The 57,671-nt window shown below is 74.7% G+C and carries 51 protein-coding genes (1 of these 51 running past the window's edge); 28 read left to right on the top strand and 23 right to left on the bottom strand.

Annotation, left to right across the window (positions count from 1 at the left end):
- Positions 1 to 610, top strand: partial view of a nickel-dependent lactate racemase gene (gene larA / locus CRP39_RS24440; protein WP_097208999.1) — the end only. It extends 680 nt beyond the left edge of the window; the window shows 610 of its 1,290 coding nt (coding positions 681-1,290); its start codon lies beyond the left edge, outside the window; its stop codon occupies positions 608 to 610.
- A 17-nt stretch (positions 611 to 627) separates the two neighbouring features.
- Positions 628 to 1,770 (top strand): glycerate kinase, encoded by a 1,143-nt coding sequence (locus CRP39_RS24435; protein ID WP_097208998.1) that lies wholly within the window; start codon positions 628 to 630, stop codon positions 1,768 to 1,770.
- Positions 1,771 to 1,806: 36 nt separating this feature from the next.
- Here CRP39_RS24435 and CRP39_RS24430 read toward each other — a convergent pair whose 3' ends face one another.
- From CRP39_RS24430 to CRP39_RS24405, 6 genes are all read right to left on the bottom strand, one after another.
- Positions 1,807 to 3,012 carry a cytochrome P450 gene (locus CRP39_RS24430; protein WP_097208997.1) on the bottom strand — a complete coding sequence of 402 codons (1,206 nt, stop codon included), beginning with the start codon at positions 3,010 to 3,012 and terminating at the stop codon, positions 1,807 to 1,809.
- Between the two features lie 142 nt (positions 3,013 to 3,154).
- Positions 3,155 to 4,138, bottom strand: a complete 984-nt coding sequence (locus CRP39_RS24425; protein WP_097208996.1) for a quinone oxidoreductase family protein — start codon at positions 4,136 to 4,138, stop codon at positions 3,155 to 3,157.
- A gap of 12 nt (positions 4,139 to 4,150) precedes the next feature.
- On the bottom strand, positions 4,151 to 4,510 hold the full coding sequence (locus CRP39_RS24420) for a hypothetical protein (RefSeq protein WP_097208995.1): 360 nt from the start codon (positions 4,508 to 4,510) through the stop codon (positions 4,151 to 4,153).
- Positions 4,511 to 4,541: 31 nt separating this feature from the next.
- Positions 4,542 to 5,405 carry a DODA-type extradiol aromatic ring-opening family dioxygenase gene (locus CRP39_RS24415; RefSeq protein WP_097208994.1) on the bottom strand — a complete coding sequence of 288 codons (864 nt, stop codon included), beginning with the start codon at positions 5,403 to 5,405 and terminating at the stop codon, positions 4,542 to 4,544.
- Positions 5,398 to 6,237, bottom strand: coding sequence for a citryl-CoA lyase (locus CRP39_RS24410; RefSeq protein WP_097208993.1), 840 nt, complete (start codon positions 6,235 to 6,237; stop codon positions 5,398 to 5,400). Before CRP39_RS24410 ends, CRP39_RS24415 begins: the two co-directional genes overlap by 8 nt.
- Positions 6,234 to 7,448, bottom strand: coding sequence for a CaiB/BaiF CoA transferase family protein (locus CRP39_RS24405; RefSeq protein ID WP_097208992.1), 1,215 nt, complete (start codon positions 7,446 to 7,448; stop codon positions 6,234 to 6,236). The genes CRP39_RS24410 and CRP39_RS24405 overlap by 4 nt, the downstream gene beginning before the upstream one ends.
- A gap of 242 nt (positions 7,449 to 7,690) precedes the next feature.
- Between CRP39_RS24405 and CRP39_RS24400 the strand changes: the two genes are divergently transcribed.
- The 4 genes from CRP39_RS24400 (at position 7,691) to CRP39_RS24385 (ending at position 11,831) form a co-directional block, all read left to right on the top strand.
- Positions 7,691 to 9,178, top strand: a complete 1,488-nt coding sequence (locus CRP39_RS24400) for an amidohydrolase family protein (RefSeq protein WP_097208991.1) — start codon at positions 7,691 to 7,693, stop codon at positions 9,176 to 9,178.
- Between the two features lie 70 nt (positions 9,179 to 9,248).
- A complete protein-coding gene (locus CRP39_RS24395) occupies positions 9,249 to 10,079 on the top strand; it encodes an IclR family transcriptional regulator domain-containing protein (RefSeq protein ID WP_097208990.1) in 831 nt (276 codons plus the stop codon).
- Positions 10,080 to 10,151: 72 nt separating this feature from the next.
- A complete protein-coding gene (locus tag CRP39_RS24390; protein ID WP_097208989.1) occupies positions 10,152 to 11,393 on the top strand; it encodes an acyl-CoA dehydrogenase family protein in 1,242 nt (413 codons plus the stop codon).
- 63 nt (positions 11,394 to 11,456) lie between these two features.
- Entirely contained in the window at positions 11,457 to 11,831 is a 375-nt protein-coding gene (locus CRP39_RS24385) for an ester cyclase (RefSeq protein ID WP_097208988.1), read from the top strand.
- Between the two features lie 9 nt (positions 11,832 to 11,840).
- Here the strand turns inward: CRP39_RS24385 and CRP39_RS24380 are convergent, their stop codons facing one another.
- The 3 genes from CRP39_RS24380 to CRP39_RS24370 all read right to left on the bottom strand — a co-directional run bounded on the left by CRP39_RS24380 (position 11,841) and on the right by CRP39_RS24370 (position 15,213).
- Positions 11,841 to 13,133, bottom strand: coding sequence for an MFS transporter (locus tag CRP39_RS24380; protein WP_097208987.1), 1,293 nt, complete (start codon positions 13,131 to 13,133; stop codon positions 11,841 to 11,843).
- Between the two features lie 112 nt (positions 13,134 to 13,245).
- The gene (locus CRP39_RS24375) at positions 13,246 to 14,010 is read right to left on the bottom strand and encodes a crotonase/enoyl-CoA hydratase family protein (RefSeq protein WP_097208986.1); all 765 of its coding nucleotides are present in this window, start codon (positions 14,008 to 14,010) and stop codon (positions 13,246 to 13,248) included.
- A 48-nt stretch (positions 14,011 to 14,058) separates the two neighbouring features.
- Complete coding sequence (locus tag CRP39_RS24370; RefSeq protein ID WP_097209038.1) at positions 14,059 to 15,213, bottom strand: CaiB/BaiF CoA transferase family protein; 1,155 nt, start codon at positions 15,211 to 15,213, stop codon at positions 14,059 to 14,061.
- 74 nt (positions 15,214 to 15,287) lie between these two features.
- Between CRP39_RS24370 and CRP39_RS24365 the strand changes: the two genes are divergently transcribed.
- The gene (locus CRP39_RS24365) at positions 15,288 to 15,749 is read left to right on the top strand and encodes a MaoC family dehydratase (protein ID WP_097208985.1); all 462 of its coding nucleotides are present in this window, start codon (positions 15,288 to 15,290) and stop codon (positions 15,747 to 15,749) included.
- Between the two features lie 2 nt (positions 15,750 to 15,751).
- Here the strand turns inward: CRP39_RS24365 and CRP39_RS24360 are convergent, their stop codons facing one another.
- The 4 genes from CRP39_RS24360 to CRP39_RS24345 form a co-directional block, all read right to left on the bottom strand.
- Positions 15,752 to 16,516 carry a helical backbone metal receptor gene (locus CRP39_RS24360; protein ID WP_097208984.1) on the bottom strand — a complete coding sequence of 255 codons (765 nt, stop codon included), beginning with the start codon at positions 16,514 to 16,516 and terminating at the stop codon, positions 15,752 to 15,754.
- Between the two features lie 33 nt (positions 16,517 to 16,549).
- On the bottom strand, positions 16,550 to 19,804 hold the full coding sequence (gene icmF / locus CRP39_RS24355; RefSeq protein WP_097208983.1) for a fused isobutyryl-CoA mutase/GTPase IcmF: 3,255 nt from the start codon (positions 19,802 to 19,804) through the stop codon (positions 16,550 to 16,552).
- A gap of 88 nt (positions 19,805 to 19,892) precedes the next feature.
- On the bottom strand, positions 19,893 to 21,044 hold the full coding sequence (locus tag CRP39_RS24350; RefSeq protein ID WP_097208982.1) for an acyl-CoA dehydrogenase family protein: 1,152 nt from the start codon (positions 21,042 to 21,044) through the stop codon (positions 19,893 to 19,895).
- Positions 21,045 to 21,150: 106 nt separating this feature from the next.
- Positions 21,151 to 21,687, bottom strand: coding sequence for an arsinothricin resistance N-acetyltransferase ArsN1 family B (locus CRP39_RS24345; RefSeq protein ID WP_245854091.1), 537 nt, complete (start codon positions 21,685 to 21,687; stop codon positions 21,151 to 21,153).
- Positions 21,688 to 21,879: 192 nt separating this feature from the next.
- Here CRP39_RS24345 and CRP39_RS24340 point away from each other — a divergent pair, with 192 nt between their 5' ends.
- From CRP39_RS24340 to CRP39_RS24320, 4 genes are all read left to right on the top strand, one after another.
- A complete protein-coding gene (locus tag CRP39_RS24340; RefSeq protein WP_097208981.1) occupies positions 21,880 to 23,565 on the top strand; it encodes a ribonuclease J in 1,686 nt (561 codons plus the stop codon).
- A 7-nt stretch (positions 23,566 to 23,572) separates the two neighbouring features.
- On the top strand, positions 23,573 to 24,136 hold the full coding sequence (locus tag CRP39_RS24335) for a TVP38/TMEM64 family protein (protein ID WP_097208980.1): 564 nt from the start codon (positions 23,573 to 23,575) through the stop codon (positions 24,134 to 24,136).
- Positions 24,137 to 24,582: 446 nt separating this feature from the next.
- Entirely contained in the window at positions 24,583 to 25,398 is an 816-nt protein-coding gene (locus CRP39_RS24325; protein WP_097208978.1) for an alpha/beta fold hydrolase, read from the top strand.
- 26 nt (positions 25,399 to 25,424) lie between these two features.
- Positions 25,425 to 26,924 (top strand): flavin-containing monooxygenase, encoded by a 1,500-nt coding sequence (locus CRP39_RS24320; protein ID WP_097208977.1) that lies wholly within the window; start codon positions 25,425 to 25,427, stop codon positions 26,922 to 26,924.
- A gap of 7 nt (positions 26,925 to 26,931) precedes the next feature.
- On the opposite strand, the gene CRP39_RS24315 is transcribed toward CRP39_RS24320, so the two are convergent.
- The 3 genes from CRP39_RS24315 to CRP39_RS24305 all read right to left on the bottom strand — a co-directional run bounded on the left by CRP39_RS24315 (position 26,932) and on the right by CRP39_RS24305 (position 30,162).
- Entirely contained in the window at positions 26,932 to 27,696 is a 765-nt protein-coding gene (locus CRP39_RS24315) for a glycerophosphodiester phosphodiesterase (protein ID WP_097208976.1), read from the bottom strand.
- A 162-nt stretch (positions 27,697 to 27,858) separates the two neighbouring features.
- Positions 27,859 to 29,112 carry an MFS transporter gene (locus CRP39_RS24310; RefSeq protein ID WP_216359905.1) on the bottom strand — a complete coding sequence of 418 codons (1,254 nt, stop codon included), beginning with the start codon at positions 29,110 to 29,112 and terminating at the stop codon, positions 27,859 to 27,861.
- 129 nt (positions 29,113 to 29,241) lie between these two features.
- Complete coding sequence (locus CRP39_RS24305; RefSeq protein WP_097208975.1) at positions 29,242 to 30,162, bottom strand: LysR family transcriptional regulator; 921 nt, start codon at positions 30,160 to 30,162, stop codon at positions 29,242 to 29,244.
- Positions 30,163 to 30,247: 85 nt separating this feature from the next.
- Between CRP39_RS24305 and CRP39_RS24300 the strand changes: the two genes are divergently transcribed.
- From CRP39_RS24300 to CRP39_RS24275, 6 genes are all read left to right on the top strand, one after another.
- A complete protein-coding gene (locus CRP39_RS24300; RefSeq protein WP_245854090.1) occupies positions 30,248 to 31,252 on the top strand; it encodes a cyclase family protein in 1,005 nt (334 codons plus the stop codon).
- Between the two features lie 11 nt (positions 31,253 to 31,263).
- Positions 31,264 to 32,394 (top strand): FAD-dependent oxidoreductase, encoded by a 1,131-nt coding sequence (locus CRP39_RS24295; protein ID WP_097208974.1) that lies wholly within the window; start codon positions 31,264 to 31,266, stop codon positions 32,392 to 32,394.
- An 88-nt stretch (positions 32,395 to 32,482) separates the two neighbouring features.
- Positions 32,483 to 33,421, top strand: coding sequence for a VOC family protein (locus CRP39_RS24290; RefSeq protein ID WP_097208973.1), 939 nt, complete (start codon positions 32,483 to 32,485; stop codon positions 33,419 to 33,421).
- Between the two features lie 47 nt (positions 33,422 to 33,468).
- Complete coding sequence (locus CRP39_RS24285; protein ID WP_245854089.1) at positions 33,469 to 34,410, top strand: fumarylacetoacetate hydrolase family protein; 942 nt, start codon at positions 33,469 to 33,471, stop codon at positions 34,408 to 34,410.
- 14 nt (positions 34,411 to 34,424) lie between these two features.
- A complete protein-coding gene (locus CRP39_RS24280; protein WP_097208971.1) occupies positions 34,425 to 35,591 on the top strand; it encodes an alpha/beta hydrolase family protein in 1,167 nt (388 codons plus the stop codon).
- 182 nt (positions 35,592 to 35,773) lie between these two features.
- A complete protein-coding gene (locus CRP39_RS24275; protein WP_245854088.1) occupies positions 35,774 to 37,396 on the top strand; it encodes a peptide chain release factor 3 in 1,623 nt (540 codons plus the stop codon).
- A gap of 40 nt (positions 37,397 to 37,436) precedes the next feature.
- On the opposite strand, the gene pgi is transcribed toward CRP39_RS24275, so the two are convergent.
- Together pgi and CRP39_RS24265 are read right to left on the bottom strand one after the other, a co-directional pair.
- Positions 37,437 to 39,095 carry a glucose-6-phosphate isomerase gene (pgi, locus tag CRP39_RS24270; protein ID WP_172442623.1) on the bottom strand — a complete coding sequence of 553 codons (1,659 nt, stop codon included), beginning with the start codon at positions 39,093 to 39,095 and terminating at the stop codon, positions 37,437 to 37,439.
- Positions 39,096 to 39,177: 82 nt separating this feature from the next.
- Positions 39,178 to 39,939, bottom strand: coding sequence for an ANTAR domain-containing protein (locus CRP39_RS24265; protein WP_097208969.1), 762 nt, complete (start codon positions 39,937 to 39,939; stop codon positions 39,178 to 39,180).
- 138 nt (positions 39,940 to 40,077) lie between these two features.
- On the opposite strand from CRP39_RS24265, the gene CRP39_RS24260 reads away from it, so the two are divergent.
- Entirely contained in the window at positions 40,078 to 40,434 is a 357-nt protein-coding gene (locus tag CRP39_RS24260; RefSeq protein ID WP_216359904.1) for a DUF5655 domain-containing protein, read from the top strand.
- A 15-nt stretch (positions 40,435 to 40,449) separates the two neighbouring features.
- Here the strand turns inward: CRP39_RS24260 and CRP39_RS24255 are convergent, their stop codons facing one another.
- Positions 40,450 to 41,985, bottom strand: a complete 1,536-nt coding sequence (locus tag CRP39_RS24255) for a DUF4389 domain-containing protein (RefSeq protein ID WP_216359903.1) — start codon at positions 41,983 to 41,985, stop codon at positions 40,450 to 40,452.
- A gap of 373 nt (positions 41,986 to 42,358) precedes the next feature.
- On the opposite strand from CRP39_RS24255, the gene CRP39_RS24250 reads away from it, so the two are divergent.
- Together CRP39_RS24250 and CRP39_RS24245 are read left to right on the top strand one after the other, a co-directional pair.
- Positions 42,359 to 44,758, top strand: coding sequence for a phosphatase PAP2 family protein (locus CRP39_RS24250; protein ID WP_143426751.1), 2,400 nt, complete (start codon positions 42,359 to 42,361; stop codon positions 44,756 to 44,758).
- Positions 44,755 to 45,837, top strand: a complete 1,083-nt coding sequence (locus tag CRP39_RS24245; RefSeq protein ID WP_172442621.1) for a lysylphosphatidylglycerol synthase transmembrane domain-containing protein — start codon at positions 44,755 to 44,757, stop codon at positions 45,835 to 45,837. Before CRP39_RS24250 ends, CRP39_RS24245 begins: the two co-directional genes overlap by 4 nt.
- Before the next feature lie 178 nt (positions 45,838 to 46,015).
- Here the strand turns inward: CRP39_RS24245 and CRP39_RS24240 are convergent, their stop codons facing one another.
- Positions 46,016 to 46,831, bottom strand: coding sequence for a DUF6544 family protein (locus CRP39_RS24240; RefSeq protein WP_097208966.1), 816 nt, complete (start codon positions 46,829 to 46,831; stop codon positions 46,016 to 46,018).
- A gap of 185 nt (positions 46,832 to 47,016) precedes the next feature.
- Here CRP39_RS24240 and CRP39_RS24235 point away from each other — a divergent pair, with 185 nt between their 5' ends.
- From CRP39_RS24235 to CRP39_RS28200, 5 genes are all read left to right on the top strand, one after another.
- Positions 47,017 to 47,661 carry a CBS domain-containing protein gene (locus CRP39_RS24235; RefSeq protein WP_143426750.1) on the top strand — a complete coding sequence of 215 codons (645 nt, stop codon included), beginning with the start codon at positions 47,017 to 47,019 and terminating at the stop codon, positions 47,659 to 47,661.
- Positions 47,658 to 48,551 carry a universal stress protein gene (locus tag CRP39_RS24230; protein WP_097208964.1) on the top strand — a complete coding sequence of 298 codons (894 nt, stop codon included), beginning with the start codon at positions 47,658 to 47,660 and terminating at the stop codon, positions 48,549 to 48,551. The genes CRP39_RS24235 and CRP39_RS24230 overlap by 4 nt, the downstream gene beginning before the upstream one ends.
- Positions 48,548 to 49,078, top strand: a complete 531-nt coding sequence (locus CRP39_RS24225) for a flavodoxin domain-containing protein (RefSeq protein WP_097208963.1) — start codon at positions 48,548 to 48,550, stop codon at positions 49,076 to 49,078. The genes CRP39_RS24230 and CRP39_RS24225 overlap by 4 nt, the downstream gene beginning before the upstream one ends.
- Before the next feature lie 165 nt (positions 49,079 to 49,243).
- Positions 49,244 to 49,723: a pyridoxamine 5'-phosphate oxidase family protein gene (locus CRP39_RS24220; RefSeq protein ID WP_172442620.1), complete on the top strand. Its 480-nt coding sequence runs from the start codon at positions 49,244 to 49,246 to the stop codon at positions 49,721 to 49,723.
- A gap of 72 nt (positions 49,724 to 49,795) precedes the next feature.
- Positions 49,796 to 51,514: a GAF domain-containing sensor histidine kinase gene (locus tag CRP39_RS28200; RefSeq protein WP_097208961.1), complete on the top strand. Its 1,719-nt coding sequence runs from the start codon at positions 49,796 to 49,798 to the stop codon at positions 51,512 to 51,514.
- A gap of 8 nt (positions 51,515 to 51,522) precedes the next feature.
- Here CRP39_RS28200 and CRP39_RS24210 read toward each other — a convergent pair whose 3' ends face one another.
- From CRP39_RS24210 to CRP39_RS24200, 3 genes are all read right to left on the bottom strand, one after another.
- Complete coding sequence (locus tag CRP39_RS24210; protein ID WP_281253805.1) at positions 51,523 to 52,200, bottom strand: response regulator; 678 nt, start codon at positions 52,198 to 52,200, stop codon at positions 51,523 to 51,525.
- A 148-nt stretch (positions 52,201 to 52,348) separates the two neighbouring features.
- Entirely contained in the window at positions 52,349 to 52,870 is a 522-nt protein-coding gene (locus CRP39_RS24205) for a hypothetical protein (protein WP_097208960.1), read from the bottom strand.
- 91 nt (positions 52,871 to 52,961) lie between these two features.
- Entirely contained in the window at positions 52,962 to 54,137 is a 1,176-nt protein-coding gene (locus tag CRP39_RS24200; protein WP_097208959.1) for a cysteine--tRNA ligase, read from the bottom strand.
- A gap of 78 nt (positions 54,138 to 54,215) precedes the next feature.
- Between CRP39_RS24200 and pdxY the strand changes: the two genes are divergently transcribed.
- From pdxY to CRP39_RS24185, 3 genes are all read left to right on the top strand, one after another.
- Positions 54,216 to 55,067, top strand: coding sequence for a pyridoxal kinase PdxY (gene pdxY / locus CRP39_RS24195; RefSeq protein WP_097208958.1), 852 nt, complete (start codon positions 54,216 to 54,218; stop codon positions 55,065 to 55,067).
- 71 nt (positions 55,068 to 55,138) lie between these two features.
- Positions 55,139 to 56,074: an alpha/beta fold hydrolase gene (locus tag CRP39_RS24190; RefSeq protein WP_172442619.1), complete on the top strand. Its 936-nt coding sequence runs from the start codon at positions 55,139 to 55,141 to the stop codon at positions 56,072 to 56,074.
- Positions 56,075 to 56,083: 9 nt separating this feature from the next.
- Positions 56,084 to 57,583: an amino acid permease gene (locus CRP39_RS24185; protein ID WP_097208956.1), complete on the top strand. Its 1,500-nt coding sequence runs from the start codon at positions 56,084 to 56,086 to the stop codon at positions 57,581 to 57,583.
- Positions 57,584 to 57,671 lie beyond the last annotated feature (88 nt).

The raw sequence follows: 57,671 nt of genomic DNA, 5'->3' as shown, positions 1-57,671 counted from the left end.
GGCTTGCGCCGCGGCCGCTCCGCCCGACCTCGCCCTCGACGTGCTGCTGGACCGGGCGAAGCGGATCACCCACGTGGTGTGCGGTGAGCTGTTCACCATGCACGTCCGCGCCTGCGAGCTCGCCCGCGCGGCCGCGATGCGCGCCGTCCCGCACCCGATGGACGTCGTCGTGACGACGAACTCCGGCTTCCCGCTGGACCAGAACCTCTACCAGGCGGTGAAGGGCATGGCCGCCGCCGAGCGGGTCGTGCGCCCCGGCGGGACGGTGGTCGTGGCGGCCGAGTGCGCCGACGGGCTGCCCGCGCACGGCTCCTTCGCCGAGGTGCTCGCGGCGGCACCGGACCCGGCCGGCCTCCTGGACCTCATCAACTCCCCGGGGTTCAGCGTCCCCGACCAGTGGCAGGTGCAGGTGCTGGCCCGCATCCTCGCCACGGCCGAGGTCCAGCTGTACTGCTCCGGGCTGCCGCCCGAGGAGGTGCGGGCCGCGCACCTGGTGCCGGCGACCGACCTGGCCGGGGCGATCGACGACGCCGTCGGCCGGCACGGGCCCGGCGCCCGGGTCTGTTACCTCCCCGAGGGGCCGCAGACGATCCCCTACCTGGCCGGCTGACCGGGTAGACACCGGAGATGACCGGGCCGCGGATCGTGCTCGCCCCCGACAAGTTCAAGGGCTCGCTGAGCGCAGCGGAGGTGGCCGCCGCACTGGCCCGGGGCCTGCGGCGCGCCCTGCCCGACGCCGAGCTGGTCCAGACACCGATCGCCGACGGCGGCGAGGGCACCGTGGACCTGGTGCTCGCGCACGGCTTCACGCCGCGCACCTGCGAGGTGCCCGGCCCGCTCGGGCAGCCTGTGGCGGCCCGCTACGCCGTGCGTGGGGACACCGCGGTGGCCGAGATGTCGGCGGCCGCCGGCCTGGGACTGCTTCCGCCGCCCGGACCCACCGAGCGGACCGCCCTGCACGCCACCACCCTCGGCGTGGGCCGGCTGGTCGCGGACGCGCTCGACGCCGGGGCGCGGCGGGTCGTGCTCGGCGTCGGCGGCAGCGCCACGACCGACGGCGGCGCCGGAGCGCTGGTCGGCCTGGGGGCCCGGGTGTTGACCGCGGACGGCGCCGAGGTCCCACCCGGCGGCGCCGTCCTGGCCACCGCGGACCGGCTCGACCTGTCCGGGTTGGACCCGCGGCTGGCCGGGACCGAACTGGTGGTCGCCTGCGACGTCGACAACCCGCTGACCGGACCCGAGGGCGCCGCGGCGGTCTACGGCCCCCAGAAGGGCGCCACCCCCGACGCCGTGGCCACCCTCGACGCCGCTCTCGCTCGCTGGGCGGACGTCGTCGCCGCCGCGACCGGGGCCGACCGGCGCGGGGAGCCCGGCGCCGGCGCCGCGGGCGGCATCGCCTTCGGCCTGTCCAGCGTGCTGGGTGCCCGGCTCACCCCCGGCGTGCGACTGCTGCTGGACCTCACCGGGTTCGCCGACACCGTGCGCGGCGCGGCGCTGGTGGTGGTCGGCGAGGGCTCCCTGGACGCCCAGAGCCTGCGCGGCAAGGGGCCGATCGGGCTGGCCGCGCTGGCCCACGAGGTCGGGACGCCGGTGGTGGCGGCGGTGGGGCGGAGCCTGATCAGCCCGGAGGAGGCGCGGGCCGCCGGGCTGGGCGCCACCCACCCACTCACCGACCTCGAGCCGGACCCGGAGCGTTGCATGACCGAGGCCGCCGCCCTGCTGGAGACCGTGGGCCGGCGCATCGGCGAGGACCTGCGCGCACGGCACTGAGCCCCCTGCCGGCGGCAGGGGGCTCGGTGCGGGGCCTCAGGCCTCCGCTGCGGTGCGGTCGACGGTGACGTCGACCCGGCCGAAGGCGCGGATGAGGTTGTTCAGCGCGCGCTCGGTGCCCTGCAGGTGGAAGCGGGCGACCCGCGGCGCCAGGGCGCGCAGCAGGGACTCGGTCTCCATGCGGGCCAGGCCCGCGCCGGCGCAGCCGTGCTCGCCCATGCCGAACCCGAGCTGGTGGACGGCGTTGGCGCGGGTGACGTCGAACTCGTCGGGCCGGTCGAACCTGCGCTCGTCCCGGTTGGCCGAGGCGTAGATGACCAGCACGCGGGAGCCCTCGGGGACCTCCACGTCCCCGATCCGGGTGTCCTTGCTGGTGAGCCGGCCGAAGGAGCGGATCGGCGACTCGATCCGGACGACCTCGTTGACGGCGTTGGGGATCAGGCCGGGGTCGTTGCGGATGAGGTCCCACTGGTCGGGGTTCTGGGCGAACAGCCAGACCGCGCTGCCCACCGCGCTGATCGTGGTGTCCAGCGACGGGGCGAGGTAGTCGAGCATGAGCATCATCGCCTGCTCGGTGGAGATGTCCCCGCTGTCGACGGCCTGCAGCACGCCGGCGCCGAGGCTGCCGGGCGACACGTTGCGGGTGCGGACGATCTCGGCGCCGTAGGCGGCCATCTCGCCGCACTGCGGCAGCGCCCGCTCGGTGCGGGCGTTCATCGGCCCGAAGGAGTCGAAGTTGGCGCCGGCCCAGCGCAGCAGGTGCTCGCGGCCCTCCTGCGGCCAGCCGATGAAGTCGGGGACGATCGACAGCGGCAGCGCCCGGGCGAGGTCGGCGACCGCGTCGAAGGAGCCCTTCTCCACCAGGGTGGCGACGAGCTCCTCAGCCTTCTCGGTGACGGTGTCCTTCATCGGGCGCAGCGCGCGCGGGGTCAGCCGGTGGGCTACCACCTGGCGCAGGTGCGCGTGCAGCTCGCCGTCACTGGCGAGCGTGCAGCCGAGGATCGCCTGGTTGGCCGGCTCGTTGAGCGCGATGCCGTTGGCCGAGCGGAAGGTGTCGCCGTCCATGAGGACGGCCTTGGCCTCGTCGTACCGTGCCACGGCGTACGCGGCGTGCTGCGACAGCCACACCGCGGGCCCGAGCTCGCGCAGGGCCCGGTAGTCCTCGTACGGCTCGAGCAGCGCCTCGTCCGTGAAGATGTCCCCGTCGTAGGTGGGGGCCGAGGTCGGGGCGGTCGTGGTCATGTCCGGGGAGGTCCTTCCAACGCGCGAGGCCGCACGACTGCGGTAGTGGACAGTTGTCCGCGTCGCGGACAGCGCGACGATGCCCGAGCTCCGCGCGGTGTGTCAAGGGCCACAACCGCACGGCGGGAGGGCGGGCCGGGCGTCAGTCCGCCGGCGTACCGGGGACCAGGACGACGCGCCCGCAGCCGCCCTCGGCGGTCAGCGCCCAGCCACGCTCCACCTCGGCCAGGGGCAGGACGAGGTGGTCGAGGGACAGCGCCCCTCGCTCGGCGTGCCCGAGGACGTCGGTCAGCGCCGCGGCCCGCTGTTCCGGGGTCAGCGCGTTGTTGGTGTAGCCGAGCACCTCGGCGCTGCGGCTGCGCAGCACCGCGGAGGAGAACCGCGCCTCGTCACCGGAGGCCCCGCCGATGTTGACCAGCCGGCCGAACGGGGCGAGCACGCGGGCGGCCGCCGTCGCCGCCGTCCCGAACACCGGGTCGACGACGACGTCGGCCGCGCCGTCGGTGGCCGCGCCCAGCCGGGCGGCGAGGTCGTCGGCGTCGGCCGACGTCGGCACCACCTCGTCGGCGCCGGCGCGGCGGGCCCGCTCCGCCGACTCCCCCGGCCGACACACGCCGACCACCCGGGCGGCGCCGAGCAGCTTCGCCGCACCGACGGCGACCTGGCCGACCGCGCCGCCAGCGCCGAGCACGACGACCCGCTCCCCGGCCCGGAACCGCCCGCGCCAGGTCAGCGCCATCCACGCGGCGACGGCGGAGAGCCCGAGGGCCGCGGCGAGCACGTCGGGCACGTCGGCAGTCACCGGGACGACGTCGGCATCCGGCACCGCGCACAACTCGCCGAGGCTGCCGTCACCGGGCGCCATCCCGGCCGACGTGGCGAACCAGACGCGGCTGCCGGGCGGGTGCGCCCCCGACTGCTCGACGACGCCCACGCCCTGCACCCCGGGCACGTACGGCGTCGCCGGACGGCCGAAGTAGGAGGTGCCCGAGGCGCAGAGCAGGTCCAGCGGCACGACCGGCGCCGCGGTCACCCGCACGAGGGTGCGACCCGCGGCGGGCTCGGGCGCCGGGTGGGTGCCGAGCCGGGGCGGCGCGCCGAGGGTGGTCAGGACGGCGGCCCGCACGGCGGTGCTCCCTCAGGTGGAGATGTCCGGGTACGGCATGGAGATGTGTTCCATCGCCTTGCCGTAGGCCTTCTGGTACTCCAGCGGGCCGTGGTCGCGCTCGAACATCGCGATGAACAGCGTCAGGGTGAGGAAGGGGTGCGCACCCATCTGGAAGAGGGTGACGTGGTCGTGCTCCCGCAGCGCCTTCCGCTCGTCCTCGGTGAACGACAGCCACGTCGTCTTCTCGGCGTCGATGACGTTGAGGATCCTGTTGGCCATCTCGGCCTCCCACCACTCCACCGTGCCGGCCGGGTCCTCCCGGTAGCGCTCGACCAGCTCCGGGTCGCGGTCCACGGTGTAGAGGAACTTGTCGAGCAGGTACTTGCTCACGCGTGGGTCTCCGTTCTCGCCGTCCGCGGCCTCAGGCCGGTGCCCCGTTGGGGTACCAGGTGAAGTAGGCCTCCATCGTGTGGAACAGGTCGAGGGTGTCGACGTGGTCGGCCTTCCGGCCCTCGCCGGCGACGCCCATCATCAGCATGAAGTCCATGAAGCCGTGGGTGGCGTTCCCCGGGCTGTGCAGGCTGTCCAGGCTCACCTCGGCCAGGCAGCCCTCGATGTCACCGCTGGCGATCCACTCGACGGCCTTGCGGTCGAACTCGGGGTCGGGGCCGTGCTCGCCGAACTGGCGGGGGCCGCCGAGCTCCAGCGACAGGTGACCGGTGCCGATTATCGCGACCCGCTTGCCGCTCTCCCAGGACTCGACCATCTCGCGGATCGCCCGGCCCAGCTGCACGAACCGCTTCGGTTGCGGCAGCGGCGGGGCGAAGATGTTGGTGTAGATCGGCACGATCGGCAGGTCCGCCTGCGGCCGCAGCGTGATGATCGGGCACGTGATGCTGTGGTCGATCCGCAGCTCGTTGCTGAACGCCAGGTCGAAGTCGCGGTCCAGGCCGTCGCGGAGGATGTGCGCGGCGAGTTCCTCCTCGCCCTTCAGCGTCATCCGCGGGAGCCCGAACTCGCGCTCCTCGTTGTACCAGTTGGCGTCGAAGAAGGGCGCCTTGCCGACGAGGAACTGGGGCATGTTGTCCAGCCACAGCTGGTGGAAGTGGTCACTGCCGACCATCACCAGCACGTCGGGCTCGGCCCGGGTGAGCGTCTCCCGGAAGCGCTCGATCTTGGCGACCCACTCGTCAGCGAACGGCGGCCGGTCCGCGCCGGTCGACGTGCTCGCCCGGTAGTAGAAGGGGTGGTGCGTGGACGCGATGACCGCGGCGACTTCAGCCATGCCGACCTCCGTTGGCGTCGATGTCTGGGGTGTACGGGTCGGGTGCGACGGACCGGTTGTTGAGGTCCACCGACAGGAAGATCTCGTTGCCGACAGGGTGCCGCAGTTCCTCGGCCAGCTGACCGATGAGACCCGCGGTGCGCGCCAGCAGGGCGAACCCGCGCAGCAGCTCCAGCGGCAGCCCGAGGTCGGCCAGCGCCGCCCCGCACACGCCGGCGCCGTTGAGCGGCAGCGTCTTCCCCAGCACCTGGGGGTGCACCCGGCCGATCGCCGCGAACAGCGACAGGTGGGGGCCGTACAGCCCCTCCTCCGCCGCGATCTCGAACAGCCGCGGGGTGCGCGGGTCGCCCTGCTTGTGCACGTGGTGGCCCAGCCCCGGCACGAAGCGTCGGGCCGCCCGCTGGGCCTGCACGGTCTCCAGCGCGAGGGCGTCCCATCCGGCGTCGTCGCTGGGCAGGTCGCCGTCCACGCCCGTGAGGACGTCGTGCAGGAAGCGGCCGCAGTCCTCGGTGACCCCCAGGAACCGGGAGCCGCCGCCGAGCAGGCCGGCCGCGAGCGCCCCCTGCACGGAGTCCGGGGCGGAGAGGTAGGTCAGCCGGGTGACGATCGCGGTCGGCGTGAAGCCGTGGTCGGCCAGCGCCGCCAGCACCGCCTCGAAGACCCGGGTCTCGCCCCTCGACGGACGCCGCTGGGTGGCCAGCCAGAAGGCCAGCTCCCCGAAGCCGACCTCGCCCATCACGTCGCGGGCGAGGTCGGAGCCCAGCAGCGTGATGCTCTCCAGGCTGGAGGCGCCGAGCGCGGTGTCGTACCGGGGCCGGCCGTCGTCGCTCACGCCGTGCCCTCCACCTCGTCGGGGCTCCCGGCCACCGGTGCGGACAGCCAGGCGCGGATCTCCGCGCCGTGCTCGTCGAGGCCCGGCGGGGGCAGTCGGTAGTCGGCGGGGGTGTCGGAGAAGGTGATCGGGTTGCGCACCGACGGGACGGCGGCCGCGCCCTCCCCAACGGTCACGACCGGGTCGAGCCCGACCTCCTCGGCGAAGGCCACGCCCTGGTCGACGGTGTTGATCGGCCCGCACGGCACGCCGGCGGCGATGATGTCGCGGAACCACTCCTGCTTGGTCCGGGTGCGCAGCCGCTCCACCAGCAGCGGCCGCAGCTGGTCGCGGTTGGCGGTGCGGTCCTCGTTGCGCAGGAAGCGGGGGTCGTCGGCCAGCTCGGGCACGCCCAGCACCCCGACCAGCTTGCGGAACTGGCCGCTGTTGCCGGCGGTGATGATCAGGTCGCCGTCGGAGCACGGCAGCGGCTCGTAGGGGAACAGGCTGGGGTGGCTGTTGCCCATGCGGAACGGCACGACGCCGCCGGCGACGTACGCGCTGGAGTGGTTGACCAGGCCCGACAGCGCCGACGCCAGCAGGTTGACCTCGACGTGCTGGCCCCGCCCGCTCGCGTGCCGGGCGTTGAGCGCACTGAGCACGCCGATGGTCGCGTGCAGCCCCGCCATCACGTCGAAGACGGAGATGCCGGCGCGGAAGGGCTCGCCCTCGGGGTCGCCGGTGAGGCTCATGAGGCCGGAGATGGCCTGCACGATGAGGTCGTAGCCGGGCAGCGACCGGCCCTGCGGGCCGCTGCCGAAGCCGCTGATCGAGGCGTAGACGACGCCGGGGTTGCCCTCGGCGACGGTCTCGTAGTCCAGACCGAAGCGGGCCAGCCCGCCGGGCTTGAAGTTCTCGATGACCACGTCGGCCCGGCGGGCCAGCTCGCGGGCGGCGGCGGCGTCGTCGGGGTCCTTGAGGTCCAGCGCGATCGAGCGTTTGTTGCGGTTGACGCCCAGGTAGTAGGTGGAGACGCCGTCGCGGACCGGCGGGGCCCAGCTGCGGGTGTCGTCACCGGCGGGGCTCTCCACCTTGACCACCTCGGCGCCGAGATCGGCGAGGAGCATGGTGGCGTAGGGCCCGGCGAGCACCCGGGAGAAGTCGGCGACCAGCAGGCCCGAGAGCGGCCCGCCACCCGGCGTCGCGCCCGGTGGGAGCGCGTGTGCGGTCATCGGCCAAGCCCCTCTCATCGCCCAGCGACCGGCATGCGGACGCTGGTCCGCACACCGCGTCCCGAGTCTTGGCGTTGCCCTCGTCACTGTCAAGCGATGGCCGGTGTTGCGAGACGGGGCGGCCATGGCGTGCAGCTGTCTTGACAGTCTCCCCGAGGCGGCGCGAGGGTGACTCGATTCGACGTCCTGACCGGTATACGGACGCAGGTCCGCACTCGGTTGCCAGTCTCGAGGAGGAGACGATGACCAGTTCCGACGGCCCGGTCCCGGTGGCCGGACGCCCCGTGGTGCTGCGTGGCGGCACCGTGCTCACCATGGACGACGCCTGCACGGTGCTCGCCGACGCCGACGTCCTGGTCGTCGACGACCGGATCGCCGCCGTGGGCCCGCGCCTGGAGGTGCCCGAGGGCACCCAGGAGATCGACGCGTCCGGCGGCGTCGTCATGCCCGGGATGATCGACACGCACCGGCACATGTGGCAGACGGCGATGCGCGGCTACGGCGCGGACTGGACGCTGACCCAGTACTTCGTCTGGTACTACCTCGAGCACGGCAAGAAGTTCCGACCCGAGGACATCGCGGCCGGCAACCGGCTGGCCGCCATCGAGTCCCTGGACGCCGGCGTCACCACCACCGTCGACTGGTCGCACAACCTGCACTCCGTCGACCACGCCGAGGCCGCCCTCGACGCCCTGCGGTCGGTGCCCGGCCGGTTCGTCCTCGCCTACGGCAACATCCAGGCCGGCCCCTGGGAGTGGACCGCCGACCCCGCCGTCCGGTCGTTCCTCGAGCGGCTGCGCGACGCCCGCGACGACATGATGGGCGTGCAGATCGCCTTCGACGTCACCGGCGACCCGGCGTTCCCGGAGAAGGCGGCCTTCGAGGTGGCCCGGGACCTCGGCCTCCCGGTGACCACGCACGCCGGTGTCTGGGGTGCCACGAGCGACACCGGCATCCAGCAGATGTACGACAACGGGTTCATGACGCCGGAGACCACCTACGTCCACGCGTCCACGCTGACCCGGGACTCCTACCAGCGGATCGCCGCGACCGGCGGGTCGATCTCGGTGGCGACGGAGTCGGAGTGCAGCGCCGGGCAGGGGCACGCCCCCACCGAGCAGGTGCTGCAGTACGGCATCCCGGTGTCGCTGTCGATGGACACCAGCGTGTGGTGGAGCGGCGACATGTTCTCCGCCATGCGGGCGACGCTCAACGCCGACCGCATGTCCGAGCACCTGACCGCGCACCTCAAGGGGGAGACGATCACCCACCTGCGCCTGCGCGCGCAGCAGGTCGTCGAGTGGACCACCCGGGGCGGCGCGCACACGATCGGCCGCGACTCCGACCTCGGCAGCCTCGAGCCGGGCAAGAAGGCCGACCTCGTCCTCGTCAAGAACGACGACTCCCCGGTGTCCTTCCCGCTGCTCAACCCGCTCGGGCACGTCGTGTTCCAGGCGCAGCGCTCCGACGTGCACACCGTCGTGGTCGACGGCCGCGTGGTGAAGTACGCCGGCAAGCTGGTCGGGATCGACCTGGCCCCGGTGCGCCGCGAGATCGAGAACACCATCGACTTCCTGCGCGCGGAGATCGGCGAGGAGGCGTGGCAGGCCGGGATGTTCCCCGACAAGCCGGAGGCCGAGGCGGACATCCTCGACAACCCGTACCAGTACAGCGACTTCAAGGACGAGTCCAAGCGGGCCGGCGGCGAGGACCGCGTCCTCGGACGCTGAGCTCCGGGCGCCGCGGGGAGGGCCGTCCGCCCTCCCCGCGGCGCCGTCGACCGACGGAGGGGGAGACACCATGGCGGGACGCGGGACCGGACCGGACTTCGTCGAGGCGCTGGCACGCGGGCTGGACGTGCTGGCCTGCTTCGACGCCGACCACCGGAGCATGACGCTGTCGGAGGTCGCCGCGGCCGCGCGGCTGGCCCGGCCGACGGCGCGCCGGCTGCTGCTCACGCTGGAGGAGCTCGGCTTCGTCCGGTCGGTCGGCCACGCCTTCCAGCTCACGCCGAAGGTGCTCACCCTCGGCATGGCCTACGTGGGGGCGCTCGGGCTGTGGGAGATCGCCCGGCCGCACCTGGAGGCCCTGGTCGCGCAGACCGGCGAGTCGTCGTCCATGACGCAGCTGGACGGCTCCGACGTCGTCTACGTCGCCCGGGTGTCGGTGCCCAAGCTCATCACCCTGCGCGTGGAGATCGGCACGCGGTTCCCGGCGGTGCAGACGTCGCAGGGGAAGGTGCTGCTGGCCGCCCTCTCCCCCGACGAGCTCGAGGTGACGCTGGCCCAGCCCAGCCGCGCCGGGCTGCCCGCCTACATCGGCCGCAGCCCCGAGCAGCTGCGCGACGAGCTGGTCGGCGTCCGGGCCCGGGGCTGGGCGCTGGCCGACGAGGAGCTCGCACCCGGGGTCCGCTCGGTCGCCGTCCCGGTCCGTGACGCGTCGGGCGCGGTCCGGGCGGCCATGAACGTGACCGTGCACGCGGCGGAGACCTCCACCGAGCACCTGCTCGGCGAGCACCTGCCCAAGCTGCTGCGCACCGCGGGGGACGTCAGCGCGGAGTGGGCGGTCTGGCAGTCCCGCCCGCACCTCGACCTCCACCGGGCGACCGACGGCGGCACCGCGAGCGCCTGACCCCCCGCGCGGGCGGCAGCGGGAGTCCCTACGGTCGAGGTGGAGCCCCCCGCCGGTCCGACAGGAGATGCCATGTCGCACAACGAGCTGCCCCCGCCCTCCGCCCGCGCCCGCGAGCTCTACGACCGGATGGTCGTGTTCATGCGCGAGGAGGTGCTGCCGGCCGAGGCGGAGTACCACGCCGCCCGGCGGGAGGCGGGCCCCGACGGACACGAGGTGCCGGCGGTGGTCGAGAGGCTCAAGGAGAAGGCGCGCGAGCGGGAGCTGTGGAACCTGTTCCTGCCCGCGGAGTCGGGGCTGACCCAGCTGGAGTACGCGCCGATCGCCGAGCTGTCGGGGTGGAGCCTGGACCTCGCGCCCGAGGCGATCAACTGCGCCGCCCCCGACACCGGGAACATGGAGCTGCTGCACCTGCTCGGCACCGAGGAGCAGAAGAAGCAGTGGCTGGAGCCCCTGCTGCAGGGGGAGATCCGCTCGGCGTTCGCCATGACCGAGCCCGACGTGGCCAGCAGCGACGCGACGAACATCGGCACCCGCATCACCCGGGACGGCGACGAGTACGTCATCAACGGGCGCAAGTGGTGGACCAGCGGCGCGATGGACCCGCGCTGCGCGCTGTTCATCCTCATGGGGAAGACCGACCCCTCGGCGCCGACGCACCGGCAGCAGTCGATGGTCATCGTCCCCCGGGAGACGCCCGGCGTGACCGTCGTCCGGGACTACCCGGTCCTGGGCCACCACGACCAGCACGGCCACGCCCAGGTGCGCTTCGACGACGTCCGGGTGCCGGTGACGAACGTGGTCGGCGAGGAGGGTGGCGGGTTCGCCGCCGCCCAGGCCCGGCTGGGCCCCGGCCGGATCCACCACTGCATGAGGGCCCTCGGCGCGGCGGAGCGGGCGCTGGCCCTGCTGAGCGCGCGGGCGCAGGAGCGGACGGCGTTCGGCGGGCCGCTGGCCGACCAGGGCGTCGTGCAGCAGTCGATCGCGGAGTCCCGGCTGGAGATCGAGCAGGCCCGGCTGCTGTGCCACCGCGCCTGCCAGGTGATCGACACCGAGGGCAACAAGGCGGCCAAGGACCTCGTGGCGATGGCGAAGGTGGCCGTGCCCCGGGCGGCCACCCGCGTCATCGACCGCGCCATCCAGGTGCACGGCGGCGCCGGCATGACGGACGTGACGCCGCTGGCGGCCATGTACGCCTGGCACCGGGCGATGCGGCTGTTCGACGGCCCGGACGAGGTGCACCTGAGGTCGATCGCCCGCACCGAGCTCAAGCGCGAGCCGCTGCTGCCCCCGGGCCGGGTGGTCGTCGACTGACGGAGGCCCCCGCCCCGAGCCGGCTCGGGGCGGGGCCGGGACGGGCCTCTACGATCCGGCCTCGTGGACCAGCAGGCGATGACCGGGATCGTGCGGCGGTACTGGGACGGGTTGTGGAACCGGCGGGAGCTCGGCGTCATCGACGAGCTGATCGGCGAGCCCTACGTCCGGCACTCCTCCACCGGCACCCGCTCGTTGACCCGCGCGGAGTTCAAGCGCGAGGTCGCGAACTCCTGGCAACTGCTGCACGACCCGGCGACGACCGTCGACGACCAGGTCACCGCCGAGGACCGGGTGTGGACCCGCGCGACGACCACGGGGGTGAACCTCGACACCGGGGACACCTCGGTGGTCACCTGGCTCGTGGTGCACCGGGTGGCCGACGGCCGGATCGTGGAGTCCTGGAGCGCGACGCTGCCGGGCGTCGACTGGCGCTGACCGCGGCGGTCAGCCGAGGTCGCGCAGCCGCTGGGCGCGGCCCACGCGGCGCCGGCTCACGAGCACGAAGAGCAGCACGAACAGCAGGACGCCGACGCCCATCCCGGTGAGGGTCCAGCGCAGCCCGATGACGTCGGCGAGCAGGCCCAGCGGCAGCGCCGCGATGCCGAAGGCGCCGAAGCTGAGCATGATCAGCGACTGCACGCGGCCGTGGTACTCCATGTCCGACAGCGCGATCAGCTGCGACTGGTTGGTCGTCTGGAACGCCAGCATCGACCCGCCGACCACCAGCAGGACGACGAGCGCGACGCCGGCGTTCGGCGACACCGCCAGGCCGCAGATGGCCAGGCCGAACAGAGCACCGGACACGACGAACACCCGGTTCTCCCGTGCCCGCGACGATCGCCGCCCGAGCAGCAGACCCGCGGTGACGCCACCGACGGCCGACGTCGCCGACAGCACGCCGTAGCCGACCGAGCCGAGCCCGAACAGGTCGCTGGAGATCGTCGGCATGAACGCCAGGTACGGCATCCCGCACATGGTGACGCCGATGCCGCACCAGGTCAGCGCGGACAGCTCGGGGTGCCGGCGGACGTAGCGGACGCCGTCGGCCAGCTCGCCGAACGGGGAGCGGTCCGACGGCTCCCCGCGGCGACGGCCCGGCGGCAGCGCGCCGGTGAGCAGCAGCCCGACGGTCGCGAGCCCGGCGCTGGCGAGGAAGACCGCCTCGGTGCCCCAGGCGACCGTCCCGACCACGACGCCGGCCAGGGCCGGGCCGACGACCCGGTTCACCTCGGCGTTGACCAGCAGCAACGACACCGCCTGCGGCACCGACCCGCGCGGCACCAACTCGGAGAGGAACGCCATCCGGGCGGGGTTGAACAGCGCGAAGCCGACGGCCTGGAGCACGCCGGCGCCGAGCAGCATCCAGTACTGGATGACGTCGAAGACCACCGCCAGGCCGATCCATGCGCTGGAGGTGGCCAGCACGAGCACCGACACCTGCAGCACCAGGCGTTTGGGCAGCCGGTCGGCGGCCACCCCGCCCCACGGTGTGGCGATCAGCAGCGCGATGCCGAAGGACAGCAGCACCCCGCCGAGGGCCGCGTTGGAGCCGGTGAGCTCGAAGGCGAGCCAGCTCCGCGCGATCGCCTGCCCCATGACACCGAGGAAGACCGCCGCGGCGTTCAGGTACAACACGAGGAAGCCGCCGATGCGCAGGATCGCCAGCGCGCCCATGGGTCGCGTGGCCGCCGGCTCCGCGGCGGCGATCCCGGTGTCCGGCGTGGTCTCCGCGCTCATGGCTCCCTCGTCCCGGCAGACCGTCGGCCTGCACCCTGCCGGTCTACCACCGCGGTGGTCCCCGGTCCGACACCGTTTCCGGCACGGGGACGACGTCCTCGCACCGTCCCGGTCAGCGGCCCCGCCAGACCGGCGCCCGCTTCTCCGCGAAGGCGGTGGCGCCCTCGCGGGCGTCCTCGCTGCCGAACACCGGCGCAAGCACCTCGGCCTGCCGGGCCCAGCCCTCCTCGGTCGTCCAGTCGGCGCTGCCCCGGGCGATCTGCTTGGTCGCGGCCAGCGCCAGCGGGCCGTTGGCGGCGATGGTCGCGGCCAGCTGCAGGGCGCCGTCCAGCGCGCCGCCGGCCGGGGTCAGCCGGTTGACCAGCCCCACCTCGGCCGCGCGCGGGGCGGCCAGCGGGTCGCCGGTCAGCAGCATCTCCATCGCCACGTTCGGCGGCACCCGCCGCGACAGCAGCAGTGCGCCGCCGCCGGCGGCGACGAGGGCCCGCTTGACCTCCGGGACGCCGAAGCGGGCGTCCTCCGCGGCGACGATGAGGTCGCAGGCCAGCACCAGCTCGAACCCGCCGGCCAGCGCCCACCCCTCGACGGCGGCGAGGAAGGGCTTGCGCGGCGGGGTCTGGGTGATGCCGCACAGGCCGCGGCCCTCGATCGCCGGGGTCTCCCCCCGGAGGAAGGCCTTGAGGTCCATCCCGGCGGAGAAGGTGCCGCCGGCGCCGGTGAGGACGCCGACCCGCAGCTCGTCGGAGGCGTCGAGCTCGTCGACGGCGGCGGCCACGGCCTCGGCCACCGCCCGGGTGAGCGCGTTCTTCGCCTCCGGCCGGTTGATCGTGATGACCTGGATGCCGTCGCGCCGATCGACCAGTACCTCGTCCGCCACCGGACCTCCTCGGGAGTCGTCTGCGTGTCGCCGACCTCGGGGGCCGGGTCAGTCGGCCTGGACGACGGCGCCGGAGTCCAGCAGCCGGTCCACCTCGTCGCCCGGGATCCCCCACGCCTGCAGCGCCGTCCGGGTGTCCCGCCCCGGGGGGCGGGGGGCGCCGCGCACCGCGGCGGGCGTGCGGGAGAAGCGGGGCGCCGGGGCCGGCTGGGGGTGACCGTCCACGTCGGCGAAGGTGCCGCGGGCGGCCAGGTGCGGGTGCGCCGGGGCCTCGGTCAGGCCCAGCACCGGGGTGACGCAGGCGTCGGTGCCCTCGAAGGTCGCCGTCCACTCGTCGCGGGTGCGGGTGGCGAACACCCCGGCGATCACCTGCCGCTGCTCGGGCCAGCGGGCGACGTCGAACTGGCCGCCGGGCAGGTCCCCGGTGAGGCCGAGGCCGGCGAGGAACTGCGCGTAGAACTGCGGCTCGATCGCCCCCACGGCGACGTGCCGGCCGTCGGCGCAGGCGTAGGTGTCGTAGAACGGGGCGCCGCCGTCGAGCAGGTTCACCGCGCGGCGGTCCTGCCACATCCCGGCGGCGAGCATCCCGTAGACCATCGTGACCAGGGAGCTGGCCCCGTCGACCATGGCCGCGTCCACGACCTGACCCTGCCCGCTGGTGCCCCGCTCCAGCAGCGCCGCGAGGACCCCGACGAGCAGGAACATCGACCCGCCGCCGAAGTCGGCGCCGATGTTGAGCGGGGCGATCGGCTTGTCCGCCGTCCCGATGGCGTGCAGGGCGCCGGTCAGCCCGAGGTAGTTGATGTCGTGCCCCGCGCGGGCGGCCAGGGGGCCCTCCTGGCCCCAGCCGGTCATCCGCGCGTACACCAGCCGGGGGTTGCGGGCCAGGCAGTCGTCGGGGCCCAGGCCCAGCCGCTCGATGACGCCGGGCCGCAGGGCCTCCACCAGCACGTCGGCGGACTCCACCAGCCGGAGGACGACGTCGCGGCCGTCGGGGCTCTTCAGGTCGACGGCCACCGACGGGCGGCTGCGGTGCAGCGCCTCCCTGGCCGGCGGCACCAGCTGCGTGCCGCCGCCGGGGCGGTCGACCCGGACGACGTCGGCCCCGAGTTCGGCCAGCAGCATGCAGGCGTACGGGGCGGGACCCAGCCCGGCCAGCTCGACGACGCGGATGCCGGCGAGGGGGCCGGAGGGCGGCTGCACGCCGATCACGCTAGCAACCTGTGACCACGGTCACCGGGACGCGCGGGAGGTCCCGGTGCCCTACGTTCGGGCCCGTGAGCGGACAGGGGCGCGAGCGCTGGTTCGAGGACTACGTGCCGGGGACGACCACCGAGCACGGCCCCCTGCGGGTGGCGGAGGCCGACGTCGTGGACTTCGGTCGGCGCTTCGACCCGCAGCCCTTCCACGTCGACCCCGGGGCGGCGGCCGCGGGCCCGTTCGGCGGGCTGATCGCCAGCGGCTGGCACACCTGCGCGCTGATGATGCGGCTGTTCGCCGACGAGTACCTCTCCCCCGTCTCCAGCCTCGGCTCCCCCGGCATCGACGAGCTGCGCTGGACCGCCCCGGTGCGGCCCGGCGACGAGCTCACCCTGCGCACGACGGTCGAGGAGGCACGCCTGTCGCGCTCCAAGCCCGACCGGGGTTTGCTGCGCACCCGCATCGAGCTGCTCAACCAGGACGGGGTCGTCGCACTGAGCATGGTGGCGATGAACCTGGTCCGCGCCCGCCCCGCCTGAGGTCACGTCCCGATCGCCCCGATCGCCTCGAGCAGCCGGGCCCGGGCGGGGGCCAGCGACGGGCCGTACCAGGTGAGGTCGCGGCCGGAGACCAGCGCGGTGCGGGTGCCGGGGAAGGCCTCGGGCCCGTCGTCCGCGGTGAACTCGTAGGGCTCGTCGGGGAGGACGACGACGTCCGGCCCGGCCGCGGCGATCGCCTCGACCGCCACCGCCGGGTAGCGGTCGTCGGATCCGGCGAACACGTTGACGAGCCCGAGGCGGGCCACGACGTCGCCGGTGAAGGTGCGGGCGCCCACGACCATCCACGGGTCCCGCCACACGGGGACCGCGACGCGCAGCCCCCTCCCCGGTGCCGGCTCGGCCCAGACGTCGGCCGCCGCGGTCAGCCACCCCGGCTCGCCGACGTCGAGCACCTCGTCGAAGAGCCGCCGCATCGAGGCCAGGGCCTGGTCGACCGACTCGATGACGGTCACCCACACCGGGACACCCGCCGCGCGCAGCCGGTCGACGTCCAGGCGCCGGTTCTCCTCCTGGTTGGCGACCACGAGGTCCGGCGCCAGCGCCTCGATCGCGGCGCGGTCGGGGTTCTTGGTGCCCCGCACCCGGGGCACGTCGAGGCCGGCCGGGTGGGTGCACCAGTCGGTGGCGCCCACCAGCCGCTCGGGCACGGTGACCGCCAGCGCCTCGGTGAGCGAGGGCACCAGCGAGACCACCCGCCGCGGCGCCCGCGGCAGGTCGACCGCCGTCCCGAGGTCATCAGCCGGCACGGTCGCCAGTGGCAGAAATGGCCATTTCTGCCCTCACACGTTGCGGCGGTACTGGCCGCCGACCTCGAAGAAGGCGTCGGAGATCTGGCCGAGCGAGCAGACCCGGACGGCGTCCATCAGCGCGGCGAAGACGTTGCCGCCCTCCATCGCCGCCTGCTGCAGCCGGGCGAGCGCGGCCGGCGCCGCGTCGGCGTGGCGGGCATGGAAATCAGCGAGTCTGCTCAGTTGGGACTGCTTCTCCGTCTCGGTGGCGCGGGCCAGCTCGACCGTCCGCGGCTCGTCGTCCTGCTCGGGGGCGAGGAAGGTGTTGACGCCGACGATCGGCAGGCTGCCGTCGTGCTTGCGGTGCTCGTAGAGCATCGACTCGTCCTGGATCCGGCCGCGCTGGTACCCGGTCTCCATGGCGCCCAGCACGCCGCCGCGCTCGGCGATCCGCTCGAACTCCAGCAACACCGCCTCCTCCACGAGGTCGGTGAGCTCCTCGATGACGAACGACCCCTGCAGCGGGTTCTCGTTGCCGGCGAGGCCCCACTCCTTGTCGATGATCATCTGGATGGCCAGGGCCCGGCGCACCGAGGCGGCGCTGGGCGTGGTCACCGCCTCGTCGTAGGCGTTGGTGTGCAGGCTGTTGGCGTTGTCGTAGATGGCGCACAGCGCCTGCAGCGTGGTGCGGATGTCGTTGAAGTCCATCTCCTGCGCGTGCAGCGACCGCCCCGACGTCTGCACGTGGTACTTGAGCTGCTGCGACCGGGTGTTCGCGCCGTACTTCTCGCGCATGGCCACCGCCCAGATCCGGCGGGCCACCCGGCCGATCACCGAGTACTCGGCGTCCATGCCGTTGGAGAAGAAGAAGGACAGGTTCGGCGCGAAGTCGTCGATGTCCATGCCGCGGGCCAGGTAGGACTCCACGTAGGTGAAGCCGTTGGCGAGGGTGAACGCCAGCTGGCTGATCGGGTTCGCCCCGGCCTCGGCGATGTGGTAGCCGGAGATCGACACCGAGTAGAAGTTGCGGACGGCGTGGTCGATGAACCACTGCTGGATGTCGGCCATGCAGCGCAGCGCGAACTCGGTGGAGAAGATGCAGGTGTTCTGCCCCTGGTCCTCCTTGAGGATGTCCGCCTGCACCGTGCCGCGGACGTTGGCAAGCACCCAGGCGCGGATCTCCTCGGCCTCCGCCGCGTCGGGCCCGCGGCCCTCCTCCGCGCGGAAGCCCTCCAGCCGCTGGTCGATCGCGGTGTTGAGGAACATCGCCAGGATCGTCGGTGCGGGCCCGTTGATCGTCATCGACACCGAGGTGGTCGGGCTGCACAGGTCGAAGCCGCGGTAGAGCTCGCGCATGTCGTCGAGCGTGGCGATGGAGACCCCGGAGGTGCCGACCTTGCCGTAGACGTCCGGCCGCGGGTCCGGGTCGCGCCCGTAGAGGGTGACGGAGTCGAACGCCGTCGACAGCCGGGTCGCCTCGTTGCCGGCGCTCAGGAGCTTGAAGCGGCGGTTGGTGCGGAACGCGTCGCCCTCGCCGGCGAACATCCGGGCCGGCGCCTCCCCGGCCCGCTTGAAGGGGAACACCCCGGCGGTGAACGGGTAGAAGCCGGGCAGGTTCTCCCGGCGCAGGAAGCGGAGCAGCTCCGCCTCGTCCCGCGTGCGGGGCAGGGACACCCGGCGCACCTTCGTCCCCGACAGCGTCTCCCGGGTCAGCGGCGTGGAGATCTCCTTGCCGCGGACGGTGTAGACGAACTCGTCGCCGGAGTAGTCCTCGACCCGCGCCGGCCACTCGTCCAGCAGCGTGCGCACCTCGGGCAGCAGCTCGCGGTCGGCGGCCTCGAGCAGCTCCCGCACCCGCCCGGCGGTGTCGTCGACCCCGTCACCACTGCCCAGCAGCTCGGCGGTGGTGCGCAGCGCGGCGCGGCGGCCGACGACGGCGGCCTGCGCCTCGGTGGTGCGGTGGTGCTCCCGGACGGCGTCGGCGATCTCGGCCAGGTACCGCGACCGCTGGGCCGGGACGACGCTGGTCAGTCCGGAGGAGGCCCGGACGTCGACCCGCGGGAGGACGCCGGCGCCGGCGGGCAGTCCCTTGCCGGTCAGGAGCCCGAGCAGGTGCTGGTAGAGCGCGGTCACGCCGTCGTCGTTGAACCGGGCGGCACTGGTGCCGAAGACCGGCATCTCCTCCCACGGAGACCCGAACGCCTCGCGGTTGCGCACCATCTGGCGGGCGACGTCGCGACGCGCGTCCTCGGCTCCCCGCCGCTCGTACTTGTTGATCGCCACGACGTCGGCGAAGTCGAGCATGTCGATCTTCTCCAGCTGCGAGGCGGCGCCGAACTCCGGCGTCATCACGTAGAGCGCCACGTCGGAGAACGGCACGATGCCGGCATCGCCCTGCCCGATGCCCGGCGTCTCGACCAGGACCAGGTCGAAGCCGGCCGCCTTGACCGCGCACAGCACGTCGTCCAGGTGCTCCGGGGTCTCCGCCCCCGCGTGCCGGGTGGCCAGCGAGCGGAAGAAGGTGTGCGACCCGTCGCCGGTCTCGAGGGCGTTCATCCGGATCCGGTCGCCCAGCAGCGCGCCGCCGCCGCGGCGACGGGTCGGGTCGATCGCCAGGACGGCGACCCGCAGCTTGTCCTCCTGGTCCAGCCGCAGCCGGCGCAGCAGCTCGTCGGTCAGCGACGACTTGCCCGAGCCGCCGGTGCCGGTGATCCCCAGCACCGGCACGGTGCGCGCCGCGGCCACCTCGCGCAGCCGGGCGGCCAGCTCCGGGTCGCGGCCGGCCTCCAGCACGGTGATCGCCCGCGCGAGGGCCGCCGGGTCGCCGGTGAGCACGGCGTCGACGTCGGGGCCCTGCGCGGTCAGGTCGACGTCGCAGGCGCGGATCAGCTCGTTGATCATCCCGGGCAGCCCGAGGCGCTGGCCGTCCTCCGGGGAGAAGATCGTGACCCCGCGCTCGCGCAGCAGCGCGATCTCCTCGGGCACGATCACGCCCCCGCCGCCGCCGAAGACCTGCACGTGCCCGGCGCCGGCCTGGGCCAGCCGCTCGACCAGGTAGGTGAAGTACTCGACGTGCCCGCCCTGGTAGGAGGAGATCGCCACGCCCTGGGCGTCCTCCTCCAGGGCGGCGCGGACGACCGCGTCGACGCTGCGGTCGTGCCCGAGGTGCACCACCTCCGCGCCCTGCGTCTGCAGCAGCCGCCGCATGACGTTGATCGCCGCATCGTGCCCGTCGAACAGGCTGGCCGCGGTCACGAAGCGGACCGGGTGGACGGGGACGTGCAGGTCGGACGACGAGGCAGGCATGCCACTCCCTGGTCTCCGGCCCGTGGGAACCCCGAGCCGAATTAGTTGGACGTCCTAGTATCTCCCGGCTGGGCGGTGCTGTCCACGCTCAGATCCGGTGCCGGGCGATCCACTGGGCGGCGATGACGGTCCGCTGGATCTCGTTGGTCCCCTCCCCGATGATCATCAGCGGCGCGTCGCGGAAGTACCGCTCGACGTCGAACTCGCGGCTGTAGCCGTAACCGCCGTGCACCCGCATCGCGTCCAGCGCGACCTGCATCGCCGCCTCGGAGGCGAACAGCTTGGCCATGCCGGCCTCCATGTCCGCCCGCTCGCCGGTGTCCAGCCGCTCCGCGGCGTGCGCGGTGAGCAGCCGGGCGGCGGCGACGCGGGTGGCCATGTCGGCGAGCAGGTTCCCGACCGACTGGTGCTGCCAGATCGGCTTGCCGAAGGACTCGCGCTCCTGGGCGTAGCGGGTGGCCGCGGCGAGCGCGGCCGCCGCCACGCCGACCGCGCGGGCGGCGACCTGGACCCGGCCCACCTCCAGGCCGCGCATCATCTGCGCCCAGCCCCGGCCGGGCTCGCCCCCCAGGACGGCGCCGGCCGGCACCCGCATCCGGTCGAACACCAGCTCGCACGCCTCCACCCCCCGGTAGCCGAGCTTCGGGATCTTCGGTCCGATCGTCAGCCCCTCGCCGGGCTCGACGAGGAGCACGCTCATGCCGGTGTGCGGCGGGGTCGCGGTGCGGTCGGTCCGGCACAGCAGGCCGATCAGGCCCGAGTGCTGGGCGTTGGAGATCCACGTCTTGCTGCCGGTGACCTCGTAGGCGTCGCCGACCCGGTCGGCGTGCGTGCGCATGGCCTGCAGGTCGCTGCCGCCGGAGGGCTCGGTGAGCGCCATGGTGGCGCGCAGCGAGCCGTCGGCCATCCGGGGCAGGTGGGCGCGCTGCTGCTCCGGCGTACCGGCGGTGCGGAGGAGGGAGGAGATGACCGAGTGCCCGCCGATGGCGCCGGCCAGGCTCATCCAGCCGCGGGCCAGCTCCTCGGTGACCCGCGCGAAGCAGGCCGCGCTCACGTCGCTGCCGCCGTGCTCCTCGGGCACCAGGAGCCCGAAGAAGCCCAGGGCCTTCATCTCGTCGATGAGGTCGGCGGGGTAGCGGTCCTCGGCCTCGAACTCCGCGACCCGCGGGCGCACCCGCTCGTCGACGAACGCGGCGGTGAGTGCGACCATCTCGCGCTCGTGGTCGGGCAGGCTGCTCATGGGCCCAGGCTGCCTCAGGACGGCGGTGCCCGTGGCCTCAGGACGGCGGTGCCCGTGGCCTCAGGACGGCGGTGCCCGTGGCCTCAGGACGGCGGTATCCGTGGCCTCAGGACGGCGGTGCGGGCGGCCCGGCGTCCGCCGCGTCCGCGAGGGGACGCTGGCACCAGGCGACGTCGTGCCAGGCGCCGTGCTTCCAGCCGACCCGGCGGTAGGTGCCGACCGGCTCGAAGCCCAGCGCCCGGTGCAGCCCGGTGCTGGCGTCGTTGGGCAGCGCGATGCCGGCGAAGGCCATCCGGTAGCCGCGGGCGGCCAGCCGGTCGAACAGCGCGGTGTACAGCGCCCGGCCGGCGCCGCGACGGCGGCGTCCCCGCTCGGTGTAGACGCTGACCGACACCGACCAGCGGTAGGCGGCCCGGGCCATGAACGGCCCACCGTAGGCGTAGCCGACGACCCGCCCGGCGTCCTCGAGCACCACCCAGGCGTGCGTGGCGAGGGCCGCGGTGATCCGCCCGGCCATCTCCGCGGCCGACGGCGGCTCCGTCTCGAAGGAGATCGTGGTGTCGCGGACGTAGGGCGCGTAGACCTCCGCGCAGGCCGCGGCGTCGTCCGGGGTCGCGTCCCTGACCAGCCAGTCCGTGCACACCCCACCATCCAACCGCCCGAGAGCCGCCGCGCGACGGTCGCGGCCCTGGTGCCGGCCGGTGGGCTCCCCGGTCACCGAGCGACGCCCCGTCCGCCCCGCGGACGCCGGGGCAGCCGGCCGCCCCGGACCGGGAACTCGCCGCGCGCTGAGCCAGGCTCGGCGCAGGCTCGGCCCGGCCGTAGCGTTAGCGGCATGAGTCACGCGCACCCCGAGCTCCGCACACCCCCGCCGCTCCCCGCCGGCGGCCTGCGGGTGGTCGCCCTCGGTGGCCTCGGGGAGATCGGCCGCAACATGACGGTCTTCGAGTTCGCCGGGAAGCTGCTCGTCGTCGACTGCGGGGTCCTGTTCCCCGAGGAGCACCAGCCGGGGGTCGACGTGATCCTCCCGGACTTCACCTCGATCCGGGACCGGCTCGACGACGTCGAGGCGATCGTGCTCACCCACGGGCACGAGGACCACATCGGCGGCGTCCCCTATCTGCTGCGGGAGCGGCCCGACATCCCGCTGATCGGCTCCAAGCTCACGCTGGCGTTCATCGAGGCCAAGCTCAAGGAGCACCGGATCCGGCCGGTGACCCGCCAGGTGAGCGAGGGCGACGAGATGGGGTTCGGCCCCTTCGACTGCGAGTTCGTCGCCGTCAACCACTCCATCCCGGACGCGCTGGCCGTCGCGATCCGCACCCCCGCCGGGATGGTGCTGCACACCGGCGACTTCAAGATGGACCAGTTCCCGCTCGACCGGCGGATCACCGACCTGCGTGCGTTCGCCCGGCTCGGCGAGGAGGGCGTCGACCTCTTCCTCACCGACTCCACCAACGCCGAGGTGCCCGGGTTCACCACCTCCGAGGGGGAGCTGGTGCCGGCGATCGAGACGGTGTTCCGCACCGCGCCGAAGCGGGTCATCGTCTCCAGCTTCGCCAGCCACGTGCACCGCATCCAGCAGATCCTCGACGTCGCCGCGGCACACGGGCGCAAGGCCGCGTTCGTCGGCCGCTCGATGGTGCGCAACATGACCATCGCCCGCGAGCTGGGCTACCTCACCGTGCCGCCGGGCCTGCTCGTGGACATGAAGGAGCTGGAGAAGCTCCCCGCCGACCGGGTGTGCCTGATCTGCACCGGCTCCCAGGGCGAGCCGATGGCCGCGCTGTCGCGCATGGCCAACCGCGACCACGTCATCCGGATCACCGACGGCGACACCGTGTTGCTGGCCAGCTCGCTCATCCCGGGCAACGAGAACGCCGTCTACCGGGTGATCAACGAGCTGACCCGCTGGGGCGCCAACGTCGTCCACAAGGGCAACGCGAAGGTGCACGTCTCCGGCCACGCCAGCGCCGGGGAGCTCGCCTACTGCTACAACGTCGTCCGGCCGCGCAACGTCATGCCGGTGCACGGCGAGTGGCGGCACCTCAAGGCCAACGCCGACATCGCGGTCCGCACCGGCGTGCACCCGCGCGGCGTGGTCATCGCCGAGGACGGCGTGGTGGTCGACCTGCTCGACGGCAAGGTGCGGATCACCGGCAAGGTGCCCGCAGGCAACGTCTACGTCGACGGCACGACCGTCGGCGAGGCCACCGAGGCCCACCTGCGCGACCGCCGCACGCTCGCCCAGGAGGGCGTCATCACCGTGGTGGCCATCGTCGACGCCGACACCGGCGCGCTGGCCGAGGAACCGGACTTCCTCGCCCGCGGCTTCGTCCACGACGAGGCGACGTTCGAGACGGCGATCCCCGTGATCGAGAAGGCGCTGGCGAAGGCGGCCGAGGAGGGCGTCGGCGGTGCGCTGCAGCTGGAGCAGCTGATCGCCCGCGCGGTCGGCTCGTGGGCCAACAAGACCTACCGGCGCAGCCCGATGATCATCCCGATCGTCGTCGACGCCTGAGCCGGGCGTGCCGGCGGACGGTCCCGCGCCCGCCTGGCGGCTGCGGGTCGCCGTCCTCGGGCTGCTGCTGACCGCCGCCGTCGTCCTGGCGCTGACGGTGGACCGGCCCGGCGTCCCGGCCCTGCGCGCCTGGCTGCACGAGGCGGGGCCCGGGGGCTGGTGCGCCGTCGTGCTGGCGGTGGCGCTGGCGCTGTGCACCCCGGTGCCGCGCACGGCGCTGTCGGTGCTGCTCGGGGCGGCGGCCGGCTTCCCGGCCGGGCTCGCCGTGGCTGTGGCGGCCGGGCTGCTCGGCGGGCTGGCCGGTTTCGCGCTGAGCCGGCGACTCGGCCGCGACGCCGTGGCCCGGCTGACCGGGAGGTGGCTGGCGCGGGCGGACCGGCTGCTGCGGGACCGGGGCTTCCTCGCGGTGCTCACGGCCCGGGTCAGCCCAGTGCCGTTCTGGGTGGTCAGCTACGCGGCGGGGCTGTCCAGCGTGCGCTGGCTGCCGCACGCCCTGGGGACGGCGGTCGGCGTGGTCCCCGGCTCGGTGCTGCACGTGGGCATCGGCGCCTCGGTGCTGGGCTGGCTGTAGCCGCTCAGGTGAGGTGCCGGGCGAGGAAGCCCTCGACGTCGGTGGGCAGCCGCGGGTGGTGGGCGCGCCGGTCGAGACCCGGTGAGCATGCGGATCGGCACGCGGACACCGGCCAGCGCCCCCGGGGTGCGGAACCACGGGGTGGCCGGGGCGAGCAGGACCAGGGCCCGCACCCGCTCGTCGGCGTCCACCGGTACCGGCGCCGGACGGCCGTCGGGCGTCTCGTGCGGGAACGCCGTCGGGCGTCCGTCCGCAGGCGACGGCGAGGGCGGTGTAGCCGCCGAGGGAGTGACCGACGACCGCCTGACCCGCAGGACCGACCACAGCCCGCCCGGGACGACGTCGGGGCGGGCTGTGCCCGTTCCGCTCCCGCATGCCATGCTCGGGTTCCTGTGACCGGCGTCACGTGCTGGCGCCGTAGCCGTGGAGCCCGACCGAGGAGTGACATGCCGCAGCAGGCAGTCCGGACCGGCGTCCGCCTGAACTACGAGACCACCGGGGACGGCGACCCGGTCCTGCTGGTGATGGGGACCTCCGGGTCGATCGGGCTGTGGGGCGAGGTCGTCCCCCGCCTGGCCGAGCGGTTCCGGGTGATCGCCTTCGACAACCGCGGCCTCGGCGGTAGCGACCGCGGCGAGGGTGCGATCACCGCGGCGTCCATGGCCGACGACGCCTCCGCCCTCCTGGAGGCGCTCGAGGTGCCGAGGGCCCACGTGCTCGGGTGGTCACTCGGCTCCGCGGTGGCCCAGGAGATGGCGCTGGCCACCCCGCAGCAGGTGGCGACGGCGGTCCTGTACGCGACGTGGGGACGCTGCGACGGGTTCCAGCGGTCGGTGTTCACCGCGCTGCGCCACCCCTACGAGAAGCGGGACATGGAGGCCGCGCTGGGGGCCGCCGGCCTCGCCTTCTCCCCGCAGATCCTGGACCGGCCGGACTTCCTGCAGCTCCTGGAGCCGATGCTGCCCGCCTTCCCGCAGGACGACGCGCAGATGGCCGTGACCACCGAGCAGTGGGACGCCGACCTGGCGCACGACACGCTGGACCGGCTGGGTGACATCACCGCCCCGACGCTGGTCGTCGTCGGCGAGCAGGACCTGCTGACCCCGCAGTGGCAGGCCAAGGCGGTGGCCGACCGGATCCCCGGGGCCCGCTACGAGCTGGTCACCGGCCCGGGCTCCAGCCACGGCATGCACATCGAGCGCCCCGAGGACCTGCTGCGCATCGTCACCGACTTCCTGACCGAGCACCCGATCCGGCGCTGAACGCGCACCGACGACGAGGGGGATCCATGGACACCGAGGTGTACGAGGTCGCCATCCTGGGAGCCGGCCTGGCCGGGCTCGGGATGGGCATGAGGCTGAAGATGGCCGGCGAGGAGTCCTTCGTCATCCTGGAGAAGGAGGACCGCGTCGGGGGGACCTGGCGCGACAACAGCTACCCGGGCGCCAGCTGCGACGTCCAGTCGCACCTGTACTGGTTCTCCTTCGACGAGCAGCCGGACTGGAGCCGCGTCTTCGCGATGCAGCCGGAGATCCAGGCCAACATCGAACGGCTCGTCGCGCGGCAGGGCCTCAACCACCACATCCGCCTGAACGCCGAGATCACCGAGGCGGTGTGGAGCGAGGACGCCGCGCTGTGGGTCATCACCACCCTGTCCGGTGAGCAGATCCGGGCGCGGGCGTTCGTGGCGGCGTGGGGACAGCTGAACCGGCCGAGCTTCAAGGGCATCGAGGGCCGCGAGCACTTCGACGGCGACTCCTGGCACTCCGCGCGGTGGCGGCACGACGTCGACCTGCGGGGCAAGCGGGTCGCGAGCATCGGCAACGGCGCCAGCGCCGTCCAGTTCATCCCCGAGGTCGCCGAGGTGGCCGGGCACCTGACGGTGTTCCAGCGGACGCCGAACTACTGCGTCCCCCGCCTGGACCGGCCGTACACCGAGGAGGAACGGCGGATGTTCCTCGACGACCCGGCCACGCTGCGGGAGAGCCGTGACGGCTTCTACTGGGAGCACGAGGGCTGGATCGGGGCGATGAAGCTGCAGGACAACCCGGTCGCCCAGGAGTTCACCCGGATCGCCCGGGAGCACCTGGAGTCGCAGGTGCCCGACCCCGAGCTGCGCGAGAAGCTGTGGCCGAAGTACCCGATCGGCTGCAAGCGCCTGCTGATCGCCGACACGTTCTACCCGGCGCTCATGCGCGACAACGTCGACCTCGTGACCGAGCGGATCGAGCGGATCGAGCCGCAGGGCGTCCGCACCGACGACGGCCGGCTGCACGAGATGGACGTCATCGTCTACGCCACCGGCTTCGAGACGCTCTCCTTCCTCGGCCACGTCGACATCGTCGGCCGATCCCCGAAGAGCTGGCCGCCGCGTCGCGGCGACGGCGTCTCGCTGCGCGACGCCTGGCGCGAGGGCCCGGAGGCCTACCTCGGGATGACGGTGTCGGGCTTCCCGAACATGTTCATCCTCTACGGGCCCAACACCAACCTCGGCCACAACTCGATCATCGCGATGCTCGAGTGCCAGTTCGACTACGTCGTGAAGGCGCTGGAGGCCAGCAAGGCCGAGCGCGCCGCGCTCGACCTGCGGCCGGAGGTCCTCGAGCACTTCAACGCCGAGCTGCAGGACGAGCTGCGCGGCACGTCCTTCGCCGGGGCCTGCAACAGCTGGTACAAGACGCCCGACGGACGCATCACGAACAACTGGTCGGGCAGCGTCGAGGACTACCGCAAGCGCACCGCCGAGCTGGACCTCGACGCCTACGAGCTGGTGCCCGCCGGCGGCTGAGGAACGGTCACCCCGCCGCCGCCGGGACGGCGGGCGCCCGGTGGCGGGCGAGCCCGGCCGGGTCGTCGGTGCACACCAGGTGGACACCGAGACCGGCCAGCTCGTCCGCCTCGGCCGGGTCGTCGATCACGCCGACGCCGACCAGGAGGCCGAGCGCGCGGATGCGGGCCACGACCCCGCGGTCGTGGCGGACGTGGGCGGGTGCCAGGTGGACGTCGGTCAGGCCGCGCTCGCGGGCCTGACGGGCGGCCCGATCGGGGTCGAGTGCCGGCGCGACGATGAGCGCGCTCGAGACGGTGCCGCACCCGGACAGCGACGCGGCCGTGGCCAGGTCGAACGACGTCGTCGTGACGCGGTCGGCGCGGGGCAGCCGGCGCCGGCGGTCGATCAGCAGGGCGGCGAGCAGGCTCGCCGTCCGCCAGGCCTCCGGCCCACCGGCCTCGGGCTTCACCTCGGTGAGGACGTGCGCACCGGACACCGCGGCCAGGTCGAGCACCGCGCCGAGGGTCGGGACGACGGTGCCGCCGGGCAGCTCGAGGTCCAGGAGCTGGGCCGACGAGGTGTGCGCGACCACGGGGCCGGTGCCGGCGCCGGTGCCGAGCACCCGCCCGAGGTCCCGGTCGTGGGAGAGGACGAGGACGCCGTCCGAGGTGCTCCGGACGTCGACCTCGACCCCGTCGGCACCGGCCTCCAGGGCGGTGCGGACGGCGGCGAGGGTGTTCTCGGGGGAACGGGAGCAGGTGGGCGTGCCGCGATGGCCGATGACGCGCATGCCCGCACGCTGTCGGGGTGGAGCGGCGAGCCCGTGACGCCGACACGAGGCGCAGGTGTCCGCCGCGTGAAGCCCGCCGGTTGCCGTCGCGCCCCGACCGACGCGCATCCGGCCGGCCGTCCACGGGGGACAGTCGGCCGGATGCGACGCGGGGGCGACGGGTCAGTGCGCGGCGGTCACCGGCTCCGAGGTGCCGACCGGCCGCGCCAGCCGGACGCCCAGAGCGGCCACGACCGCCACCGCGCCCAGGACCATCAGCGCCGAGTCCAGGCCGCTGATCGCGTCGCTGAGACCCAGGACCAGCAGCGGGCAGATGAACTGGCCGATGAACATGGCCGACGTCCAGAAGCCCGTGCCGCGGCCGCGCTGCTCGAAGCTCAGCGACCCGAGTGCCCAGCTGAGCATCGCGGGCAGGAGCAGCCCGTTGCCGAAGCCGGTGACCACGGCGCACACCACCACCATCGGCAGCGAGCCGGCGAGGCCCAGCCCGATCAGGCCCACCCCCGACAGCGCGAAGGCCGCCGGCACGGTGACCGCCGGGCCGAGGCGGGCGATCCGGGCGAACAGGAACCCGCCGGCCGCCGTGCCGAGGGAGCCGATCGCGCTGACCGCGCCGATGGTCCCGGTGGACTCGACCCCGATGCCGTCGAGCACGAAGGACAGCTCGACGATGAGCACGTAGAACACCAGCCCGCCGAGGAGGCTCACGCCCACGGGCGCCAGCAGCGGTCGCCAGGGCAGCGGCGCCAGCTTCGCCGTTCGCGCGGCGGCCTGCGGAGCCGGCTGCCACACGTACTTCACGGCGAGCGCGGCCAGCGGCAGGCTGACCGCGTACAGCCAGAACGGCGTCCGCCAGTCCTGCGCCCCCAGCGCGCCGCCCAGGCCGAAGAAGACGGTCGCCGCGACCGTCGTGAAGACGACCTGCAGACCGAAGTACCGCTCCCGCTGTGAGCCGTGGAAGTAGTCGGCCAGCAGCGTGGTGCAGCAGGTCATGATCGCCGCCTCGGTCAGCCCGACGAGGACCCGGCTGGCGACGATCAGCTGCAGGCTGTCCAGCCACAGCGGCGCGGTGCCGGCGAACGCGTAGACCACCAGCGCGCTGACCAGCAGCCGCTTGCGGCCGACCCGGTCGACGATCCGGCCGGCCACCATCGCGGTCAGACCGATGACCAGGGCCGGGGCGGTCAGCACGATCGGCGTCAGCGCCTCCACGCCGGGCGTGCCGGCGAAGGCGTCCTGGATGCGAGGGAGGACCGGCGCGAGGAGCACCGATCCGAGCACCGCCAGGCAGCTGGAGAGCAGCAGGACGAGAGCCTGCGGCCGCCCGGCCGGGCGGCCGGTGGCGGGGTCGACGGCGACCTCGCCGGCCAACGGCTCCTCGACGACCTGCGCAGGGGTCGTGACCTGTTCCGACACGGGCACTCCTCGATCGGGCGCCGGTCCCGTGACCGGCATCACTGGGCGAGGAGTGTGCGGACGGCGGCACCCATCAGGGAACTGCTGATCGCTGATGCCCGGCATCAGTCACGGTGATGACGCCCGGGATCAGCCCACCGGAGCGGTCGCCTGGTGCGCCGCCCGCAGCACGAGGTCGCGGAAGAACTGGTGCTCCGGGTCCCGGTCGTAGACCGGGTGCCACCACATCGCCTCCAGCAGGGGACCCACCTCGACCGGCGGCGGCAGGGCCCGGACGCCGACGTCCAGCGGCAGCAGCTGGACCAGCCGCTCCTGCAGCAGGGCGATCCGTCCGCTGCCGGCGACCAGGCCCGGCACGGTCAGGAAGCTCTCGGTGACCACCTGGACCCGCGGCTCGATGCCGAGCATCCGCATCTGCCGCGCGGCCGGGGTGGACGCCGTCGGCCCGTGGTAGGTCGCCACCCAGGGCATCGACCCCAGCTGCTCGACGGTGAGCGACTCCCCCACGTCGGTGTTGTCGGCCGAGACCACGAGCACCCACCGGTCGCGGTAGAGGTCGGCGTGGGGCAGGTCCGTGAGGAAGCCGCGCGGCAGCAGCATCAGGTCGGTGTTGAGCAGCGTCTGCTGGGCCTGGTCGACCGCGTCCGGGGTGTTGTGCGCCAGCCGCAGCCGCGCTCCCGGCGCCTCCTCCTCCAGCAACTGGGTCAGCGCGTCCCCGAAGACGGCGCAGCCGTAGTCGCTGACCAGCAGCGAGAACTCGCGGGTCGACTGGCCGGGGTCGAACTCCGGCTGCGCGCTGAACACCCGCTCCACGCCGTCCAGCGCCACCCGCACCCGAGGCTTCAGCTGCGCGGCCAGCGGCGTCAACCGGTAGGAGTTGCCGACACGGGAGAGCAGCTCGTCGCCGAAGTGTCGCCGCAGCCGGGCCAGGGACGCCGACAGCGCCGGCTGGCTCAGCCCCAGTTGCTGCGCCGCCCGCGTGACGCTGCGCTGGTCGAGCAGCGCGTCCAGCGACACCAGCAGGTTGAGGTCCAGGCTGCCCAGGTTCACGACTGCGCAGCCTATAGACGACGCTGATGCCCGGCATCACTCTTTCGGTCTTCCCTGATACCTCGGCGCCCCCGACCGTAGGGACGTGACCCGCGCCACCGACATCCCCCCACTGGACCGCACCGACCCCGAGTCCGCCATCGCCGCCGCGGCGAAGCGCTGCTCCAACTGGGGCCGCTGGGGTGCCGACGACGTGCTGGGCACCCTGAACTTCCTCGACGAGGCCAAGCGCGTCGAGGGCGCCCGGCTGGTCCGGCGGGGCGCGAGCTTCTCCCTGGCCCAGTCCTTCGACATGGACGGCCCGCAGAAGGGCTGGCGCCGGCGGACCAACCCGGTGCACACCATGACCGACACCGGCGTGGACGCCGAGCGCGGCACCCAGGGCTTCCCGCACGGCATCGGCGGCGCCGACGACGTCATCTTCATGCCGCTGCAGGCCTCCACCCAGTGGGACGGCCTCGGCCACATCTTCGACCACGGGATGGCGTACAACGGCCGCCGCGCGGGTGACGTCGTCACCAGTGACGGCGACTCGGTCACCGGCATCGAGACCACCGCGGCGCTGTTCGCCGGCCGCGGCGTCCTGCTCGACGTCGGCCGGGCGATCGGCACCGACGGCGAGCTGCCCGACGGCTTCGCGATCACCGCCGAGCACCTCGAGGCGACGATCGCCGCCCAGGGCGGGTCCGCCCGCGTCGGCCGCGGTGACCTGCTCTGTGTCCGCACCGGTCGGCTCACCCGCGCCCGTCGCGACATCGCCGAGGGCCGTGGCTGGGGCGACTACGCCGGCGGCGCCGCCCCCGGCCTGTCCTTCACCACCGCCGACTGGCTGCACGGCACCGAGATCGCCGGCATCGCGACCGACACCTGGGGCTTCGAGGTGCGGCCCAACGAGTTCGACGTCGCCTTCCAGCCGCTGCACCAGGTCGCCATCCCGAACATCGGCCTGTTCATCGGCGAGATGTGGGACCTCGACGCGCTCGCGGCCGACTGCGCCACCGACGGCCAGTGGGACTTCTTCCTCACCGCCGCCCCCCTGCCCGTGACCGGCGCCGTCGGCGCCCCCGTCAACCCGATCGCCGTCAAGTGAGGGAGCCGACCGTGCCCGCCGTGAACTCGGTCCTCGTGGTCGGAGCCGGCCTGGCCGGCACCGCCACCGCCATCCGCCTCGCCGAGGCCGGCGTCGCCGTCGACCTGGTCGAGATCAGGCCCGAGGCCACCGCGCTCGGCTCCGGCATCACCCTGCAGGGCAACGCGCTGCGCGAGCTGCGCACGCTCGGCGTCTGGGAGCAGGTGCGCTCGGCCGGCTACGCCTTCGACGTCACCGGCATCCGCGCCCCGGACCCGGCCGGCACCGTCGTCGCCGAGATCCCCGACGCGAAGACCGGCGGCCCCGACCTGCCCGCCGCGATGGGGATGCCCCGGCCGGAGCTCGCCCGGATCCTCGTCGACCGCGCCGTCGAGGTCGGCGTCAAGGTCCGCCTCGGCACCACGCACACCGAGCTCCGGCAGGACGACGACGGCGTCGACGTGACGTTCGCCGACGGCGGGACCGGCCGCTACGACCTCGTCGTCGGCGCCGACGGCGTCCGCTCCTGGACCCGCCGGGCGCTGGGCATCGACCTGGAGACGAAGGCGGTCGGCATGGGCATCTGGCGCGCCTTCGGCCCCCGGCCGGCGAGCGTCACCCGCACCGACCTCTACTACGGCGGACCCTCGTTCATCGCCGGCTACTGCCCCACCGGGCAGGACAGCCTCTACGCCTACATCGTGGAGCCGGCCCAGGACCGTTCCACGCTGACCCCCGAGCAGCAGCTGGCCACCATGAGGGAGCTGTCGCAGGCCTACCACGGCCCGTGGGACGAGATCCGCGCGACGCTGACCGACCCGGGCCGGGTGAACTACACCTGGTTCGAGACGCACGTGCTGCCGGCGCCGTGGAACCGCGGCCGGGTCGTGCTCATCGGTGACGCCGCGCACACCTGCCCGCCCACCATCGCCCAGGGCGGCGCGCAGGCCCTCGAGGACGCCTACGCGCTCACCGACCTGCTGCTCACCCGCGACGCGGTCGACGCCGACCTGTGGGACGCCTTCACCGCCCGCCGCTTCGAGCGCGCGAGCACCGTCGTCGAGGCCTCCAACCAGGTCGCCCAGTGGCAGCTCGACCACATCCAGGGCGACATCCCCGCGGTGATGCGCAGCATCGCCCAGCTGACCAGCCAACCCGCCTGAGAGAGGACCCTCCTGCTCCCCAGCGCTCGCACGCTCGCGCCGGGCCCCTGCAGGAGGGCCGTCCTGATCGGAAGAAAGCGATACCACCATGACCCAGCGCCTGATCACGCACCTGCGGCACGTCGACCTCGCCGTGCCCGACCTCGCCGTGCAGCGCGAGTTCTTCACCAGCACCTGGGGCCTGAAGGAGGAGCACACCGACTCCGGGCTCACCTTCCTCGCCGCCGAGGGCAGCCCGGAGCAGTACGTCGTCCGGCTGCGCGAGGCGACCGACAAGCGGATCGACCTGATCTCCTTCGGGGCGGGGGACGCCGCCGACGTCGACACCCTCGCCGGCCGGCTGGCGTCCGAAGGCGTTCGGCTGGTCACCGAGCCGGGCACCCTGCAGACGCCCGGCGGCGGTTACGGCTTCCGGTTCTTCGACAACGAGGGCCGCACCGTCGAGATCAGCTCGGACGTCGCCGTGCGGCAGCACCGCCCGATCGAGGAGGGCGAGTCCGTCCCGGTCCGCCTCTCGCACGTCGTCGTCAACTCCGCCGACCCCGAGGCGACCGTCGCCTTCTACGACCGGCACCTGGGCTTCTCCCTGTCGGACACGCTCATGCACCCGCGGATGGGCTCGATGATGTGGTTCCTGCGCACCAACCCCTGGCACCACTCGATGGCCATCGCCCGCGGCCCGCACCCCTCGCTGCACCACGCCAGCTTCGAGCTGCGCGGCGTCGACGAGTACATGCGCGGCACCGGCCGGCTGCTGCGCGCCGGCGTGGAGAAGATCTGGGGCCCGGGCCGCCACCTGGCCGGCAACAACACCTTCAGCTACTTCCTCGACCCGCACGGCAACACCGTGGAGTACACGACGGAGCTGGACGTCCTCGACGAGGACACCTGGCACCCGCACGTCTACGACTTCAGCAACCCCGAGGTCTCCGACCAGTGGGGCACCGCCAACGCCATGAACGAGTTCGTCGCGGCGAAGTCGTTCAACGACCCGGACAAGGGCCTGTTCGTGGCCCCGCCGGTCTGATGCGGTTCGCCACCTGGGAGGCCGACGGCCAGGTCCGGTCCGGCGTCGTGTCCACACGCCACGACGGCACCGCCGGGCTGCACGAGCTCCCCGCGCGGACGACGGTGCTCGACCTCGTCCGCGCGGGGCTCCCCGCGGCCCTGGAGGCCGGGACGGCGGCGCTGGCCGGCCCGGCCGTGCCGGTCGGGTCGGTGCGCCTGCTGCCGCCGCTCGCCGCGCCGACCGTGCGGGACTTCGTCGCGTTCGAGGAGCACGTCGAGGGGATGGTGGCGCCCAGCGGCGAGCCGGTCGCGCCGGAGTGGTACCAGGCGCCGACGTTCTACTTCACCAACCCCTACGCGCTCATCGGGGCGTTCGACGACGTCGCCGTCCCGCCCGGATCCCGGCGCTTCGACTTCGAGCTCGAGGTGGCCGTCGTCGTCGGCTCCGTCGACGGCGTTGCCGGCGCCTCGCTGACCCCGGCGGCGGCGCGCGAGCACGTGTTCGGGTACACCGTCCTCAACGACTGGTCGGCCCGCGACCTGCAGTTCCGGGAGATGGCGGTCAAGCTCGGCCCGGCCAAGGGCAAGGACTCGGCCACCACGCTGGGCCCCTGGCTGGTGACCGCCGACGAGCTCGAGCCGTACCGCGACGACGAGGGCTTCCTCGCCCTGGACATGCGGGTGTCGGTCAACGGGGTCGAGGTCGGCCAGGACCTGCTGTCCAACATGGGCTGGCCGTTCGAGGAGCTCATCGCCTACGCCTCCCGCGGCACCGAGGTCCGGGCCGGTGACGTGCTCGGCTCCGGCACCTGCGGCAACGGCGGCTGCCTGGCCGAGCTGTGGGGCCGCCGCGGCGAGCAGACCCCGCCCCCGCTGCGGCCCGGCGACGTCGTCGAGATGACCGTCGAGGGCATCGGCACCATCCGCAACCGCGTCGTCGAGGGCCTCGAGCTGCCGCCGGTCCGCCCCGCCCGGCCGCGCCCGCGGACCCGCAAGCGCACCGCCTGATCGAGAGGACCACCGTGTTCGAGTACTTCCCCACCGGCCCCTACACCTGGAACCTCAGCGTCGTCGCGACGCTGAACTCCGGCGGGCTGATCGACGAGGTCGACCGCGCCTGCCGGCCGATCAAGGACGCCGCCAACGCCGGGGAGGACGCCGGCACCCCGGACTTCCTCCGCGCGTGGACGGCGCTGACCGACCAGCTCGTCGGCCAGGCCGAGGAGGCCGAGAAGCGTGGCCACACCCGCACCGCCGGGCAGCTGTGGTTCCGCGCCAGCAACTACCTGGCCCAGGCCGAGCGGATGCTCGCGCACTCCGACCCGAACCGGGTCCCGACGTACCGGCGGATGCTGGAGCTGGCGCAGCGGGCCTTCGAGACGCACAGCCCGCGGGTCTCCCGCGTGGAGATCCCGTACGAGGGGACGACGCTGCCGGCCTACTTCAGCGCCGCGCCGGCCACCGACGACGGCCCCGCACCGGTGATGGTGCTGGTCAACGGGCTGGACTCCACCAAGGAGCACATGTACGCCTCCAACCACTGGGAGGAGCTGGCCGCCCGCGGCATCTCCTGTCTCATGCTCGACCAGCCCGGCACCGGCGAGGCGTTGCGGCTGCAGGGGCTGACGGCCCGGATCGACGCCGAGGTCTGGGCCGGCGCGGCGGTGGACTGGCTGGAGCAGCGCCCCGATGTCGACGCCGCGCGCATCGGCGTCGTCGGCTGGTCGCTGGGCGGCTACTACGCGCCGCGCGCGGCGGCGTTCGAGAAGCGCTTCGCCCTGTGCGTGGCCTGGGGCGCCAACCACGACTGGGGCGCGGTGCAGCGCCGCCGGCTCGAGCGCGAGGGCGAGCGGCCGGTGCCCCACTACTGGGAGCACGTGCTGTGGGTCTGGGGCCACACCGACCTGCAGCAGTTCATCGAGTTCGCCGACGACGTCCACCTCGAGGGCGTGGTGGAGCGGATCACCGTGCCGTTCCTCATCGCGCACGGCGCCAACGACCGGCAGATCCCCCTGGAGATGGCGCACCGCTCCTTCGACCAGGCGGTGAACTCCCCCAAGCGCGAGCTGCGGGTGTTCACGCCGGAGGAGGGCGCGACGGAGCACATCGGGCTGGACCACCTGCCCCACGTGAGCACCTTCGTCGCCGACTGGGTCGCGGACACCTTCGCCGAGCTCGGGCGGGCCTGACCGGGCGCCCGTGCCCGGGCCGGGTGGCCGGCCCGGGCGCGGGTGGCGACGGACACGGCGGCAGGACCCCCACGTGCCGTAACGTCGTGGGGAGGGGCGGACCCCGGGAACGCGCGCGGCCTGCCCGGCCTCCGGTCCGGGAACGGCAGCCCCGCCCCGCCCGCGTCCCCAGGAGCACCCCCGTGAGCACGTCCCCCATGACCACCGTCGGTGGACGGCTCGAGGCCGACCGCATCGTCGGTGAAACCGCCCGACGACGGACGTTCGCGGTGATCAGTCACCCCGACGCCGGGAAGTCGACGCTCACCGAGGCCCTGGCCCTGCACGCCCGGGTGATCGGTCAGGCCGGCGCGGTGCACGGCAAGGCCGGGCGCCGCGGCACCGTGTCGGACTGGATGGACATGGAGCGGGACCGCGGCATCTCCATCACCTCCGCGGCCCTGCAGTTCGCCTACCGCGACTGCGTGGTGAACCTGCTGGACACCCCCGGCCACGCGGACTTCTCCGAGGACACCTACCGGGTGCTGACCGCGGTCGACGCCGCCGTCATGCTCATCGACGGCGCCAAGGGTCTCGAGGCCCAGACGATGAAGCTGTTCGCCGTCTGCAGGCACCGGGGCATCCCGGTGGTCACCGTGGTCAACAAGTGGGACCGCCCCGGCAAGGCCGCCCTCGAGCTCATGGACGAGGTCGCCGAGCGCACCGGGCTCACGCCGACGCCGCTGACCTGGCCGGTCGGCCTCGCCGGGGACTTCCGGGGGGTGCTCGACCGGCGCGACGGGAGCTACCGGCGCTTCACCCGCACCGCCGGTGGCGCCACCGTCGCCCCCGAGGAGGTGCTGTCCCCCGCCGCGGCCGCCGCCCGCGAGGGCGAGGCGTGGTCCGTCGCCCACGAGGAGGCCGACCTGCTCGCCGCCACGGCCGGCGAGCACGACCAGGAGCTGTTCCTCTCGGGCGTCACCACCCCCGTGCTGTTCGCCTCGGCCGTCTCCAACTTCGGCGTCGGCCAGCTGCTGGACACCCTGGTCGACCTCGCCCCCGCGCCCACCGCCCGGCCCGACGAGGCGGGCGAGCCGCACCCGGTGGACGCCCCGTTCAGCGCGTTCGTGTTCAAGGTGCAGGCCGGGATGGACACCGGGCACCGCGACCGGCTGGCCTACATCCGGGTCTGCTCGGGCGTCTTCGAGCGCGGCATGGTCGTCACCAACGCCCGCACCGGCCGGCCGTTCGCCACCAAGTACGCCCAGCAGGTCTTCGGCCGTGACCGGGAGACCATCGAGACCGCCTACCCCGGGGACGTCGTCGGCCTGGTCAACGCCGCGGCGCTCGGCGTCGGCGACACCCTGTACGCCGACCGCCCGGTCACGTACCCGCCGGTGACGACCTTCGCGCCCGAGCACTTCGCGGTCGCCCGCGTCGCCGACACCAGCCGGTACAAGCAGTTCCGCAAGGGCGTCGAGACGCTGGCCGGCGAGGGCGTCGTCCAGGTGCTGACCTCCGAGCGCCGCGGCGACGGCGCCCCCGTCTTCGCCGTCGTCGGGCCCATGCAGTTCGAGGTGGCCGCGCACCGGATGGAACACGAGTTCGGCGCCCGGATCGCCCTGGAGCCGCTGCCCTACCGCCTGGCCCGGGTCACCGACGCGGCGTCGGCCGGCGAGCTGTCCGCCGCCAGCGGCGCCGAGGTGCTGCAGCGCCCCGACGGTGAGCTGCTGGCGCTGTTCAGCGACAAGTGGTCGCTGCGGGTGCTCGCCCAGAACAAGCCACACCTCACCCTGGTGCCGATGGTGGCCGCCGAACTCGGCTGACCGTGGGAGGGGCAGAAATGGCCATTTCTGCCCCTCCCGGTCACACCGCCCGGCCGCGCAGCCTCCGGTAATGTTCCACCAGCGCGGTCGTCGACGGGTCCTGGTCGACCCGCGGCGCCTCGGCCGACGTCAGCGCGGGCTCCAGCTCGCGGGCCATCACCTTGCCCAGCTCCACACCCCACTGGTCGAACGAGTCGATCTGCCAGATGACGCCCTGGGTCATGACCGTGTGCTCGTACAGGGCGACCAGCTGACCCAGGGTGGACGGCGTAAGCTTCGGCGCCAGGATCGTCGTCGACGGCCGGTTGCCGGGCATCACCTTGTGCGGCACCAGCTCCGCCGGCGTCCCGTCGGCGGCGACCTCCTCCGCCGTCCGCCCGAAGGCGAGCACCGCCGACTGGGCGAACATGTTGGCCATCAGCAGGTCGTGCATCTCGCCGATGTCGTGGTTGGGCTCGCCGAAGCCGATGAAGTCCGCCGGCACCAGCGTCGTCCCCTGGTGCAGCAGCTGGTGGAAGGCGTGCTGGCCGTTGGTGCCCGGCTCACCCCAGTAGACCTCGCCGGTCGCCGTCGTCGCCGGCTGCCCGTCCCAGCGGACGGACTTGCCGTTGCTCTCCATCGTCAGCTGCTGCAGGTACGCCGGCAGCCGCGACAGGTACTGGCTGTAGGGCAGGACGGCGTGGGTCTGGGCGCCGAAGAAGTCCGTGTACCAGACGTTGAGCAGCCCCTGGAGCACCGGCAGGTTGGCGGCGAACGGCGCCGTCCGGAAGTGCTCGTCGATCGTGTGGAAGCCGGCCAGCATCTCGTCGTAGGCGTCCGGCCCGATCGCGACCATGAGGGACAGGCCGATCGCCGAGGTGAAGGAGTACCGGCCGCCGACCCAGTCCCAGAACTCGAACATGTTCTCCGGGTCGATGCCGAACTCCCGCACCGCGTCGGTGTTCGTGGAGACGGCGACGAAGTGCTTGGCGACCGCGGACTCCTCCCCGCCCAGGCCGTCGAGCAGCCACTGCCGGGCGACCCGCGCGTTGGTCAGCGTCTCCAGCGTCGTGAACGTCTTGGACGAGACGACGAACAGCGTCTGCGCCGGATCCAGGCCGAGGGTGGCCTCGGCGAAGTCGGTCGGGTCGACGTTGGAGACGAACCGTGCGGTGACCCCCCGGTCGGTGGAGTCGCGCAGCGCCGTGTACGCCATCGCCGGACCGAGGTCGGAGCCGCCGATGCCGATGTTGACCACCGCCCGGATCGGCTGCCCGGTGTGCCCGCGCCACTCCCCCGACCGCACCCGGCCCGCGAAGGACCGCATCCGCGCCAGCACCCCGTGCACGTCGCCGGTCACGTCCTGCCCGTCCACGGTGAGCGCGGCGCCGGCCGGCGCACGCAGCGCGACGTGCAGGACGGCGCGGTCCTCGGTGGGGTTGACGTGCTCCCCGCGGAACATCGCGTCGATCCGCTCGCGCAGCCCGGCCCGCTCGGCGAGCGCGACCAGCAGCCGCACCGTCTCGTCGGTGACCCGGTGCTTGGACCAGTCCAGGTGCAGGTCCCCGGCGTCGGCGGTCAGCCGCCGGCCGCGGTCGGGGTCCTCGGCGAACAGATCGCGCAGGTGCCGGCCGGCCAGCGTGCGGTGGTGGTCGGCGAGGGCGGCCCACTCCGGTGTCGCCGTGATGTCCAGGGTGGTGTCCGTGCCTGCGGTGTCCATGCTGCCCTCCGGGCGGTCGGGGTCTCCCCAGCCTGGTGGGCGGGGCGCCACCTGCACAAACCCAGGGACGCCGGGGCGGGTGTCATCCCGGCCCGCGGCCGGGGACGGCGGCGCCTCGGGAGCGGCGCGGTCGCTGCTGAACGGCGCCCACGAGGTCGACGGCGAGGTCGCGGAGCTTGCGGTTGGTCCGCTGCGACTCGGTGGCCAGCCGCCGGAACGCGTCCTCCGCGGAGCAGTGGTGCCGGGCCATGAGCACGCCCTTCGCCTGCTCGATGACCGCCCGCGACTCCATCGCCAGGCGCAACGTCCGGGCGGTCTCCGCCGCGGCGGCGTGCTCGCCGGCGCGGGCCACCGTGCCGGCGGCGACCGCGGCGAAGGCCCGCGCCAGCTCCACCGCCACGGCGTCGAACGGGCCGCCGCCGGTGCGGAAGACGCTGAGGGAGCCGACCGGCCGCCCGTCGAGGGCCAGACCGATCGACAGCACGCTGCTGACCCCGTGTCGCCGGGCGCAGGAGGCGAACTCCGCGAGTACCGCCTCGTGTCCGGTGTCCGGGATCAGCACCGGCTCGCCGTCCGCCGGCGGCAGGGGAACCGGACCGGTGGCCTGCAACCGCCGGTCCAGGTCGGCCGCCAGCGGGGCGGTGACCCCCCGCGCGACCTCGCCCGGGGCCCGGAGCACGGCCACCGCCGCCTCGGCGGGGCCGGGCAGCACCGCCGTCGCGAGCTCCGCGATGCGGGCGAGGCTGTCGGTGAGCGGCTGGGCCGGGATGCGCATGCGGGACAGTTCGGCGAACGCCGCCCCGGGGTCGCGCGGCGTCGCGGGCCTCCGGTCGTGCAGCACCATGGGAAGACCTCGATCTGCTCGAGCCGTCGTCCCGCGCGCCTGGGGACGACGGCGCACACCGTGCCTCCTCCGGCGCCCGCGCGACAGTCCTTCCCGCGCGGCGCCGCGGGATCGGCGCCCGACGGAGGGAGGAGCGAGATGAAGCCCGAGGAGTTCCTGACCGACAGCCCGCTGGGCCGGGCGGTGTACGAGCGGGTGCGCGCGGTCCTCGCAGCGGTCGGCGGTGCCGACGTCCGGGTGACCGTCAGCCAGATCGGTTTCCGCCGCCGGCGCGGGTTCGCATGGCTCTGGCTGCCCGGCCGCTACCTCGCGCACCCCGCCGCCGACGTCGTCCTGTCCATCGCGCTGGACCGGGAGGAGCCGTCCCCGCGGTGGAAGGAGGTGGCGCACCCCTCGCGCCGGCACTGGGTGCACCACCTCGAACTGCGGGACGCCGCCGAGGTGGACGACGAGGTCACCGGCTGGCTGCGGGAGGCCGCGGCGCTGGCCGGCTGAGCCGGGCGGCCCGGCTCAGCGCGGCTCCTCCGGGAGCCGGCCGACCGGCTGGTCGGTGGACGGGGCGCTGCGCGGTGCCGGCGGGACCACCGGGGGCCCGGGCGGCGGGATCGGCGGGGCGGGCACGCCGCCGGCCGGACCGGGCGACGCCACGGCGCGGTGTACCGCCAGGCCCACGAGCAGCGCTCCGGCCACGAGGAGGACGGCGCCGGTGAGGAGCAGGGCACCCCACAGCCACGGCAGAGCCGGCGCGGTGACACCGGCCCGCGCGCCGACGTCCACGCCGGCGCTGCCGTCGGCCCGCATGACCACCACGGTCCAGTCGCCGTCGGCCGGCGTCCAGTCGACCGTCTGCGTGCCCGCGCCCTCCGCCTGCGCGACCCAGATGTCCAGGTCGCCGGGCGCGCCCGTCGGCGCGCTGCCCGGGACGTCCCGGCCCCCGGTCAGGCGCCCGTCCGGGCTGGTCTCCTGGACCTGCCGGTGTCCCACGCCGGCCAGGTACCGGCCGGCGTCGGCCGCGCGGGCCACCCCGAGGAAGACCGCCACGTCCGGGTCGGCCGGGGTGACCTGCAGGCGGGCGTCGCCGAGCACGTCGTCGACGAGCCACTCGTCCCCGGCGACGTCCAGGGTGATCGAGCCGGTGACCAACGCGTACCGCGAGGTGCTGAGCAGACCGGTCGGCGTCGACAGGTAGCCGTCCTCGCGCTGGGTGGTGTCGGCCCACGCCAGGCTCGCGCCGCCCACGAGCAGGCCCGTGGAGGTGAACAGCAGCAGCGCGCCGACCACGACGGCGACCACCCGACCGGCACTCCAGCCCGCCGGCGGCACCGGTGCCGCGGTCGGGCCCTGCGGCCGGGGCCCGCCGGGGCCGACGGGACGGGTGCCCGGGTCGGCACCGCCCATGTCCAGCCGGAACGGCGGGTAGCGGTCGGTCATGAGGGCCACGTAGGCGGCGACGCGCAGCACCCAGCGGTCCAACCCGAGCACGAAGTCGTAGACCGGCTGCGGGTAGCGGCCGGTGAACAGCAGCACGATCCCGGCGACCAGGACCAGCAGGCCGATGAGGCCGCCGGCGGCCCAGCCGGAGTCCTCCGGGCCGTCGCCCCCGGCCAGCCAGATGCCGCCCCCGACGAACAGCGACAGGAGCAGCAGGTGCGGCAGCGCCAGCAGCCAGGACTTGACCAGCACCAGGCCGCGGGAGAGCCGCTCCGGGTATGGCACGTCCAGCCGCGCGGGGTAGTCGGGCACGTCGGCGAGGGTGAACGGCGGGTAGCGGTCGGTGCCGAGCGCCCCGTAGCCGTAGTAGTGGACCCGCCACGACCACCGCAGCACGCCCACGGTGAAGGCGAACAGCGGCCGCGGGTAACGGCCGGTGACCAGGATCGCGAACCACGCCACGACGGTCAGCACGACGAAGGCGACCCACAGGAACGCCAGGACGACGACGTGCGGGATGAGCAGGAACCACTTGACCAGCCACAGCCAGCGCGACAGCGGCCGGTCCATCGCCGCCTCGACCCGCACGGGGTAGGGGGCGTGCTCCTCGGTCACGGCAGGGACCTCCGCTCCCCCGCTCGGGCCGGGCGGGACGCGTGGGCCGTCGGCGGGCGGCCCCAGCGTCGACCGACACCCGCTGACCGGACACCGCCCTCCGTCGTCGTCCCGACGGTGTCGGAGGTCCCTGCCCGGCGCCCCGCCGGCACCCCTCCCGCGTCCGGGAGCGGCCGGGCATCCTGGCAGGCGGCGGTCGAGGACACCGCGGTCGAGGGAGGGATCGGCATGGCACGACGCCGGTGGGAGGACCTTGGGCCCGCGGCAGCGCGCCGCGATCGGGTTGGTGGGCGTCGTCCAGGTGTCGCTGGCGCTGCCTACCTGCGCGGGGGCCGGCGGCGGTCCCCGGCCGGCGCGGGGTGAGCACCGGGCCATGACCTCCCGCGTCCTGCCTGCCGGTGAGGCGGCGGTCGAGCCGCCGCGCACCGGCCGGCGGCCGGTGCAGCGCCATCCCGTCGACCTGGTGCGCGTCGTCCTCGGTCTCGCCGTGCTGGGCCTGGGCCTCCTCGTCGCCCAGCGCGGCCGGCTGCCGGTGTTCGAGCAGAACCTCTTCCAGATCGTGAACGACCTGCCCCCGGAGGCCTTCCCGGTCGTCTGGGCGGTCATGCAGCTGGGCAACGTCGCGGCGGTCCCGGTGGTCGCCGCCGTCGCGGCGCTGACCGGCCGGGTGCGGATGGCGCGGGACATGCTGGTCTCCGGGGTGCTGGCCTACCTCGCCGCCGACCTGGTGAAGAGCGTGGTGCAGCGGGAGCGGCCGGGCGGTTTCCCCCTGGACGCGCACTTCCCCGAGGGGCCGGTCGAGGGCCTCGGCTTCGTCTCCGGCCACTCGGCGGTGGCCGCCGCGCTGGCCACCGCCGTCGTGCCGTACCTGTCGCGGCGGGCCCGGCGCACGGCCTGGGCGCTGGCCTGGGCCGTCGCCCTGGCCCGCGTCTACGTCGGCGCCCACCTGCCCCTGGACATCGCCGGCGGGCTCGGCGTCGGCTGGGCGATCGGCTCGCTGGTGCACTGGGCCTTCGGCGTCCCGCGGCTGGAGGTGCCGCCCGACCGCGTGGCGCGGTGGCTGGCGCACTACGGCCTGCCGGCGCGCGACGTGCGGCCGGCCGCCGTCCAGGCGCGGAGCTCGATCCCGTTCGAGGCCGTCGACGAGCAGGGCCGCCGGCTGTACGTGAAGTGGCTGGAACCCGACCGCCGGGAACGGGACTGGCTGTACCGGCTGTGGCGGCTGCTGGCCGTCCGGGACGTGAAGGACGCCGACGCCGTCGCCCCCCTCGGTCAGCAGGCCGAGCACGAGGCCGTCACGGCGATGATCGCCCGGGAGCGCGGGGTGCACGTGCCCCGGGTCCTGCTCGCCCGCGGCAAGGACCGCGGCGCGATCGTCGTGCAGGAGTACGTCGTCGGCCGCGGGCTCGACGAGCTGCCGGTGGAGGAGCTGACGCCGGAGCTGCTGACCGAGGTGTGGCGGCAGGTCGCGCTGCTGCGCGGAGCCCGGGTGGCCCACCACGACCTCGTGGCCGCCAGCCTCCTGGTCGACCCCGACGGCCGGCCGTGGGTGGTCGACTTCGGCAACGCCCTCACCGGCGCCTCGGACGACGCGATGGACGCGGACGTCGCCGAGCTGCTGGCCTCCCTGGCCCTGCGCACCGACCCCGGCCCGGTGGTCGACGGCGCGATCACCGCGCTCGGGCCGGACGTCGTGGCCGCGGCGCTGCCCCAGCTGACGCCGATGAGCCTGACCTCGGTGACCCGGAGCGCGCTGCGGGCCGACCGCGCCCGGCTGGAGGCGCTGCGCCGCGTGATCCGCGGTCGCCTGGGCCTGCCCGACCCCGACCGGCCCGAGTTCGGCCCACCCGGGCTCGCGGCCCGCCTCGCCGTGGCGGCCGGCGCGGGGCTGGTCCTCGTGGGCGTGCCGCTGCTGGCCGGGGCGACGGAGTTCTTCGACGTCGTGGAGGACGGCGGCTGGCGCTGGCTGGGCGCGGCGGTCGCGCTGGCCGTGCTCGCCCGGGCGGCGAACGCGGCGGCGGCGCTGATGACCGTCGAACGGCGGCTGGCGCTCGGCCGTACCTACGCCGCCTCGCTGGTCGCGGAGTCCGCCTCGCTGCTGCACGGCGGCGAGGGCTGGCGCCGGTCGGCGGCCCGGTTCCTCGAGCGGGCCGGCGTGCTGCCCGAAGACGCCCGCCGGTCGATCGGCCGCTACCGCGTCGGCGCGGTCGTCGCCGCGGTCGTCGTCGCCGGCGGCATGCTCGTGATGGCGGCGGTGGAGGGCCGGCTGGGCGACTGGGACGCCCCCGAGGCCCTCGTGCCGGCCGTCGCACTCGGTCTCGGCGCGTGGGCGCTGGTGCTCACCGGCCAGTGGTTGGCCGGCCGGCACGACACCGCCCCGGGGTCGCGGCGGCCGCCGTCGCTGCTGAGCACGCTCGCCCGGGTGCCGGCGGGTGACCCCTGGCGGTGGGGGGCCCAGTTCTGCTGGTCCACCGCCGGGGTGGTGCTGGAGGCGGGGGCGCTGGCCGCCGCGATGCACGCGGCGGGGGGCTCGGTGCGGCTGCTGGCCACCGCCACCGTCTACGCCGCTCTGCACCTGCTGTGGTCGGTGCTGCCGGCAACCGGGGCGCCCGGCGCCGCGGAGGTCAGCCTGCTGCTGGCGCTGACGGCGCTCGGGGCGCCGCTGGCCAGCGCCTGCGCCGCCGCTCTCGTGTTCCGGGTGCTGACCTGGTGGCTGCCGGCGCTGCTGGGCTGGTTGCTGACCGCGCGCCTCGAGCACCGCTTCGGCGCGTGAGCGGGACGCCCCGGGACCGCCGCCGGCGCAGCGCGCTGCGGCGGGCGCTCACCGGCCGGGCGGCGCGCACGACGCTGACCGTCGTGGTGATCGTGGCGATCTTCGCCGGTGCGCTGCCGCAGATCAGCGACTACGCCGCGGCCTGGGACCTCGTCCGCCGGGTCGACGGGGCGGAGATCGCGCTCGTCGCCGCGGTCGCGCTGGTCAACCTGTTCTCCTACGCCCCGCTGTGGATGGCGGCCCTGCCCGGGCTCGGCCTCGGCCGGGCGGTGATGAGCGACCAGGCCTCCACCGCCGTCTCCAACACCGTGCCGGTCGGCTTCGCCTTCGGCGTCGGCACCAACGTCGCGATGTACCACTCGTTCGGATTCCCGGCCGCCGACATCACGCGGGCCGTGGCCCTGACCGGCGTGTGGAACAACCTGGTCAAGCTGGCGATGCCCGCCCTCGCGCTGGCCGGGCTGGGGCTGGTGGGAGACGTCGACGTGAGGCTGGGGCTGACCGCGCTGCTCGGCAGCGCCCTGCTCCTCGCCGGGGCCGCCGCGTTGGTCGTGCTGGTGACCCACGACCGGGCCGCGGCGACGCTGGCGGCCGCGGCCGAACGGCTGGCCGGCCGGGTGGCGCGGCTGGTCCGGCGCCGCCCGCCGTCGGGCTGGGTCGGGCGGACCGAGCGCTTCCGCGCCGACTCCCGCGACCTCGTGCGCGCGCGGTGGCCGCAGCTCACGGCTGCCGCCGTCGCCAGCCACGCCACGCTCTTCCTCCTGCTCCTCACCTGCCTGCGCACCGTCGGGGGCACCGCCGCCGACGTCCCGTGGCTCGTGGTCCTGGCGGTGTTCTCGGTGACCCGGCTGGTCACGATCGTGCCGATCACGCCGGGCGCGCTCGGGGTGGCCGAGCTGAGCTACGTGGCCGGGCTCACCGCCGCCGGGGTGACCGCCCCGGCCGCCGCCGGCGCGGTGCTGCTGTTCCGGTTCCTCACCTGGTTCCTACCCGTCCCGGTGGGTGCGGTCACCTGGCTGCTCTGGCGCCGGGGCGTCGGCCGGGTCCCGGACAGCGCGCCGCAGGAGGCCCGGCGGTGACCCTGCGGACCGCCCGGCGTGCCGGACCGGACCGCCCTGCTCAGGCCGGCGCGGGGTCCTCGGACCCCCGGACCCGGAGCGGGCAGCGCGCGTGTACCCGGCGAGCCGTCCACCCCCACGACCACCCGGCGGTCCCCCGGACCCGGTCCGGTTCCGTACACCCGCGTCCCCGCTCTCCTCAGCCCCCGGTCGGTGGCACGTTCCACGACAGGGAGGCCGGGTCCACCCGGACCCGCCCGTAGACGTGGTCGCCCTCGGGCAGGTGCCAGACGGCGGTCCCGCCCGCCGGCAGCGCCCGACCGCCGACGGTGAGCCAGCCCTCCACCGGGGTGGACCACCGCGCCCGCACCAGCCCGCCGGGGAGCGCCGCGTACCGGTCCTCGGTGCTGAGCCCGGTCAACCGACCGTCGGCGGCCACCGTGAGCCGCGCGGTCACCGTCCTCCCGCCGGAGTCGAACGCGAGGTCGAAGCAGCCGTCGTCCACCGCGGACCAGGTGGTGGCGGGCACCAGCAGCATCGACGGTGCCGTCATCGCCGCCTCGGCCACCCACGTCGCCAGTTCGCTGACGTCGAACTCCGGCCCGGAGCCGTCGGCGACCGGCACCACGCCGAGCAGCGTCCCCCGCATCCGGCCGACGCCGTCGGCGTAGCTGTCCACGCCGTGCATCGGCAGCACGCCGAAGAGGTCCACCCGCATGGTGTAGACGCGGGCCACGGCGGGGCCGGAGTCGTACTGCCAGGCCTCGAACGGCATCCACGCCTGGCCGGGACGCAGCCGGAACCGGCCCGTCGTGCGCATCCGGAACGACCAGTCCCGCGGCCGGCCGACGACGCCGGACCACCGCAGCCAGCGCTGCGCCGGCGCGGGCAGGCCAGCCAGGTCGTCGTCGGTGACCGGACGCGGGTCGCCACCGGTGGGCAGGTCCAGACGCGTCAGCCGGTCGGCGAGCCGGCGGGCCATGCCGCGGCCGAGCACCGCGGATCTCAGGTCCACGCGGCTCCTCCCGACGGCTGGGACAGGTCAGCGTCCACCCTGGCCGACGCGCCCGCCGGTGTCAGCGGGCCGAGCGTCCCGCCCGGTCAGGACGTTCGTCGCGCCGTCCGGCCGCCCGGGGGCTCTTGGCGGCGCCGACGTCCCGCCCTAGCGTCGGGCGGGGACACCCACATCGAGGAGGGCGCGTGCAGGCTCGAGACGTCATGACCCGCGAGGTCGTCACCGTCGGCCCGGACACCTCGGCGAAGTACGCGGCCGAGGTGCTCGCCGATCGCGGGTTCGCCGCACTGCCGGTGGTCGACGACGGGGACCGGCTGCTCGGCATCGTCGCCGAGGCCGACGTCCTCCGCGACCGGCTGCCCCCGGACCCGCGCCTGCACCTGCGCCGCGAGGAGGACAGCGACGTCCCTCCCCCGCCGGCCCTCGTCCGCGGCGTGATGACCGAACACGTGCGCACCGTCGACCCCACCGCGGACGTCGCCGACGTGGCCCGCCTGTTCGTCGACGCCCGGCTGCGCAGCGTGCCGGTGGTGGACCGGGGCCGGCTGGTCGGCATCGTCAGCCGGCGCGACCTCCTGCGCACCCTCATCCGGTCCGACGACGAGCTGCGCGCCGACCTGCTGCGGCTGGTCGAGGGCTACACCGGGGACCTCGACTGCTGGGACGTGTCCGTGAGCGAGGGCATCGCGACCGTGCGGCGCACCGGTGGCACCCCCGGGGGGTCGGCGGAGACGGAGGCGGGCGCGCTGCGGGCGCTGGCCCGGACGGTCAGCGGCATCATCGGCGTGCGGGTGGTCCCCGCGGCCGGCTCCGAGGGGAGCGTGGCGTGACCGCCGCCGGGGTGCCCCCGGTCGTCGCCGGCGTCGACGGCTCGGCGGGCGCCGCCCGAGCCGTGGCGTTCGCGGTCGAGGAGGCGCGGCTGCGCGAGGCCCCGCTGCTGCTCGTGAGCGCCCTGTCCTGGCCGACGACGGACTTCCCCGTCCCGCCGCTCAGCGACGTCGACGTGCCCGGCGTGCTGCAGACCAACGCCGAGACGGTGCTGCGCGCCGCGGCCGAGGGGGCCGAGGCGGCACTCGGCGCCGGCCGGGTGCGCTGGCAGGTGGACGAGCGCGACCCGGTCGATGCGCTGCGGGCGGCCGGCACCGGGGCGCAGCTGGTCGTGGTCGGCGCCCGCGGCGCGGGCGGCGTGGCCGGTCTGCTCCTCGGGTCCACCGCCACCGCCCTGGCGCTGGACGCCCCCTGCCCGGTGGTGGTGCTGCCCGACGACACCGCCGCGCTGGTCACCGGGCGCCGGTCGGTCGTGGCCGGGGTGGAGGGCCGCCCCGGCGACGAGGCGGTGCTGGCCTTCGCCTTCGCCGAGGCCGCCGCCCGCGGCACCGACCTCGTGGCCGTGCACGCCTGGCGGGACGTCGCCCTCGAACCGTCGCTGCAGTCACTCGGCCCGCTGGTGGACTGGGTGGGGGTCGCCGCCGACGAGCAGCGGCTGCTCGCCGAGGCGCTGGCCGGGTGGCGGGACCGGCATCCGGACGTCGAGGTCCGGGAGGTCGTCGTCCGCGAGCGCACCGCGGCCGCCGTGGTCGCTGCCGGCCTGACCGCGCACCTGGTCGTCGTCGGCCACCGGCGCCGGCGGCTGGCCCGGCTGGGGTCCACGACCCACGCCGTCCTGCACCGGGCGGGCTGCCCGGTCGCCGTCGTCCCCCTGACCGGCGGCGCCCGGTGACCGCCGCCGGGTCCCGGGTGCTCGTCGTGGTGGCCAGCCGGCACGGAGCCACCCAGGAGATCGCCGCCGCGCTGGCCCGCGACCTCCCCGAGACGCCGGCCGGCAAGGCGGCCGGGGTGACCGCCGTCCTCGCGCCGGTGGAGTCCCGGCCCGACCCCGCGCCGTTCGACGCCGTCCTCCTGGGCAGCGCCGTCTACGCCGGACGCTGGCTGGAACCGGCGCGGGAGTACGCGGCGGCGCACACCGCTGCGCTGCGCGAGCGCCCGGTGTGGCTGTTCTCCAGCGGCCCCATCGGGTCTCCCCCGTTCCCGCCGGACGAGGCGCACGACGTCGCCCCGACCAGCGCCCTGCTGGGTGCCCGCGGCCACCAGGTGTTCCCCGGGCGGCTGGACCTGTCGCTGCTCAGCTTCGGCGAGCGGGCGATGGCCACGGCCATGCGCGCCCCCGTCGGCGACTCGCGCGACTGGGACCTGGTGCGCCGGTGGGCGGAGGAGGTCGCGGCGGACCTGACCGGGCGCCCCGGCTGACCCCCGATCCGGCCCGGGAACCGGGCGCGGGACGACCGGCGGCCCGGCTCGGGACGTAGGACCCTCTGCCCGGCGGCCGCGCCCACGCAGAGTCGGACCAGGCCCCTCGAACGACCGGCGGGGCCCTCCTCCGCCCGTCCGCGCCGCGCGCGTCAGGAGGCCCCTGTGTCGCTCCCCGCCCCTGACCACGTGGTCGAGGACCTCGACGACCCCGCCTGCCGGTCCCTGCTGCGCAGCGCCCGCATCGGCCGGCTGGGCTACACCCGCAACGCCCTCCCGGCGATCGCGCCGGTGCCCTTCCGCGTGCACGGAGACCGGGTGGTGATCCCGTCGTGGTCGGGCAGCTCCCTGGTGCCCGGCACCAGCGGGGCGGTCGTCGCCTTCCAGGTCGACTCGCTGGACCCGGAGACCTGCACCGGGTGGACGGTGACGGTCGTCGGGCCCTCCCGGTCGGTCACCGACCCCGGGGAGGTCGCGGTGCTGGACGCGCTGCCCTGGCCGGCCCCGGTGGCCTGGCCGGACCGCTGCTACATCAGCGTCGTCATCGGCCTGCTGGCCGGGTGGCGTGCCGGGCCCCGGCGGGACGTGCCCGTCGCAGAGCCGGTCGGCGACGGTCCGCCCCGCCTCGCCGACCGCTCCCGCTGAGCGGCGGTGCAGCGCCTTCCCCTGTCCTACCGGTCGTGGCAGTCTCGGATCTCCCGACGAGATGGGCTGACCATGCCATCAGAGCCAGGGACGGACGCCGTGCCGGCGGTCCGGCCCTCACCGCTGGCCGGCATGCTGCTGACCGAGCTGCTCGACGAGGTGCAGGAGCGGCTCGCGGCGGTGGCTCGGAGCCAGGAGCGGGTCCAGCACCTGCTCGACGCCTTCCTCAGCGTCTCCACCGACCTGGACCTCGAGTCCACCCTGCGGCGCATCGTCCAGGCCGCCGTCGACCTGGTCGACGCCCGCTACGGAGCCCTCGGGGTGCTGGCGTCGGGCGGGGGCCTCGCCGCGTTCGTGCACGTGGGCATCGACGACGACCAGGCGGCCCGGATGGGCTCCCTCCCCGAAGGCAAGGGCGTGCTCGGGCAGCTCATCACCGAACCCCATCCCCTCCGCATCCCCGACCTGAGCCGGCACGCGGCGTCGGTCGGCTTCCCGCCGCACCACCCCGAGATGCACTCCTTCCTCGGGGTGCCCGTGCTGGTCCGCGGCGAGGTCTTCGGCAACCTCTACCTGACCGAGAAGCGCCACGGTGAGTTCACCGCCGAGGACGAGGCGATGCTGACCGCCCTCGCCGCCGCGGCCGGCATCGCCATCGACAACGCCCGGCTGTACGAGGAGGGCGAGACTCGCCGGCAGTGGACGACCGCGGTCTCCGACGTCCGCGCCTGCCTGCTCAGCACCGGCTCGGCCGAGGACGCGCTCGCGCTGGTCACCGAGCGGGTGGCCGAGCTGACCGCGGCCGACGCCGCCTGGCTGCTCGTGGGTCCCGACGCCGGGGACGGCTGCTACGTGGTCCGCGCGCAGTGCGGCGCGCAGCTGGAGCCGGCCATCGGCGCCCGGCTGGCTCCCGGCTCCAACCCGGTGCTCGACGCGGCGGCCCGCACCGACGCCGTCGTCAGCCTCGACAGCAGCGGGCTGGCGTGGGAGGGGCCGCACCCCCACGTCGCCTGGGGCCCGTGCACCGGCGTCCGGCTGCACGGGAGCACGGCCGAGGGCGCCGTCCTGATCGCCGCCCGGCGGGCCGGCCGGGCCCGGTTCCCGGCCGCCCTCGAGCCGCTCATGCACACCTTCGCCGACCAGACCGCCGTCGCCCTCGACATGGCCGCCCGCCAGCGGCTGGCCCGCCAGCTCGACGTCTACGCCGACCGCGACCGCATCGCGCAGGACCTGCACGACCACGTCATCCAGCGTGTGTTCGCCGCCGGCCTGAGCCTGCAGTCGGCCCTCCCCCGGGTGCCCGACCCCGAGACCCAGCGGCGGCTGCGGCAGGTGGTGCACCAGCTGGACGAGACCGTCCGGGACATCCGGACGACGATCTTCGACCTGCACACCACCAGCGACGGCGACCGGCCGGCGAGCCTGCGCCGGCGGGTCCTCGACATCGTCACCGAGACCGCGGGCCGGCGACTGCACCCCACCGTGCGCATGTCCGGCGTCGTGGACAGCCTGGTGACCGGCGAGCTCGCCGCCGACCTGGAGGCGGTCACCCGGGAGGCGGTGAGCAACGCGGCGCGGCACTCCGGCGCCGACCACGTCACCGTCACCCTCGACGTGGCCGACGAGGTCGTGCTGGAGGTCGTCGACGACGGCCGCGGCATCGACCCCCGGGCCGCCCGCAGCGGGCTGCGCAACCTGGAGGACCGTGCGCGGCGCCGCGCCGGCGGGCTCACCGTCGAGCCGCTGCCCGAGGGCGGCACCCGGCTGCGCTGGTGGGCCCCGCTGCGCTGACCGGCCGGTCAGGCGGGGCGGGACGCGCTCCCCGTCCCGCGCAGCTCGGTCGCGAGGACGGCGGCCTGCGTGCGGCGCTCCAGCCCCAGCTTGGCCAGCAGGTGCGACACGTAGTTCTTCACCGTCTTCTCGGCCAGGAACATGCGCTCGCCGATCTGCCGGTTGGTCAGCCCCTCCCCGATCAGCTCGAGGACGGTGCGCTCCTGGTCGCTGAGCTTGGCCAGCGGACCGCCCGGGTCGGCCACCCGGCGCAGCCGCTCCAGCACCGCCGTGGTGGCGACGGGGTCCAGCAGCGAGCCACCGGCGGCCACGGCCCGGATGCCGGACACCAGGTCCTGCCCCAGGATCTGCTTGAGCAGGTAGCCGGAGGCCCCGGCCATGATCGCCTCGAACAGCGCCTCGTCGTCGCTGTAGCTGGTCAGCATGACCACCTTGAGCTCGGGCATCCTCGACCGCAGCTCCCGGCAGACCGAGACACCGTCCCCGTCGGGGAGCCGGACGTCGAGGACGGCGACATCCGGCCGTAGCGCGGGGACGCGGGCCAGCGCCTCGGCGACGTTCTTCGCCTCCCCGACGACGGTGATGCCGGGGTCGCTCTCCAGGACGTCGGCCACCCCGCGCCGGACCACCTCGTGGTCGTCGAGGAGGAAGACCCGGATCGCGTGCTCCTGCCGCCCGTCGTCCACCCGCGCACCGTCCGTTCCGCCCCGGCCCCCGTCGGGCCGCTCGCGTCAGGCTAGGACGCCGATCCGCCTCCGTACGCAGAGTCGAAGGTCCCCGCGTGACCAGCCGCTCCCATGATCGACCCGCCGGCGGCGTCGAACCCGCCGGCGCCTACCGGTTGACCAGCGACTCCAGGGTGACCGCAGCGAGCAGCCGTGCCCACCACGGACGGCGGGCGAGCGGCGGCACCGGACGCCGTCGACGCCAGCCACGCTCCGCGGGGCGCACCGCCATCACGCCGCCCTTCATGCTCACCCAGCCACCGGGCCCCATGGACACCCGCGCCTTCGCCGCGCTGGGCCGGGCCGCCAGCTGACGCGCCGCGAGCACACCGCCCACCACGAGCTCGGCCGTGGTCAGCAGCCGCGTGACGTCCACGGCCGGCCGCCAGCGCACCCGGCCGTCCCGGACGACGAACGCACCCAAGGGCCGGACACCGGCCATCTCCGCGTCGAACGCCGGCTCAGCGGACGGCCCGGTGGATCGGCTGTCGCGGCGGGTGGCGGTGTGGGCGCGCGTCGCGGTCGCGGTGATGACGGTGACGCCGTCGCGCTCGTAGGGCGGCCCGAACCCGACCACCTCGCCGCGGCGCGGCGCGGGCTCGAACGGGTCAGCAGGGCGCAGTCGGTCCACGGTCGGCCTCCGGTCGGCTCGGCGACGGGCCGGTCCAGCCTGGCACGGGGCCGCCGGTCGATCCAGCCCGCCGCGGAGCCGCGGACGGTCCTCAGCCGAGGGCGAGCACGCGGATCAGCAGCCGAGCGGCGTCCCCGCCGTCGGCGACGGCGACGTCCAGGGCGCCCGGGACGTCGAGGTCGTCGAGCAGCCGGTCGGTGACCGCGCGAGCGGCCGCGGCGGACGACGACGGCCGGCCCGCGGCGGAGAACAGCGCGTCCAGCCGCGCCTGCGCACCGTCCAGCAGCTCCGGCCGGTACTCCCACGGCTGCGCCCAGGGCCGGTCGAGCACCAGCAGGCGCAGCGCCGGCCCGGTGGCCACCTTCAGCAGATCGGCGACCAGGGTGAGGTTGCCGGTGGACTTGGCCATCTTGGCGCCGTCCTGCGACACCGCGCCCACGTGCACCTGGGCCCGCGCGAACGGCCCGACGCCGGAGGCGGCCTCGGCCATGGCCGTCTGGTGCGCGTGGTGCGGGAAGGCGAGGTCCGCCCCGCCCACGAGGACGTCGACGCCGTGGCCGAGGGTCGCCGTCGCCATGGCCGCGCACTCGGCGTGCCAGCCGGGCCGTCCCCAGCCCCAAGGGCTGGGCCAGGCGGGGTCGCGGTCCCCGGAGGGCCGCCACACCGGCACGTCCAGCGGGTCCTCGCGCAGCGGGTCGTCGGGGGTGTCGCCGAACTCGGCGGCGAGCTCGCGGGCGCGGGCGGCGTCCAGCCCGGCACGGGCGGCGACGTCCCCGGCGCGGAAGTGGACGGCGCCCTCCCGGACGTAGGCGCGGTCGGCGCGCAGCAGCGCCGCGGCCAGCTGCTGTACGTGCTGGATGTGGTGGCGGGCGCGCGGCACGTGCGTCGGCGGCCGGACGCCGAGGGCCCGCATGTCCTGCTCGAAGGCGAACTCCTGGCTCAGGGCGAACTCGTCGTAGTGCCGGCCGCGGGCGTCGGCCGCGCGGGTCAGCACGTCGTCGACGTCGGTGACGTTGCGGCTGCTGACGACGTCGGCGCCGGCCATCCGCAGCACCGCGCCGAGCACGTCGGCCCACACGAACGTCGCCGCGTGCCCGAGGTGCGTCACGTCGTAGGGGGTGATGCCGCAGACGTAGACGCGCGCCGGGCTGGTCACCGGCAGCGGCCGCCCGGCCAGGCGCAGGTCACCGGTGCGGACGTCGACCGGCTCGTCGATCCGGCCGGCCACGCCGACGACGCCGGAGGAGCTCAGGGGAGGCAGTGCCATGCCGCCCATCCTGCCCGGCCCCGGCAGCGACGGAACTGGCTGGTGGGGACCCGTGACCGTTGTGCGACGGTTCTGACCATGGTCGCCGTCCTCTCCATCCAGTCGCACGTCGCCTACGGGCACGTGGGCAACGCCGCCGCCGTGTTCCCGCTGCAGCGCCTGGGCGTCGAGGTGTGGCCGGTCCACACCGTCCAGTTCTCCAACCACACCGGCTACGGCGAGTGGCGCGGCCGGGTGTTCGACGGCCCGTCGATCGAGGAGGTCGTGCAGGGCATCGCCGAGCGCGGGGTCCTCGGCGGCTGCGACGCGGTGCTCTCGGGCTACCTGGGCTCGGCCGACATCGGCCACGCGGTCGTGCAGGCCGTGCAGCGGGTGCGCGCGGCCAACCCGGCGGCGGTCTACTGCTGCGACCCGGTCATCGGCGACGTCGGCCGCGGGGTGTTCGTCCGCCCCGGCATCCCGGAGTTCATGCGCGAGGTCGCCGTCCCCGCGGCCGACATCGTCACCCCGAACCACTACGAGCTGCACGCGCTGTCGGAGCGGACCACCCGCACGCTCGCCGAGGTCACCGACGCGGTGGCCGCCGTCCAGGCGCTCGGTCCGCGGGTGGTGCTGACGACGTCGCTGGACACCGCCGACACCCCGCCGGACTGCGTCGACCTGCTCGCCTCCGAGGGCGGCCGGCACTTCCGCGTGCGCACCCCGCGGCTCGACGTCGCGGTCAACGGCGCCGGTGACGCCATCGCGGCCCTGTTCCTCGCACACTGGCTCGAGAGCCGGGACGCCGGACTGGCGCTGGGCCGGGCCGCGGCAGCGGTGTACGGGCTGCTCAAGCGCACCGAGGACGCCGGGGCGCGGGAGATCCTGGTGGTCGCCGCGCAGGAGGAGTTCGTGGCACCCTCCCGCACGTTCGACGTCGACGAGGTCTGAAGAAGGACCCTGTCCTCCTCACGCCTCGCACGCTCGGCGCGAGCCTCGGGACGGGGCCGGAGGGAGCCGCTGTGGAGGCACCGCTCGCCCCGTGGCCGCCGGGTGCCCGGTCCACCAGCGTGGAACTCGCCGGGGACCGCGTCCACGTCCTCGACCTCGGTGGCCCGGCCGGCGCCCCTCCGCTGCTGTGCGTCCACGGCCTGGGCTCCTCCACCCTGGGGTTCGGGCTGCTCGGGCCGCTGCTGGCCGCCGAGCGCCGGGTGCTCGCCGTCGACCTGCTCGGGCACGGCCGCTCGGCGGCCGGCACCGCGGCGGGCAACCGGCGGCTCATCGGCCGGATCGTCGAGCGGGTGGTCGGCGAGCCGGTGGTGCTCGTGGCCCAGTCGATGGGCGGCGTCCTGGCGTTGCTGCACGCCGCCGAGGCGCCGGAGACGGTGGACCGGCTCGTGCTGATCGGCCCGCCGGTCCCCCGACCGACCCGCCTGCCGCTGGACCCGCTGTTGGCCGCCCGGCGCGCGTTCCTCCGGTTGCCACCGGTCGAGCGGGCCGTCGCCACCCGCCTGCGTCGCATGACGCCGGAGGAGGTGGTCGCCCAGCAGGTGCGCCAGGCCACGCCCCACGTCGACCGCCTGCCGGCCGAGGTGGTGCCGATCGTGGTGGCCGAGACCCGGGAGCGGGCCGCCCGGCCGGACGCCGCCGCCGCGCAGGCCGCGCAGTGGCGGTCGATCACCGACACGATGGCGTTGCTCATGCGCCCCCGGCGGTTCCGCGCGACGGTCGCCCGGGTCCTCGCGCCCACCCTGTACCTCCAGGGCGAGGACGACCCGTTGGCGCCGGTCGCCGCCGCCCGGGCCCTGGCGGCCACCCGGCCGGACTGGCAGCTGGAGGTGCTGCCGGGGATCGGGCACCTGCCGCACCTGGAGGACGCGCCGGGCACCGCCGACCGTGTCCTCCGGTGGCTGGCCGCGCCCGGCGGCCGACAGGCGGGCGACGCCGGCCGGACCTAGCGTGGCCCGGTGCACCTGTTCCGGACCAAGCCGGTGGAAGCGCTGGGGGACGACGGGGACGCGACGGCGGCGGACGTCGGGCGGTTGCGCCGCCACCTGAGCGCCCGCCACCTGGTCGGCTTCGGCATCGGGGTGGTGATCGGCACCGGCATCTTCACGCTCACCGGCGTGGAGGCCCGGGACACCGCGGGGCCGGCCGTGGTGCTCTCCTTCGCCCTGGCCGGGCTGGTCGCGCTGCTGGCCGCCCTCTGCTACGCCGAGCTCGCCGCCTCGGCGCCGACCGCGGGCAGCGCCTACTCCTACGCCTACGCGACCGCCGGTGAGGTGGTCGCCTGGGTGATCGGCTGGGACCTGTTCCTCGAGTTCGCGCTGGGCGCCGCGGTGGTGGCGCGCGGGTGGTCGGGCTACGTCGGCAACCTGCTGGACCTGCCACCGTCCCTGTTCGGCGAGGAGTCCACGGTCAACGTCGGAGCCGCGCTGATCGTCGTCCTGCTGACCGTCGTCGCCGTCCTCGGCATCCGCGAGTCGGCGCGGGTGACCGGCGCGCTCGTCGTCGTGAAGGTCGCCGTCTGCGTCTTCGTCGTCGTCGCCGGCGCCTGGTTCGTCCGGGGCGCCAACCTGACCCCGTTCGTCCCGGCGAGCCGTCCGGCCGAGGAGAACGGTGGGCTGGCCCAGCCCGTCGTCTCGGCGGTCTTCGGCCTGGACCCCGTCGCCTTCGGCATCGGCGGCGTGCTGACCGCCGCGGCGGTGGTGTTCTTCGCCTACACCGGCTTCGAGGCGGTGGCGAACCTGTCGGAGGAGACCCGCCGCCCCGGCCGCGACCTGCCGCTGGGCCTGCTCGGCACCCTGGCGCTGTCCACCGCGCTCTACATCGGCGTCTCGCTGGTCGTGGTCGGGATGGTGCGCTACGACCGGCTCGACCGCGGTGCCCCGATCGCCGACGCCTTCGACCAGGTGGGCGTGGGCTGGGCGTCGGCACTGATCTCGCTGGCCGCGGTCGCGGGCCTGACCTCGGTGATCCTGGTCGACCTCATCACCGTCAGCCGGATCGGGTTCGCGATGGGCCGCGACGGGCTGCTGCCGCCGGCCGTGGCCAAGGTCAGCCCCCGTACCGGGGTGCCGGTCCGGATCACGCTAGCCTTCGCCGCCCTCGTCCTCGTGCTGGCGACGTTCGTGCCGCTGGGCACGCTGGCCGAGCTGGTCAGCATCGGCACGCTGTTCGCGTTCCTGTTGGTGTCGGTCGCGGTGATCGTGCTGCGCCGCACCCGGCCGGAGCTGCACCGCCCGTTCCGGGTGCCGTTCTCACCGGTGCTGCCCGGGCTGGCCGCCGCCGCCTGCCTCTACCTGATGCTCAACCTCAGCATCGAGACCTGGTTGCGCTTCCTCCTCTGGCTGGTCCTGGGCCTGTTGCTCTACGCCGGGTACGGCTACCGCAACTCGCGGGTGGGTGCGCGGGCCGCGGGGGCCGGCGTGGTGCGCGAGCGGGTGCAGGACCCCCGCGGCAGCTGATAGCCGTTGACCCCGTTTCCGCGGGAACGTCCTGACGACGTTTCCGCAGTGGACGGGAGGTTGTCGTGGGCTTGCTGCAGGAGGCGCT

Source organism: Geodermatophilus sabuli (assembly GCF_900215145.1).
Lineage (GTDB): Bacteria > Actinomycetota > Actinomycetes > Mycobacteriales > Geodermatophilaceae > Geodermatophilus > Geodermatophilus sabuli.
This window is presented reverse-complemented; position numbering and strand designations above follow the sequence as displayed.

Excerpts from the sequence above, each read along its gene's own strand:
- CRP39_RS24430 (WP_097208997.1), bottom strand. The coding sequence starts at position 3,012 with ATGACCACGACCGCCCCGACCTCGGCCCCCACCTACGACGGGGACATC.
- CRP39_RS24390 (WP_097208989.1), top strand. The coding sequence starts at position 10,152 with ATGTCGCACAACGAGCTGCCCCCGCCCTCCGCCCGCGCCCGCGAGCTC.
- CRP39_RS24405 (WP_097208992.1), bottom strand. The coding sequence starts at position 7,448 with ATGACCGCACACGCGCTCCCACCGGGCGCGACGCCGGGTGGCGGGCCG.
- CRP39_RS24200 (WP_097208959.1), bottom strand. The coding sequence starts at position 54,137 with ATGGCACTGCCTCCCCTGAGCTCCTCCGGCGTCGTCGGCGTGGCCGGC.
- CRP39_RS24435 (WP_097208998.1), top strand. The coding sequence starts at position 628 with ATGACCGGGCCGCGGATCGTGCTCGCCCCCGACAAGTTCAAGGGCTCG.
- CRP39_RS24265 (WP_097208969.1), bottom strand. The coding sequence starts at position 39,939 with ATGGTGCTGCACGACCGGAGGCCCGCGACGCCGCGCGACCCCGGGGCG.
- CRP39_RS24325 (WP_097208978.1), top strand. The coding sequence starts at position 24,583 with ATGCCGCAGCAGGCAGTCCGGACCGGCGTCCGCCTGAACTACGAGACC.
- CRP39_RS24380 (WP_097208987.1), bottom strand. The coding sequence starts at position 13,133 with ATGAGCGCGGAGACCACGCCGGACACCGGGATCGCCGCCGCGGAGCCG.
- pdxY (WP_097208958.1), top strand. The coding sequence starts at position 54,216 with ATGGTCGCCGTCCTCTCCATCCAGTCGCACGTCGCCTACGGGCACGTG.
- CRP39_RS28200 (WP_097208961.1), top strand. The coding sequence starts at position 49,796 with ATGCCATCAGAGCCAGGGACGGACGCCGTGCCGGCGGTCCGGCCCTCA.
- CRP39_RS24415 (WP_097208994.1), bottom strand. The coding sequence starts at position 5,405 with ATGGCTGAAGTCGCCGCGGTCATCGCGTCCACGCACCACCCCTTCTAC.
- CRP39_RS24350 (WP_097208982.1), bottom strand. The coding sequence starts at position 21,044 with ATGAGCAGCCTGCCCGACCACGAGCGCGAGATGGTCGCACTCACCGCC.
- CRP39_RS24400 (WP_097208991.1), top strand. The coding sequence starts at position 7,691 with ATGACCAGTTCCGACGGCCCGGTCCCGGTGGCCGGACGCCCCGTGGTG.
- pgi (WP_172442623.1), bottom strand. The coding sequence starts at position 39,095 with ATGGACACCGCAGGCACGGACACCACCCTGGACATCACGGCGACACCG.
- CRP39_RS24340 (WP_097208981.1), top strand. The coding sequence starts at position 21,880 with ATGAGTCACGCGCACCCCGAGCTCCGCACACCCCCGCCGCTCCCCGCC.
- CRP39_RS24395 (WP_097208990.1), top strand. The coding sequence starts at position 9,249 with ATGGCGGGACGCGGGACCGGACCGGACTTCGTCGAGGCGCTGGCACGC.
- icmF (WP_097208983.1), bottom strand. The coding sequence starts at position 19,804 with ATGCCTGCCTCGTCGTCCGACCTGCACGTCCCCGTCCACCCGGTCCGC.
- CRP39_RS24260 (WP_216359904.1), top strand. The coding sequence starts at position 40,078 with ATGAAGCCCGAGGAGTTCCTGACCGACAGCCCGCTGGGCCGGGCGGTG.
- CRP39_RS24320 (WP_097208977.1), top strand. The coding sequence starts at position 25,425 with ATGGACACCGAGGTGTACGAGGTCGCCATCCTGGGAGCCGGCCTGGCC.
- CRP39_RS24315 (WP_097208976.1), bottom strand. The coding sequence starts at position 27,696 with ATGCGCGTCATCGGCCATCGCGGCACGCCCACCTGCTCCCGTTCCCCC.
- CRP39_RS24290 (WP_097208973.1), top strand. The coding sequence starts at position 32,483 with ATGACCCAGCGCCTGATCACGCACCTGCGGCACGTCGACCTCGCCGTG.
- CRP39_RS24250 (WP_143426751.1), top strand. The coding sequence starts at position 42,359 with ATGACCTCCCGCGTCCTGCCTGCCGGTGAGGCGGCGGTCGAGCCGCCG.